This is a genomic window from Acidisphaera sp. L21, from assembly GCF_009765685.1.
GTDB lineage: Bacteria > Pseudomonadota > Alphaproteobacteria > Acetobacterales > Acetobacteraceae > LMUY01.
This window is the reverse complement of record NZ_LMUY01000145.1, coordinates 245,061-299,775: the sequence shown is the minus strand read 5'-3', so window position 1 is coordinate 299,775 and position 54,715 is coordinate 245,061. Positions and strand designations below refer to the sequence as shown.

61 protein-coding genes (1 of these 61 running past the window's edge) are annotated in these 54,715 nt (G+C 67.1%); 25 read left to right on the top strand and 36 right to left on the bottom strand.

Annotated features, from left to right (window positions below):
- The 6 genes from GSQ76_RS27945 to GSQ76_RS27920 all read right to left on the bottom strand — a co-directional run.
- A protein-coding gene (locus GSQ76_RS27945) for an OmpA family protein (RefSeq protein WP_158747329.1) crosses the window boundary here: on the bottom strand, positions 1-356 show its 5' portion. The gene continues 25 nt to the left of window position 1, outside the view; only the first 356 of its 381 coding nucleotides appear in the window; its start codon is at positions 354-356; its stop codon lies beyond the left edge, outside the window.
- A gap of 83 nt (positions 357-439) precedes the next feature.
- Entirely contained in the window at positions 440-2,791 is a 2,352-nt protein-coding gene (locus GSQ76_RS27940; RefSeq protein WP_254070675.1) for a 1-deoxy-D-xylulose-5-phosphate synthase N-terminal domain-containing protein, read from the bottom strand.
- On the bottom strand, positions 2,788-4,188 hold the full coding sequence (locus GSQ76_RS27935; protein WP_158747328.1) for a malonyl-CoA decarboxylase: 1,401 nt from the start codon (positions 4,186-4,188) through the stop codon (positions 2,788-2,790). Before GSQ76_RS27935 ends, GSQ76_RS27940 begins: the two co-directional genes overlap by 4 nt.
- 25 nt (positions 4,189-4,213) lie before the next feature.
- Positions 4,214-5,617, bottom strand: coding sequence for an NAD(P)H-hydrate dehydratase (locus GSQ76_RS27930; protein WP_158747327.1), 1,404 nt, complete (start codon positions 5,615-5,617; stop codon positions 4,214-4,216).
- Positions 5,614-6,150, bottom strand: a complete 537-nt coding sequence (locus GSQ76_RS27925) for a chromate transporter (protein WP_158747326.1) — start codon at positions 6,148-6,150, stop codon at positions 5,614-5,616. The genes GSQ76_RS27930 and GSQ76_RS27925 overlap by 4 nt, the downstream gene beginning before the upstream one ends.
- Positions 6,143-6,709, bottom strand: coding sequence for a chromate transporter (locus tag GSQ76_RS27920; protein ID WP_158747325.1), 567 nt, complete (start codon positions 6,707-6,709; stop codon positions 6,143-6,145). The genes GSQ76_RS27925 and GSQ76_RS27920 overlap by 8 nt, the downstream gene beginning before the upstream one ends.
- 66 nt (positions 6,710-6,775) lie before the next feature.
- Here GSQ76_RS27920 and parA point away from each other — a divergent pair, with 66 nt between their 5' ends.
- Together parA and GSQ76_RS27910 are read left to right on the top strand one after the other, a co-directional pair.
- Positions 6,776-7,402 carry a ParA family partition ATPase gene (gene parA, locus GSQ76_RS27915; RefSeq protein WP_158747324.1) on the top strand — a complete coding sequence of 209 codons (627 nt, stop codon included), beginning with the start codon at positions 6,776-6,778 and terminating at the stop codon, positions 7,400-7,402.
- The gene (locus GSQ76_RS27910) at positions 7,399-7,836 is read left to right on the top strand and encodes a CopD family protein (protein WP_158747323.1); all 438 of its coding nucleotides are present in this window, start codon (positions 7,399-7,401) and stop codon (positions 7,834-7,836) included. The genes parA and GSQ76_RS27910 overlap by 4 nt, the downstream gene beginning before the upstream one ends.
- 1 nt (position 7,837) lies before the next feature.
- Here the strand turns inward: GSQ76_RS27910 and GSQ76_RS27905 are convergent, their stop codons facing one another.
- Together GSQ76_RS27905 and GSQ76_RS27900 are read right to left on the bottom strand one after the other, a co-directional pair.
- Entirely contained in the window at positions 7,838-9,118 is a 1,281-nt protein-coding gene (locus GSQ76_RS27905) for an O-acetylhomoserine aminocarboxypropyltransferase/cysteine synthase family protein (RefSeq protein ID WP_158747322.1), read from the bottom strand.
- Positions 9,119-9,180: 62 nt separating this feature from the next.
- Positions 9,181-9,798: a YjbE family putative metal transport protein gene (locus GSQ76_RS27900; RefSeq protein ID WP_158747321.1), complete on the bottom strand. Its 618-nt coding sequence runs from the start codon at positions 9,796-9,798 to the stop codon at positions 9,181-9,183.
- On the opposite strand from GSQ76_RS27900, the gene purB reads away from it, so the two are divergent.
- From purB to GSQ76_RS27870, 6 genes are all read left to right on the top strand, one after another.
- Positions 9,797-11,155 (top strand): adenylosuccinate lyase, encoded by a 1,359-nt coding sequence (purB, locus tag GSQ76_RS27895; protein WP_158747320.1) that lies wholly within the window; start codon positions 9,797-9,799, stop codon positions 11,153-11,155. The genes GSQ76_RS27900 and purB overlap by 2 nt on opposite strands.
- 84 nt (positions 11,156-11,239) lie before the next feature.
- Complete coding sequence (locus tag GSQ76_RS27890) at positions 11,240-11,470, top strand: hypothetical protein (protein WP_158747319.1); 231 nt, start codon at positions 11,240-11,242, stop codon at positions 11,468-11,470.
- Between the two features lie 30 nt (positions 11,471-11,500).
- Positions 11,501-12,217, top strand: a complete 717-nt coding sequence (locus tag GSQ76_RS27885) for an NRDE family protein (protein WP_158747318.1) — start codon at positions 11,501-11,503, stop codon at positions 12,215-12,217.
- A gap of 64 nt (positions 12,218-12,281) precedes the next feature.
- Positions 12,282-13,046 (top strand): phosphoribosylaminoimidazolesuccinocarboxamide synthase, encoded by a 765-nt coding sequence (purC, locus tag GSQ76_RS27880; RefSeq protein ID WP_158747317.1) that lies wholly within the window; start codon positions 12,282-12,284, stop codon positions 13,044-13,046.
- On the top strand, positions 13,043-13,288 hold the full coding sequence (purS, locus tag GSQ76_RS27875) for a phosphoribosylformylglycinamidine synthase subunit PurS (protein ID WP_158747316.1): 246 nt from the start codon (positions 13,043-13,045) through the stop codon (positions 13,286-13,288). Before purC ends, purS begins: the two co-directional genes overlap by 4 nt.
- Positions 13,289-13,313: 25 nt before the next feature.
- Positions 13,314-14,423: an NAD(P)/FAD-dependent oxidoreductase gene (locus GSQ76_RS27870; RefSeq protein WP_158747315.1), complete on the top strand. Its 1,110-nt coding sequence runs from the start codon at positions 13,314-13,316 to the stop codon at positions 14,421-14,423.
- Here the strand turns inward: GSQ76_RS27870 and GSQ76_RS27865 are convergent.
- The 13 genes from GSQ76_RS27865 to purQ all read right to left on the bottom strand — a co-directional run bounded on the left by GSQ76_RS27865 (position 14,420) and on the right by purQ (position 27,031).
- Positions 14,420-15,190 (bottom strand): ABC transporter ATP-binding protein, encoded by a 771-nt coding sequence (locus GSQ76_RS27865; RefSeq protein ID WP_158747314.1) that lies wholly within the window; start codon positions 15,188-15,190, stop codon positions 14,420-14,422. The two genes, GSQ76_RS27870 and GSQ76_RS27865, sit on opposite strands and share 4 nt — an antisense overlap.
- On the bottom strand, positions 15,187-15,855 hold the full coding sequence (locus tag GSQ76_RS27860; RefSeq protein ID WP_158747313.1) for an ABC transporter permease: 669 nt from the start codon (positions 15,853-15,855) through the stop codon (positions 15,187-15,189). Before GSQ76_RS27860 ends, GSQ76_RS27865 begins: the two co-directional genes overlap by 4 nt.
- A complete protein-coding gene (locus GSQ76_RS27855) occupies positions 15,855-16,565 on the bottom strand; it encodes an ABC transporter permease (RefSeq protein ID WP_158747312.1) in 711 nt (236 codons plus the stop codon). The genes GSQ76_RS27860 and GSQ76_RS27855 overlap by 1 nt, the downstream gene beginning before the upstream one ends.
- 4 nt (positions 16,566-16,569) lie before the next feature.
- Complete coding sequence (locus GSQ76_RS27850; protein WP_158747311.1) at positions 16,570-16,935, bottom strand: hypothetical protein; 366 nt, start codon at positions 16,933-16,935, stop codon at positions 16,570-16,572.
- A complete protein-coding gene (locus GSQ76_RS27845; RefSeq protein ID WP_158747310.1) occupies positions 16,935-18,599 on the bottom strand; it encodes an NAD+ synthase in 1,665 nt (554 codons plus the stop codon). The genes GSQ76_RS27850 and GSQ76_RS27845 overlap by 1 nt, the downstream gene beginning before the upstream one ends.
- 9 nt (positions 18,600-18,608) lie before the next feature.
- Complete coding sequence (locus GSQ76_RS27840; RefSeq protein WP_158747309.1) at positions 18,609-19,769, bottom strand: nicotinate phosphoribosyltransferase; 1,161 nt, start codon at positions 19,767-19,769, stop codon at positions 18,609-18,611.
- Between the two features lie 95 nt (positions 19,770-19,864).
- Positions 19,865-21,244, bottom strand: coding sequence for a class II 3-deoxy-7-phosphoheptulonate synthase (locus tag GSQ76_RS27835; protein WP_254070674.1), 1,380 nt, complete (start codon positions 21,242-21,244; stop codon positions 19,865-19,867).
- A 97-nt stretch (positions 21,245-21,341) separates the two neighbouring features.
- Positions 21,342-22,718 carry a glutathione-disulfide reductase gene (gene gorA, locus GSQ76_RS27830; protein ID WP_158747308.1) on the bottom strand — a complete coding sequence of 459 codons (1,377 nt, stop codon included), beginning with the start codon at positions 22,716-22,718 and terminating at the stop codon, positions 21,342-21,344.
- 52 nt (positions 22,719-22,770) lie between these two features.
- Positions 22,771-23,511 carry a DUF2461 domain-containing protein gene (locus GSQ76_RS27825; RefSeq protein WP_158747426.1) on the bottom strand — a complete coding sequence of 247 codons (741 nt, stop codon included), beginning with the start codon at positions 23,509-23,511 and terminating at the stop codon, positions 22,771-22,773.
- A complete protein-coding gene (gene grxD, locus GSQ76_RS27820) occupies positions 23,495-23,839 on the bottom strand; it encodes a Grx4 family monothiol glutaredoxin (protein WP_158747307.1) in 345 nt (114 codons plus the stop codon). The genes GSQ76_RS27825 and grxD overlap by 17 nt, the downstream gene beginning before the upstream one ends.
- A 29-nt stretch (positions 23,840-23,868) precedes the next feature.
- The gene (locus GSQ76_RS27815) at positions 23,869-24,099 is read right to left on the bottom strand and encodes a BolA family protein (protein ID WP_158747306.1); all 231 of its coding nucleotides are present in this window, start codon (positions 24,097-24,099) and stop codon (positions 23,869-23,871) included.
- 53 nt (positions 24,100-24,152) lie between these two features.
- Complete coding sequence (purL, locus tag GSQ76_RS27810; RefSeq protein ID WP_158747305.1) at positions 24,153-26,339, bottom strand: phosphoribosylformylglycinamidine synthase subunit PurL; 2,187 nt, start codon at positions 26,337-26,339, stop codon at positions 24,153-24,155.
- Positions 26,336-27,031: a phosphoribosylformylglycinamidine synthase subunit PurQ gene (gene purQ, locus GSQ76_RS27805; protein WP_158747304.1), complete on the bottom strand. Its 696-nt coding sequence runs from the start codon at positions 27,029-27,031 to the stop codon at positions 26,336-26,338. The genes purL and purQ overlap by 4 nt, the downstream gene beginning before the upstream one ends.
- A gap of 102 nt (positions 27,032-27,133) precedes the next feature.
- Here purQ and GSQ76_RS27800 point away from each other — a divergent pair, with 102 nt between their 5' ends.
- The 9 genes from GSQ76_RS27800 to GSQ76_RS27760 are packed head-to-tail and all read left to right on the top strand — an operon-like array spanning position 27,134 to position 33,956.
- Positions 27,134-27,373: a FitA-like ribbon-helix-helix domain-containing protein gene (locus GSQ76_RS27800; RefSeq protein ID WP_158747303.1), complete on the top strand. Its 240-nt coding sequence runs from the start codon at positions 27,134-27,136 to the stop codon at positions 27,371-27,373.
- Entirely contained in the window at positions 27,363-27,734 is a 372-nt protein-coding gene (locus GSQ76_RS27795) for a type II toxin-antitoxin system VapC family toxin (protein WP_158747302.1), read from the top strand. Before GSQ76_RS27800 ends, GSQ76_RS27795 begins: the two co-directional genes overlap by 11 nt.
- Before the next feature lie 55 nt (positions 27,735-27,789).
- Positions 27,790-28,626: a transporter substrate-binding domain-containing protein gene (locus GSQ76_RS27790; protein WP_254070673.1), complete on the top strand. Its 837-nt coding sequence runs from the start codon at positions 27,790-27,792 to the stop codon at positions 28,624-28,626.
- A gap of 33 nt (positions 28,627-28,659) precedes the next feature.
- Positions 28,660-29,991 (top strand): glutamate--tRNA ligase, encoded by a 1,332-nt coding sequence (gene gltX / locus GSQ76_RS27785; RefSeq protein ID WP_158747301.1) that lies wholly within the window; start codon positions 28,660-28,662, stop codon positions 29,989-29,991.
- A complete protein-coding gene (locus GSQ76_RS27780) occupies positions 29,992-30,456 on the top strand; it encodes a DUF2721 domain-containing protein (protein ID WP_158747300.1) in 465 nt (154 codons plus the stop codon).
- A gap of 43 nt (positions 30,457-30,499) precedes the next feature.
- The gene (gene cysS / locus GSQ76_RS27775) at positions 30,500-31,849 is read left to right on the top strand and encodes a cysteine--tRNA ligase (RefSeq protein WP_408837417.1); all 1,350 of its coding nucleotides are present in this window, start codon (positions 30,500-30,502) and stop codon (positions 31,847-31,849) included.
- Between the two features lie 14 nt (positions 31,850-31,863).
- The gene (locus GSQ76_RS27770) at positions 31,864-32,220 is read left to right on the top strand and encodes a DUF305 domain-containing protein (RefSeq protein WP_158747299.1); all 357 of its coding nucleotides are present in this window, start codon (positions 31,864-31,866) and stop codon (positions 32,218-32,220) included.
- The gene (locus GSQ76_RS27765; protein ID WP_158747298.1) at positions 32,217-33,044 is read left to right on the top strand and encodes an RNA methyltransferase; all 828 of its coding nucleotides are present in this window, start codon (positions 32,217-32,219) and stop codon (positions 33,042-33,044) included. Before GSQ76_RS27770 ends, GSQ76_RS27765 begins: the two co-directional genes overlap by 4 nt.
- Before the next feature lie 24 nt (positions 33,045-33,068).
- Complete coding sequence (locus GSQ76_RS27760; RefSeq protein WP_158747297.1) at positions 33,069-33,956, top strand: dihydrodipicolinate synthase family protein; 888 nt, start codon at positions 33,069-33,071, stop codon at positions 33,954-33,956.
- 73 nt (positions 33,957-34,029) lie between these two features.
- Here the strand turns inward: GSQ76_RS27760 and GSQ76_RS27755 are convergent, their stop codons facing one another.
- Both GSQ76_RS27755 and GSQ76_RS27750 read right to left on the bottom strand, forming a co-directional pair.
- Positions 34,030-34,752, bottom strand: coding sequence for a cytochrome c biogenesis CcdA family protein (locus tag GSQ76_RS27755; RefSeq protein ID WP_158747296.1), 723 nt, complete (start codon positions 34,750-34,752; stop codon positions 34,030-34,032).
- A gap of 6 nt (positions 34,753-34,758) precedes the next feature.
- Complete coding sequence (locus GSQ76_RS27750; protein WP_158747295.1) at positions 34,759-35,148, bottom strand: thioredoxin family protein; 390 nt, start codon at positions 35,146-35,148, stop codon at positions 34,759-34,761.
- A gap of 151 nt (positions 35,149-35,299) precedes the next feature.
- Here GSQ76_RS27750 and GSQ76_RS27745 point away from each other — a divergent pair, with 151 nt between their 5' ends.
- Positions 35,300-36,178: a DMT family transporter gene (locus GSQ76_RS27745; RefSeq protein ID WP_158747294.1), complete on the top strand. Its 879-nt coding sequence runs from the start codon at positions 35,300-35,302 to the stop codon at positions 36,176-36,178.
- A gap of 38 nt (positions 36,179-36,216) precedes the next feature.
- Here the strand turns inward: GSQ76_RS27745 and GSQ76_RS27740 are convergent, their stop codons facing one another.
- Positions 36,217-36,420 (bottom strand): hypothetical protein, encoded by a 204-nt coding sequence (locus GSQ76_RS27740; protein WP_158747293.1) that lies wholly within the window; start codon positions 36,418-36,420, stop codon positions 36,217-36,219.
- Positions 36,421-36,595: 175 nt separating this feature from the next.
- On the opposite strand from GSQ76_RS27740, the gene rpsD reads away from it, so the two are divergent.
- Together rpsD and GSQ76_RS27730 are read left to right on the top strand one after the other, a co-directional pair.
- On the top strand, positions 36,596-37,213 hold the full coding sequence (gene rpsD / locus GSQ76_RS27735; RefSeq protein ID WP_158747292.1) for a 30S ribosomal protein S4: 618 nt from the start codon (positions 36,596-36,598) through the stop codon (positions 37,211-37,213).
- A gap of 120 nt (positions 37,214-37,333) precedes the next feature.
- Positions 37,334-38,866, top strand: a complete 1,533-nt coding sequence (locus GSQ76_RS27730; protein WP_174247410.1) for a peptide chain release factor 3 — start codon at positions 37,334-37,336, stop codon at positions 38,864-38,866.
- A gap of 66 nt (positions 38,867-38,932) precedes the next feature.
- On the opposite strand, the gene GSQ76_RS27725 is transcribed toward GSQ76_RS27730, so the two are convergent.
- Positions 38,933-39,619, bottom strand: coding sequence for a glutathione S-transferase family protein (locus GSQ76_RS27725; protein ID WP_158747290.1), 687 nt, complete (start codon positions 39,617-39,619; stop codon positions 38,933-38,935).
- A 102-nt stretch (positions 39,620-39,721) separates the two neighbouring features.
- Between GSQ76_RS27725 and GSQ76_RS27720 the strand changes: the two genes are divergently transcribed.
- Positions 39,722-40,255 carry a TetR/AcrR family transcriptional regulator gene (locus GSQ76_RS27720; RefSeq protein WP_158747289.1) on the top strand — a complete coding sequence of 178 codons (534 nt, stop codon included), beginning with the start codon at positions 39,722-39,724 and terminating at the stop codon, positions 40,253-40,255.
- Between the two features lies 1 nt (position 40,256).
- Here the strand turns inward: GSQ76_RS27720 and GSQ76_RS27715 are convergent, their stop codons facing one another.
- Positions 40,257-42,080: a glycoside hydrolase family 15 protein gene (locus GSQ76_RS27715; RefSeq protein WP_254070672.1), complete on the bottom strand. Its 1,824-nt coding sequence runs from the start codon at positions 42,078-42,080 to the stop codon at positions 40,257-40,259.
- A gap of 483 nt (positions 42,081-42,563) precedes the next feature.
- Between GSQ76_RS27715 and GSQ76_RS27710 the strand changes: the two genes are divergently transcribed.
- From GSQ76_RS27710 to GSQ76_RS27695, 4 genes are all read left to right on the top strand, one after another.
- On the top strand, positions 42,564-44,153 hold the full coding sequence (locus tag GSQ76_RS27710; protein WP_254070686.1) for a DEAD/DEAH box helicase: 1,590 nt from the start codon (positions 42,564-42,566) through the stop codon (positions 44,151-44,153).
- Positions 44,154-44,200: 47 nt separating this feature from the next.
- Entirely contained in the window at positions 44,201-45,415 is a 1,215-nt protein-coding gene (locus tag GSQ76_RS27705) for an acyl-CoA dehydrogenase (protein WP_158747422.1), read from the top strand.
- Between the two features lie 50 nt (positions 45,416-45,465).
- The gene (locus GSQ76_RS27700) at positions 45,466-46,749 is read left to right on the top strand and encodes a class I SAM-dependent RNA methyltransferase (RefSeq protein WP_158747287.1); all 1,284 of its coding nucleotides are present in this window, start codon (positions 45,466-45,468) and stop codon (positions 46,747-46,749) included.
- Positions 46,750-46,933: 184 nt separating this feature from the next.
- Positions 46,934-47,365: a CBS domain-containing protein gene (locus tag GSQ76_RS27695; RefSeq protein ID WP_158747286.1), complete on the top strand. Its 432-nt coding sequence runs from the start codon at positions 46,934-46,936 to the stop codon at positions 47,363-47,365.
- Between the two features lie 53 nt (positions 47,366-47,418).
- Here GSQ76_RS27695 and GSQ76_RS27690 read toward each other — a convergent pair whose 3' ends face one another.
- From GSQ76_RS27690 to GSQ76_RS27645, 10 genes are all read right to left on the bottom strand, one after another.
- Positions 47,419-47,787, bottom strand: a complete 369-nt coding sequence (locus GSQ76_RS27690) for an iron-sulfur cluster assembly accessory protein (RefSeq protein WP_158747285.1) — start codon at positions 47,785-47,787, stop codon at positions 47,419-47,421.
- A 23-nt stretch (positions 47,788-47,810) separates the two neighbouring features.
- Positions 47,811-48,161, bottom strand: a complete 351-nt coding sequence (locus GSQ76_RS27685; protein WP_158747284.1) for an SUF system Fe-S cluster assembly protein — start codon at positions 48,159-48,161, stop codon at positions 47,811-47,813.
- The gene (gene sufU, locus GSQ76_RS27680) at positions 48,154-48,609 is read right to left on the bottom strand and encodes a Fe-S cluster assembly sulfur transfer protein SufU (protein WP_158747283.1); all 456 of its coding nucleotides are present in this window, start codon (positions 48,607-48,609) and stop codon (positions 48,154-48,156) included. Before sufU ends, GSQ76_RS27685 begins: the two co-directional genes overlap by 8 nt.
- Positions 48,606-49,838, bottom strand: coding sequence for an aminotransferase class V-fold PLP-dependent enzyme (locus GSQ76_RS27675; protein WP_254070671.1), 1,233 nt, complete (start codon positions 49,836-49,838; stop codon positions 48,606-48,608). The genes sufU and GSQ76_RS27675 overlap by 4 nt, the downstream gene beginning before the upstream one ends.
- Positions 49,839-49,840: 2 nt before the next feature.
- Entirely contained in the window at positions 49,841-51,109 is a 1,269-nt protein-coding gene (sufD, locus tag GSQ76_RS27670; protein WP_158747281.1) for a Fe-S cluster assembly protein SufD, read from the bottom strand.
- Positions 51,106-51,858, bottom strand: coding sequence for a Fe-S cluster assembly ATPase SufC (gene sufC, locus GSQ76_RS27665; protein WP_158747280.1), 753 nt, complete (start codon positions 51,856-51,858; stop codon positions 51,106-51,108). The genes sufD and sufC overlap by 4 nt, the downstream gene beginning before the upstream one ends.
- A complete protein-coding gene (gene sufB / locus GSQ76_RS27660; protein WP_158747279.1) occupies positions 51,858-53,348 on the bottom strand; it encodes a Fe-S cluster assembly protein SufB in 1,491 nt (496 codons plus the stop codon). The genes sufC and sufB overlap by 1 nt, the downstream gene beginning before the upstream one ends.
- A gap of 11 nt (positions 53,349-53,359) precedes the next feature.
- Positions 53,360-53,806: an SUF system Fe-S cluster assembly regulator gene (locus GSQ76_RS27655; RefSeq protein ID WP_158747278.1), complete on the bottom strand. Its 447-nt coding sequence runs from the start codon at positions 53,804-53,806 to the stop codon at positions 53,360-53,362.
- A gap of 75 nt (positions 53,807-53,881) precedes the next feature.
- On the bottom strand, positions 53,882-54,289 hold the full coding sequence (locus GSQ76_RS27650) for a hypothetical protein (protein ID WP_158747277.1): 408 nt from the start codon (positions 54,287-54,289) through the stop codon (positions 53,882-53,884).
- 26 nt (positions 54,290-54,315) lie between these two features.
- A complete protein-coding gene (locus GSQ76_RS27645) occupies positions 54,316-54,696 on the bottom strand; it encodes a hypothetical protein (protein WP_158747276.1) in 381 nt (126 codons plus the stop codon).
- Positions 54,697-54,715: the final 19 nt, after the last annotated feature.

The following is a 54,715-nucleotide window of genomic DNA, read 5'->3' as shown; positions in this document are numbered from 1 at the left end:
CGGCTCTCATTGGGGCCGCCAACATCGGGCGTGGCGCCACGGTCGGCACGCTTCAGACGGGCGGCTGGAACGCCATCGGCGACCAATTGGTCGATGACGATCTGCGCCCGCAGCTTGGACAGCAGGTCGTTCGCTTCCGCACTGCCGGAGGTGTCGGCGTAGCCGGTGATGGTGACGGTGCCGGCGGCAATGTGCTGGATCTTGGTCGCAGCCTGCTTGATGACGGCCTTCGCCGGACGATCGAGCAGTGCGGACCAGAGGGTGAAATACACCACGCCGACGGGCTGGGCGGCGTAGGCGCGCCCAATGGGTGCCACCGCCAGCAATACGGCAGTGAGCATAGCGATCTTCTTCATCGTCCTAGGTCCTTCATCGTCGTGGCAAGGGATGCTTGCAGACGGGAGTGTGCCAGCTTGATCCGCGGTTGTAATGTGCTGCGTTAGCCGAGCAGCGCCTGGGCGCAGGCGTCCAGGATGGCATCGACGTCCAGCCCGTATTCCCGATACAGGTCGGGCAGGTCGCCGCCTTGACCGAAATGGTCCGGGCCGAGCGGTACGATGCGTTGGCCACGCACGGCGCCGAGCCAGGAATGTGCCGCCGGATGGCCGTCCAGCACGGTTACCAGTGCGGCGCCGGGTGCCAATGGGGAGAGAATGCGTTCGACATGTGATAGCGCGCCGCGGTCGCCGGCCCGGCGGGCACGGGCCGCGTCAAGCCAACCGGCGTGGAGGCGGTCGGGGCTGGTGATGGCGAGCAGGCCGGCGCCGGGTTCCTCGGTGGCGAGTTCGGCAAAGGCTTCGGTTACCTCCGGCGCGACCGGACCCTGATAGGCCATGGCAATGCGGGCGCCGGGTGCGGGCGGGACGACCCAGTGGGCGCCGGCGATGACGGCAGACGGGTCGAGGCTGCGGCTGGGTTGGTCGAGTTGGCGTGTGGAGAGGCGGAGCCAGACGGCGCAGCCATCGGGGGCCTGCATGTGGGCGAAGGCGTGGCGCAACAGGATCGCCAGTTCGTCGCCATGCGAAGGCTCGAACGCGTGGAGGCGGTCGGCGGCCATGCCGATCAGCGGCGTGTTGATGGATTGATGTTGGCCGCCCTCTGGGGCCAGCGATATGCCGGAGGGGGTGGAGACCAGCAGGAAGCGGCTGTCCTGGTAGCAACTGTAGATCAGCGCATCGAGGCCGCGGTTGACGAAGGGGTCGTAGACCGTGCCGACCGGCAGCAGGCGGGCGCCGTGCAGGCTGTGGCTGAGCCCGGCGGCGCCGAGCAACAGGAACAGGTTTTGCTCGGCGATGCCCAATTCGACGTGCTGGCCGGCGGGGCTCATGCTCCAGCGCTGGGCGGAGGCGAGCTTGCTGTCGCGGAAGACGTCGTTGCGGGTGCGCCGGTCGAAGATGCCGCGGCGGTTCACCCAGGGGCCGAGATTGGTGGAGACGGTCACGTCGGGACTGGTGGTGATGATGCGCTCGGCCATCGGAGCGAAGTCGCCCTCCCCGCGGCCGATCTCGGCCAGGATCTCGCCAAACATCGCCTGGGTGGAGGCTTTGCTGCCTGCGGCTTTGGTGAAGGGTAGGACGGCGGGAATGGGGATGAGCGGCGCGGTGAGGGCACGGCCTGCCTCGGTCAGTTTGCGGGCAAACGGGACGCTGTCGACGAAGGCGCGTAGGTCCGGTGCGGGTGTGTCCAGGCCCTCGAACAAATCCCATTCATGGCCCTGGCGAATGTGTTGCTCGGCGCGGAAGGTTTCCATCTGCTCGCGGCTCATCAGGCCGGAGTGGTTGTCCTTGTGGCCGGCGAAGGGCAGGCCCATGCCCTTGATCGTGTAGGCGATGAAGCAGGTGGGCGTGTCGCCGGCGGCGTCGGCGGTGCGGAAGGCGTCTAACAGGGTGGGCAGGTCGTGGCCGCCAAGGTTGGTCATCAGTGCGCCGAGGGCCGCGTCGTCCAGCGGGTCGATGATGGCGCGGAGATCGGCGGAGCGGCCCAGATCGGCCAGCAGCACCTGGCGCCAGGCGGCGCCGCCCTGGAAGGTGAGCGCCGCGTAGAGGCTGTTGGGGCAGTCGTCGATCCATTGGCGAAGGGCCTCGCCGCCGGGCCGGGCGAAGGCCTCACGCATCTTGGTGCCGTATTTGAGGGTGACGACGTTCCAGCCCATATCCTCGAACAGGCCCTCGATCCGTCCGAACAAACGATCGGAGACGACGGAGTCGAGGCTCTGGCGGTTGTAGTCGACGATCCACCAGACGTTGCGGACGTCGTGCTTCCAGCCCTCCAACAGGGCTTCGTAGATGTTGCCCTCGTCCAATTCGGCGTCACCGGCCACAGCGACCATGCGGCCCGGCGGGGCGTCGGTGAGGCCGTGCAGGCGGACGTAATCCGCCATCAGCGAGGCGAAAGAAGTGATGGCGACGCCGAGGCCGACGGAGCCGGTGGAGAAGTCGACCTCACCACCATCCTTCACCCGGCTGGGATAGGGCTGCGCGCCGCCAAAGCTGCGCAGGCGGGACATCTGGTCCACCGTCTGGCGGCCGAACAGCAGATTGGCGGCGTGGAACACCGGGCCGGCATGGGGTTTTACGGCCACGCGGTCCTGCGGGCGCAGGATATCGAAATACAGCGCGGTCATGATGGCCGCGACCGAGGCGCAGGAGGCTTGGTGGCCGCCGACCTTCAGCCCGTCCCTATTGGGGCGGATATGGTTGGCGTTGTGGATCGTCCAGGCGGACAACCAGAGCAATTTGCGCTGGATCTGCTCCAGCAGCGCAAGGCTTGAATCGGTGGCGGCCTCGCTCACTGCCAGCCTTTCGATAGCTTGCGGACGGCGGTGGTGGCGTTGCGCTTGCCCTCGGCGGAATATTCCTCGTGATAGTCTTCGATCTTCGCCGGGTCGTAGAGATAGTTCACCATCATGGTGGCGCTTTCCTTGACGCCCTTGTCGGAGGTGTCGGCCAGCATGGTCAGGCGTTCGACCCGGGCGCCATTGCCGAGGTGGAAATGCGCCACCGGGTCCAAAGCGCGCTTGCCGCGGGATTCGGTGAGCAAATAGCGCGCGGCGAGCCGGGTCAGGATCGGCTCCAGCACCTTGACGACGGCGGTGTCGCGGGCCCAGCCGCGGCGGCCGAGCAGGGTGGCCAGCGCCTCCGCCCCGGTGGCGGGTTTGGCGTCGGCGGGCAGCAGGTTGGATAGCGCAGTGGTCTCCTCGCCCGACAGCAGTTTCGGGTCGTTCGCCTTCAACTGCTCGTTCAGCCAGCGCATGAGGCCGGGGATGGGAGAGAGCGTGGCGAAGGTTTTCAGGTTGCGATACTCGTCGCCGAGGACCCCCACGACCTTCTTGATGAGGAAGTTGCCGAAGCTGATGCCGGCCAGGCCGCGCTGGCAGTTGCTGATGGAGTAGAAGATCGCGGTGTCGGCGTCCTTCGGGTCCAGCAGGGGCGCTTTCTTGTCCAGCAGGCGCTGCACGCTGCCGGCGAGGCCACGCACCAGCGCCACCTCCACGAAGATCAGTGGTTCGGCGGGCATGCGCGGATGGAACAGGGCGTAGCAGCGGCGGTCGCTGTCCAGACGGTTCTTCAGGTCCGACCAGGAGCGGATTTCGTGCACCGCCTCGTAGCCGACCAGGCGCTCCAGCAGGACGGCTGGGCTGCTCCAGTCGATGCGCTGCAATTCCAGGAAACCGACATCGAACCAGTTGGCCAGCAGGGCGCGGAGGTCGCTGTCCAGCGCCTCGAGGTAGGGGTCGCCCTTGACGCGGGTGAGCAGCGTGGCGCGCAGGTCCACCAGGAACTTCATGCCGTCCGGGATGGTGGTGAATTGGGTCAGCAGGCGGACGCGCGGCGGCTCCAGCGCGCGGCGGAGGGCGGCGGTGGCGGTGGTGCGTTCGGCCGGGTCCTCGGTGGATTGCAGGCGGTCGTAAGCGGCGGCGATGGCGGACGGATCGCTGTCGAACTCGGCCAGCGTGTGGAGGAAGGCGGTGCGACCTGGCTCGTTCAATTGCAGGTAGGTCTGGGCGAGTTTAGCGGCGCGATTGCGGGCGCTCATTTCTCCGCCGCGGCCCTCCAGGCAGGCGCGCATCTGGGCGGCGATGCTCTGATCGCCCTCGTTGGCGACCCCTGCCGCCATGTCGCGCCAAACGCCGGTGATGCGGCGGATTGCCCGGTCGAAAAGGCCGATGGGGGCAGTCGTCTCACTCATGCGGCAGGCGCTCCTGAAGGCGACCTCACTCTAGCCGAAGCTCCCGCATTGCGCGAGCGATGGCGACGGGCAAATCCTCCGCCACGAGGCCCGGGCCGAGCAACTCCCCAGCCCGTCCGTGCAGCCATGCGCCGGCACAAGCCGCCTCCCACGCGGGCATGCCGCCGGCCAGCAGGGCCGCGACGAGGCCGGATAGGACGTCGCCGGCGCCGGCGGTCGCGAGGGCGGACGTTCCGGTGCCGTTGATGGCGGCGCGACCGTCGGGGGCGGCGATGACGGTGTCGGAGCCCTTCAGCAGCACGATCGTTCCCACGCGCTTGGCGGCCGCGCGGGCGGCGCCCAGGCGGTCGGTGCCGGAGGGGCCGAACAGCTTGGCGAACTCACCCTCGTGCGGGGTGATGACGGCGGCGCCACGCAGCGCTTCGGGGTGGCCGGCATGGGCGCCCAGGGCGTCGGCATCGGCCACGACCTGGCGGCCGGCGGCGAGCAATTTCGGCAGCGCGTCGCGGGCGGCATCCTGGCCCAGGCCGGGGCCACATACCCAGGTGGTGCGGCGCTTGTCGGCCAGCAGTTCGTCCAATGGCTGGTCGTTGACGATCAACCCGGCGGGCACGTGGCTGTAGCGGCCGGCGTGACCCGGCGCCACGATGGTGACCATCCCTGCCCCGCCATGCCGGGCGGCGGCAGCGGCGAGTTGGGCGGCGCCGGTCATCGAGGCGCTGCCCAGCACCGAGACGTAGCCGCGGGCGTATTTCTGGGTGGAAGCCGGAAGAACCGGCAACGTCCACAGCGCCGGGGTATTGGCGCGGGCTTGGGGCTGGATCTGGTCCAGCACGGCGGACGGTAGGCCGATATCGTCAAGCACGATCCGGCCGCACAAATCACGGCCGGGCAGCAGGCAATGGCCGGGCTTGCGGCGGAAGAAGGTGACGGTGATTTCGGCCTGTGCGGCCCGTCCGCGAACCGCGCCGGTGCCGCCGTCGACGCCGGAGGGCGTGTCGATGGCGAGGATGCGGCGGGCGGCGGCCAGGGTGTCGGCGACCAGGCCGTCCACATCCCGCGCAAGACCGGCGCCGAATACGGCATCGATCACCAGGTCGGCCCGGGCTGCCTCGGCCGGGGTGAAGGGGGCGGTGGGGCCGGACCACTCGGCGGCGACCAAGGCCGCATCGGTGCCGGGTTTCGGCGGCGCCAGGGCGGCCAGGCGCACCGGCCAGCCAGCGCCGTCCAGCAGGCGGGCGACCGCGTAGCCGTCGCCGCCATTGTTGCCGGGACCGCACAACACCAGGGTTCGGCATGGGCCGAGGCGGCGGGCGGCGCGCGCGACAGCCCAGCCGGCGCGCTGCATCAGGTGATATCCGCTGACGCCGCCGGCGATGGCCAGGGCATCCGCCTGTGTCATTTCCGCCGGAGTCAGCAACTCGTTCATCCCGGCAATACCCCATGCAGCACGACGAACACCACCGCGCCGCATGCCATCAACAGCACTGGGTTCAAGCGGGTTGCCATCAGAATGCTGGTGGATGCGATGGCGATGCCGCGGGCGAGCCATCCGCCCTCCAATGCCTCGATCAACACCAGGCCGGAGGCGAGGATCATGCCGGCGGCCACCGGGCGCAGCCCCGTTTCCAGGGCGAGCTGCCAGCGTGCACCACGGCTGCGGGCCCACAGCCGCGCCAGGCCGTAGACCAGGAATGCGGTGGGCGCGAAAATGGCGAAGGAGGCGACGATAGCACCCCAGATCCCCGCGACCTGCCAGCCGATCAGCGTCACCAGCAACGTGCCCGGGCCTGGCGACATGCGGGCGATGGCGAAGGCGTCGACGAATTGGCCCTCCGTCAGCCAATGGCGGTTGGCGACGACCTGGTGATGGATGTCGGCCACCAGCGTCTGCCCCCCGCCCACCGAGGCCAAGGAAAGCGGGGCGAACAGCACCAGCAGGGCAAGGGTGATGCTACGCACGCGCCAGCCTCCAATACGCCAGGCTGACGCTGAGCGCGCCCAGGACCACGACCACGAGGGGGAGCGAGATGTGCAGCAGCCCGACCGCGACGAAGGCGGCCGCCATGATGACGATCTGTTCCAGCCCCTTCATCGCCACCCGCCGGGCCGCGATGATGCCCATTTGCAGCGAAAGGCCGACCGCCGCAGCGCCCACGCCGTCCAGCACCAGATGGGTCAGTGGATAATCCGTCAGCGCCGCGAACAGCGCCGCGATCAGCACCACCAGGATGGCGGGCGGCACGATGATGCCGCAGGCGCCGGCCAGGGCGCCGCGCGTGCCGAGCAGGCGGTAGCCGATCCAGATCGAAAGGTTGACGACGTTCACGCCGGGGAAGGCCTGGGCGAGAGACAGGCCGGAGAGGAACTCCTCCTCATCCAGCCAGTGGCGGCGCTGCACGAACTCGCGCAGCAGCCAGCCGGACAGGCCGCCGCCGAAGCTGGTGAGGCCGATGCGGACGACAACGACGAAAAACTCCATCAACGTTGGAATACTCGGTTTCTGCTCAGCCGCCGCCATACGCACCCTCCTGCTCGCCCTACGCCAACCGATCCGTCATGGTGCGGCGTCCCTAGGAGTCGCTAGATGGCGTTGGTGATCGCGATAGCGCAGCAGAAAGGCGGCGCGGGCAAGACCATGCTCGCGGCAAACCTGGCGGCGTCGCTGGCGACGCGGGGCCGGGTGGCGCTGCTGGACACCGATCCGCAGCGGAGCCTGGCGCGGTGGCACGCCATCCGCGCCCGCCAAGCCGGGCTTGCGGCGATCGGGTTTTCCGAGCTATCGGGCTGGCGGGTCGGGGGAGGACTGGACCGGCTGCAGCGCGATTTCGACACGTTGCTGATCGACACGCCGCCGCATTTGGACCTGGACGCCAAGCGCGTGATCCGGGCGGCCAATTTGATTCTGGTGCCGGTGCAGCCCTCTGCACCCGATCTGTGGGCGGCCGAGGGCACGATGACGCTGGCGACCGCGGAGCGGCGGCGGGCAGTGCTGGTGATCAATCGGGCACCGACCACGCCGAAACAACGGGAACGTGCGCTTGCCGTGGTGACGGCGTCCGGCCATACGGTGATCCCCGCCATGTTGGGCAATCGCGCCGGTTTCGCCCAGGCCTTCGAGCGCGGCCAGGGCGTGATCGAAGCCGCGCCCCGCACGGCGGCGGCGGTGGAGATGGCCGCCTTGGTGCAATTGATCGGGGAGATGTCGCAGTGACGATCTGGAGCCTGGTGCTGGCGCTGCACATCTTGGCGATGGCGATTTGGACCGGCGGGATGGCCTACGCGTTGATGGTGCTGCGGCCGAGCCTAGGGGTGCTCGCCCCGCCGGACCGGCTGGTGCTGCTGGGCCAGACGTTCCGCCGGTTCTTCCTGATCGTCTGGCACGCCATGCCGCTGGTGCTGATCACCGGCTGGGCCATGGTGTTCGGCGTGTATGGCGGGTTCGCGGCGCTGCCGGTGGCGGTGAACGTCATGCAGACACTCGGCCTGGTGATGGCGATCTTATTTCTGGTGGTGTTCTTCGGCCCGTGGCGGCGGTTCCGCGCCCAGCCGAGTGCGGAGGCCGCCGGGTCGATCCGCAGCCTGATCACCGCCAATCTGGCGCTGGCTGCCGCCACCATCGTGGTGGCGGCGTTCGCGCGCTGGTAGGCTAGCTGGCGGCCTTCAGCGCCTGGTCGAGGTCGGCCAGTAGGTCGTCGGCGTATTCGAGGCCGATCGACAGGCGCACGTAGCCCGGCGACACGCCGCTCTTCATCTGGTCCTCGTCATCCAGTTGGGAGTGGGTGGTGCTGGCCGGGTGGATCGCGAGCGACCGGGCGTCGCCGATATTGGCGACGTGGTAGAACAATTGCAGCGCGTCGATGAAGCGCTTGCCGGCGGCCGCACCGCCATGCAGTTCGAACCCCAATAGGCCACCCATGCCGTTTGGCAGGTAGCGGGTGGTGAGTTCGGCATTGGCGCCCTGCGCCTGGGAAGGATGGATCACCTTTGCGACCTCCGGGCGGTTGGCGAGCCAAGTGGCGATCGTCAGCGCCGTCTCGCAGTGGCGCTTCATGCGGAGCGGCAGGGTCTCGATACCCTGCAGCACCAGGAAGGCATTGAACGGGCTGATCGCCGGGCCGAGGTCGCGCAGAAGGGTGACGCGGGCCTTCAGGATGTAGGCGATGGGGCCGAGCGGCTTGGCGGCCTCGCTCCAGACGGCGCCGTGATAGGACGGGTCGGGCGTGTTCAGCGCGGGTTGGCGGGTGGCGTGGGCGGCCCAGTCGAAATTGCCGCCGTCGACGATCATGCCGGCGATCGCCGTGCCGTGGCCGCCGAGGTATTTGGTGGCGGAGTAGACGATGATCGCGGCGCCATGGTCGAACGGGCGCACCAGCATCGGGGCGGCGGTGTTGTCCATGATCAGCGGGATGCCGAGCGGACGGCCCAGGGCGGCGACTTCGGCGATCGGGAACACGCGCAGCTTCGGGTTCGGCAGGGTTTCGGCATACCAGGCCCGGGTGCGGTCGTCGGAGGCACGGACGAAAGCCTGCGGGTCCGCCGGGTCGACGAAGCGGACCTCCACCCCCTGGTCCTTCAGTGTGTTGGCGAACAGGTTCCAGGTGCCACCGTATAGGTCGGTGGAGGAGACGATGTTGTCGCCCATCTTGGCCAGGTTCTGGATCGACAGCGCGCTGGCAGCCTGGCCGGAGGCGAGTGCCAGTGCGGCCGCCCCGCCCTCCATCGCCGCCACGCGCTTTTCCAGCGCGTCGGCGGTGGGGTTCATGATGCGGGTGTAGATGTTGCCCAGTTCCTTCAGGGCGAACAGGTTGGCCGCGTGGTCCGAACTGTCGAACTGGAAGGCGGTGGTCTGGTAGATCGGCACCGCCACTGCGCCAGTGCTGGCATCGCGTCGCCAGCCGGCATGAACCGCCATCGTTTCCGGATGCATGGTGTTCCCCTGATTTTCGTCTTGGGTCGGAGTCTAGCCGTCGGGGCCGACGGCGGCAAACGTTACGGTGTCGCAGCGGGCAGGTGGTGCCAGACGTCCTCGCCGCCCTCGAAGATCAGCTTGCAGGCGACGAACAGGACGATGGTCAGGCCGACCCACGCGATCCAGCGAAACCGCTCCAACAGGCGGGCGATGAGGCTGGCGGCGACGGCCATCATCACCACCGACACGACCAGGCCAACCACGAGCACGCCGGTATGGCCGTTGGAGGCGCCGGCCACTGCCAGAACGTTGTCCAGGCTCATGGACAGATCGGCCAGCAGGATCTGCAGCATGGCGGAGGCGAGCGATTTTGGCGGGGCGATCGTAACGCCGTGGCGCTTGTCGGGCCGCAACTCCCGATACATGCGCCAGCAGACCCATAGCAGAAGCACGCCGCCGGCCAGCATGAGGCCGATGACGGCCAATAGTTCCAGCGCGACGAGGGCAAGCAGGATGCGGATCACCGCGGCGCCGGCGATGCCGCCGATGATTGCCTTGCGTTTCTGCGCCTTGGGCAGCCCGGCGACCGCCATCCCGACGACGACAGCGTTGTCCCCAGCGAGGACCAGGTCGATGAACAGGACCTGCGCCAGCGACGTCAGTTGTTGTAGAAGGTCGCCGTGAAGGAGTGACTCCATGGTTCCGCGTTACACCCGCCCGGATATGGCCGCCATCTGGGCGCCCGTGAATCGATATCGCCTGTGGTTCGCCATCGAGGCCGCGGCTGCCGATGGCATGGCCGCGCTGGGCACGATCCCGAAGGAAGCCGCTATCGCGATCCGTGCCAAGGGGCAGCCGATGCTGGATGCCATGGATGAAAGCGATATCGACCGGATCGACGCGATCGAGGCCGAAACGCGGCATGACGTGATCGCGTTCCTGACCTGGTTGGCCGAGGGCGTGGGGGCGGAGAGCCGCTTCGTGCACCAGGGCATGACCAGCAGCGACGTGCTGGACACCACGCTGTCGCTGCAACTGACCCAGGCGGCGGATTTGTTGCTGGCGGATTTGGACGCGGTGCTGACAGCGCTGAAGCGGCGAGCGATCGAGCATAAATACACGCTGACCATCGGCCGCAGCCACGGCATCCATGCCGAGCCGACATCGTTCGGGCTGAAGCTGGCCGGGCATTACGCCGAGTTCGCGCGCAATCGGGCTCGGCTGGTCGCCGCCCGGGCGGAAGTCGCGGTCTGCGCGATTTCGGGCGCAGTCGGCACCTACGCGCATTTGGATCCGCTGGTGGAGGCGCACGTGGCGCGCACGCTGGGCCTGGCGATCGAGCCGGTGTCGACGCAGGTGATCGCGCGCGACCGGCATGCGCAGTTCTTCTGCACCCTGGCGGTGATCGCCAGCGCGGTGGAGCGGCTATCCATCGAGGTGCGGCACCTGCAGCGTAGCGAGGTGCGGGAGGCGGAGGAGTTCTTCCACGCCGGGCAAAAGGGTAGCTCGGCGATGCCGCACAAGCGCAACCCGGTGTTGAGCGAGAACCTGACCGGGCTGGCCCGCATCGTGCGCGCCGCCGCCGTGCCGGCGCTGGAGAATGTGGCGCTGTGGCACGAGCGGGACATCAGCCATAGCAGCGTGGAGCGGGTGATCGGTCCGGACGCGACCCAGGCACTGGATTTCGCGCTGATGCGGCTGGCCGGGATGATGGAGAAACTGGTGGTGCATCCGGAGCGGATGCTGGCCAACCTGGAGAGCCTGGGCGGCGTGGTGCATAGCGGCGAGGTGCTGCTGGCGCTGACCCGGGCCGGCATTCTGCGTGAGGACGCCTATCGCATCGTGCAGCGCAACGCGATGGCGACGTGGGAGAACCTCGGCAAGCCCGACGGACGCGGCTTCCGCGACAATCTGCTGGCCGACCCGGACGTCGCCGGGCGCATCACGCCCGCGGCGGTGGATGCCGCGATGGACCCGGCGATGCATTTGCGGGCGGTGGACCAGGTGTTCGACCGGGTATTCGGCCCGCAAGCCTCCGCAATGGCGGCGGAATGACGCCCTGATGTTATCATAATTGCGCCTGGGAACCGACTTGATTGCTGCGTAGTTAGAGCATGGATCATTTAGGAGGTCCCCCTGATGCGTAAGACCTTGTTGACCTTGACTGCCCTCGCCGGCCTGATTGGCGCGGGTGCTATCGGTTCTGCTTCGGCGGCGCCCGTGGCGCGTTTGGACACGGTTCCGGCAGCGTCGCTGGTTCAGCCGATCCAATATTATGGCGGCTATCATCATCGCGAGTGGCGTCACCGGCAGTGGGTGCGCCACCATCGGTGGGAAGAGCGCCGCTGGCGGCACGGCCACCGCTGGTAACGCTAGCTGCACGCGCCCATTATAGGTCGCGTGTGCACCGTGATCACTCTACAGCGGCCAGGTCATGCCTGGCCGCTTTTGCTTGCCGCCAACCGGGACGAGCGCCTGGATCGGCCATGGGATCCCCCGGCAGCGTATTGGAATGAGCGACCCGGCGTGATCGCTGGACGGGATCGGACCGCCGGCGGCACCTGGATGGGTATGAACCCCGCTGGCGTAGTGGCGGCCGTGTTGAACAGGCCGGGCAGTTTGGGGCCGGCAGCGGGCAAGCTCAGCCGAGGCATGCTGCCGTTGATGGCGCTGGAGCACGCGTCTGCATTAGAAGCGGCTCAGGCGGTTATGACGGTACGTGGCGCCAGTTACCGCAGCTTCAACCTGGTTCTGGCGGACCGCAGCGGCGTCTGGTTCGTCCGCAACGATGAAGACGGGCGGTTGGATTTGGTGACGCTGGAACCGGGCCTGCACATGGTCACGTCGCACGATCCGGACGATGAGAGCAGCCCGCGCGTCGCCAGGCATCTACCGCGGTTCCGTGCCGCCGCCGCACCCATGCCGCCGGATTGGGGCGCGTGGCCGGTCCTGCTGGCGGATGGCGCAGGCCCCCGGGCCGCGTCGTTGAGCGTGCCGGGCGAGGCGGGGTTCGGCACGGTCTGCGGCTCCCTGGTGGGTGTTCCGGCGCAGGGGCGGGCCACCTGGCTGTTTGCCGCCGGGCGCACCGGCAACGTGCCGTTCTCTCCCATCACTTGATTGCGCGGGTGGCGAGGGGGCATTACGGCTGCTATAGGGCGCGTCTCACACAAGGATACGGATAATGGCTCGCCGTAGGCAGCTCTATGAGGGCAAGGCCAAAGTACTGTTCGAGGGACCCGAGCCCGGAACCTTGGTGCAATATTTCAAGGACGATGCCTCCACGGCCAACGGCACCAAGAAGGGGATCATCACCGGCAAGGGTGTGCTGAACAACCGCATCAGCGAGTATCTGATGGTGCGGTTGGGTGAGATCGGCGTGCCGACCCATTTCGTGCGCCGGCTGAACATGCGCGAGCAACTGATCCGCGAAGTCGAGATCATCCCGTTGCAGGTGGTGGTGCGCAACGTGGCCGCCGGGTCGTTGTCCACCCGGCTGGGCATTCCGGAGGGCACTCGCCTGCCCCGCTCCATCATCGAGTACTATTATAAGAACGAGGCGCTCAACGCCCCGATGGTCGCGGAGGAACACATCACCGCATTCGGCTGGGCCAATACCGCCGACATGGACGACATCGTGGCGCTGACGCTGCGGGTGAACGACTTCCTGTCCGGCCTGTTCCTGGGCGTCGGCATCACGCTGATCGACTTCAAGGTCGAGTACGGCCGGCTTTGGGAGGATGACGACATGCGCATCGTCCTGGCCGACGAGATCAGCCCGGATAATTGCCGTTTGTGGGACAGCAAGACGAACGAGAAGATGGATAAGGACCGGTTCCGGCGGGATCTGGGGCGGGTGGAGGAGGCCTATCAGGAGGTCGCCCGCCGCCTGGGCATTTTGCCGGAGGCCGGGTCGCGCGATTTGAAGGGTCCGGAGGCGATGCAATGAAAATTGTCGTGACGGTCATGCTGAAGGACGGCGTGCTGGACCCGCAGGGCCGCGCGATCGGGCATGCGTTGGGGAATTTGGGCTTTGCCGGGCTGAACGAGGTTCGCGCCGGCAAGGTGATCGAGTTGGATCTGGCGGAAACCGATCCGGCGCGCGCACGTCAATTTGGTGAGGACATGGCCCGCAAGCTGCTGGCCAACACCGTGATCGAGAGCTTCCGGGTGGATCTGCCCACGCCGTAGCATTTTCGGGAGAGGAGGCCGTGCGATGAACGTGCTCGTTGTTGGGGCCGGTCCGACCGGCCTCACCCTCGGTCTAGCGTTACGTCGCCATGGCATTGCCTGCCGGGTGATCGACAAGCTGCCGGCGCGGCTGCCGTGGTCCCGGGCGCTGGGCGTGCAGGCCCGCACGCTGGAGGTGATGCAGCGCTTCGGTCTGGCCGACCAGTTCGTGGCGGCCGGGCAGCACGTGCAGGGGATCAGCGTGCATGCCGGGGCTGGCCACCCGGTGCAGATCGAACTGCCACAGGTTCATCCGAGCCTTCCGCCCATCATGATGCTGCCGCAGCAGGATACCGAGCGCCTGCTGGACGACGCGTTCGGCGCCGCCGAGCGCGCGGTCGAATTCGTGGCGCTGGAGGGCGGCGCGGCCCGGTTGCGCCATGGCGATGGGGCCGAAGAAGTCGTGCGGCCGGATTGGATCATCGGCTGCGATGGTGCCCATAGCACCGTGCGCCATGGCGTCGGCGCCCAGTTCGTTGGCGCGCAGTATGCCGAACATCTCTTGCTGGTGGATTGCACCGCGACGGGGCTGGAACCGGCGCGCATCCACGCTTTTCCCGGCGGCGAGCGGCCGGGCGTGTTCTTCCCGTTGCCCGATGGCCAGTGGCGTTCGGTCGTGGTGCTGCCCGACGACGCGCAGACCCCGGCCGAAAATTCTCTGGAGCCGTTCGCCCGGGACGGGGTGAGCTTGCGTGACCCGACCTGGTGGTCGCCGTTCCGGGTCAGCCGGCGGCAGGCGGATCATGTGCGGCATGGGCAGGTCGTGCTGTTGGGCGATGCGGCGCACATCCACTCACCGGTGGGTGGGCAGGGGATGAATTTGGGCATTCAGGACGCATTTGCGTTGGCGCATGCGCTGTCCCAGCCGGACGGCGATCGCAGCGCGGCGGTGGATCGCTGGGCGGAGGAGCGGCACGCCGTCGCCAAGCGGGTGCTGCGTGTGACGGATCTGGCGACGCGGGCGCTCATGAATCGGTCGGGCGCTCTGCAGCCGTTGCGGCGGCTGGGGTTGGGCCTGGTGGCGCACAGCACGCGGCTGCGCATTGGTGCGGCGAAGGCGATGAGCGGGATGGATTACCCGGAAATACCGGCCTAGCGCCGCAAATGGCTGGTGACGAATTGGCGGCAGCGGTCGCTGATGGGGTCGTTGAAGACCTGGGCGGGTGGCCCCTCTTCCTCGATGATGCCCTGGTGCAGGAAGATGGCGCGGCTGGAGACGTCGCGGGCGAAGCCCATCTCGTGGGTGACGATCAGCATGGTGCGGCCTTCCTCGGCCAGGGCGCGGATGACACGTAGGACCTCGCCGACCAGCTCTGGGTCCAGGGCGCTGGTGGGTTCGTCCAGCAGCAGGGCGGCGGGGCGCATGGCGAGGGCGCGGGCGATGGCGACGCGCTGCTGCTGGCCGCCGGAGAGCTGCGCCGGGTAAGAATCGCGCTTGTCGCCCAGGCCGACCTTGGCCAGGAGCACCTCCGCCTCCTCGATCGCCTCGGCGCGGGGGCGGCCCTGCACGTGCACCGGCGCCTCGATGACGTTGCCCAGCACGGTGCGGTGGGACCACAGGTTGAACGACTGGAACACAAAACCCAAGCGGGCACGCAGGGCGGCGACTTGCGCCTTGTCGGCTGGGACGCGGCCGGTGCCTTTCGGGCGCCAGCGGAGCCACTCGCCGGCGACGCCCACCTCCCCTGCCTCTGGCACCTCCAGCAGGGGGATGCAGCGCAGCATCGTGCTCTTGCCCGAGCCGGAGGCGCCGATGATGGAGATCACCTCGCCGGTTCGCGCCTCCAGCGAGACGCCGCGCAGCACCGGCATGGCGCCGTAGCGTTTTTCCAGGCCGCGGACGGCCACTGCGATCTCGGTCATGATGCCACCCCCAGCCGACGCTCCAGCAGACGCACCGCGCCGGCGATGGTGAAGTTGATCGCGAGATAGATCGCCGCCGCGCAGGCGAAGACTGGCAGGGCGCGGAACGTCTCGCTGATGATGCCCTTGGCGATGCCGGTGACCTCCATCAGCGTGATGACGCTGGCGAGCGAGGTGGACTTCACCATGATGATGACCTCGTTGCCGTAGGCTGGAAGCGCCTGGCGCAGTGCGAGCGGCAGGATGACCCGGCGGTAGAGCGTGAAGGTGGACATGCCACACACGCGGCCGGCTTCGATTTGGCCCTTCGGCACGGCCAGCAGGCCGCCGCGGATGACTTCGGCGCCATAGGCGGCGGTGTTCAGCGACAGGGCCAGCAGCGCGCACCACCAGGGCTGGCGCAGGAACGGCCAAAACAGGCTCTGCCGCACTGCGGGGAATTGGCCCAGCCCGTAATAGATGAGGAAGATCTGCACCAGCAGCGGCGAGCCACGGAAGACGAAGATGTAGCCGCGCGCGATCCAACTCGCCGGGCCGCCGAGCCGGGTGAGCAGCGCCAGCACGCCCGCAAGTATGGCCCCGGCAGAAACCGAAATCGCCGTCAGCTCCAGCGTCATCGGCACCCCGGCGAGCAGTTGCAGCAGGGTGTCGGCGATGAATGCCATCAGGCGCGGGCCATGCCGCGCCGGGTGCTGCGCTCCGCCCCGCGGAAGAGGGTGGCGGAAATGGTGGTGAGCACGAGGTAGAGGCAGGCGGCGGTGGCGTAGAACAAAAACGGCAGGCGGGTGGAGCCGGCCGCTACCTCGGTCTGACGCATGAGGTCGACCAGGCCGGTGACGGAGATCAGAGCCGATTCTTTCAGCACCATCTGCCAGACATTGCCCATGCCGGGCAGCGCGGTGCGCAGGGCCAGCGGGCCGGTGATTCGGCGCAGCATCAGCGCCGGGCCCATGCCGGCGACGCGGGCGGCCTCGATCTCGCCGCGGGGGATGGCGCTGTAGGCACCGCGCAGCACCTCCGTCTGGTAGGCGCCGGAGACGATGCCGACGGCTAGGACGCCGACCATGAAGCCGTTCAAGCCGAAGAAGCCGCTGCCGCCGAGCCATGTAGCGATCTGCGTCATCGCGGCCGAACCGCCGAAATAGAACAGGTAGATCACCAGCAGATCCGGGATGCCACGCAGGATCGTGGTGTAGGCGCCCGCCACGCTGCGCAGCACCGGGCCGCCCGACAGCTTGGCCGCCGCGCCCATGGTGCCGAACACCAGCCCGGCGAAGAAGGCGCAGACCGACACGGCCAGCGTCATCCCTGTCGCCAGCAATAGCGCGGCGCCCCAGCCCTCTGGTCCAAACCCGAGCGGGGCGAGCGCCGTCAAACTGTCAATCCTCGTCGTCCTCGTCTTCTTCGAGGCGGGGATCGAGGGCGCGCCAATCGCGGTCCTCTTCGCTGCCGGGTCGCTCGCCGAACTCGGCCAGTTCGGTGGCGCTGCGCCAGGCGCCCTGCGGGTTGTCGGTGATCTCCGCGTCCTCGCCAAAGGCGAACCAGGCGTCCAGCACGGCGCGCGAACTCATGCCCGGTGCGCGGCAGCGGTCCACACTGTCGCGGACATAGGCGCGGGCGAAGGCGTTGGCCTGCATCAGCGTGGGGAAGCCCGCGACTTCCTCCACCAGCTTGTCGTCGGAGGCGCCGGAGAGGTCGAGGATGCGGACCTTCCAGCCACCCTCCGGCGCAAACAGATCGCTCATTAGGCCACCAACTCGGTATATCCATTCGTTATGGGGTAGCGACGGTCCCGTCCGAAGGCGCGGGCGGTAATCTTCACGCCGGGCGGGGCCTGGCGGCGCTTGTATTCGGCGCGGTCCAGCATCCGCCAGACGCGCAGCACGGTGGCGCGGTCGAAGCCGCTGGCCGCCATGTCGTCGACCGACCGCTCCGCCTCCACCAGCCCGGCGAGGATGGCGTCCAACTCGGCATAGGGCGGCAGGGAGTCCTGATCGGTCTGGTCGTGCTTCAGCTCGGCGGAGGGTGGTTTGCTGATCACGCGATCGGGCATCACCGGGCCGGTCGGGCCGAGCGCGTGGGGTGGGTGGTTGGCGTTGCGCCAGCGGCATAGGTCGAAGACGGTGGTCTTGTAGACGTCCTTCAGCACGGAATAGCCGCCGCACATATCGCCGTACAGCGTGGCGTAGCCCACCGACATCTCGCTCTTGTTGCCCGTGGTCAGCAGCATGTCGCCGAACTTGTTCGACAGCGCCATCAGGATCAGCCCACGGGAGCGGGCCTGGATGTTTTCCTCGGTGGTGTCGGATTGGCGGCCCTGGAACAGCGGGGCGAGCACCTGGTCGAACGCGCCCATGGCGGGGGCGATCGGCACCGTGTCGCAGCGTATGCCGAGCAAGTGGGCGCAGGCGGCGGCGTCCTCCAGCGAGTGCTGGCCGGTGTAGGGCGACGGCATCATCACCGCGCGCACCCTGGCCGGGCCGAGCGCATCGACCGCGACCGCGGCCGATAGAGCCGAGTCGATGCCGCCGGACAGGCCAAGCAGGATTCCGGGGAAGCGGTTCTTGCGAACGTAATCCGCCAAACCAAGGACCAGGCAGCGATAGATCGACGCCAAGCGATCCGGTTCCTTGGCTGGCGGCTGTGGGGTGCAGACCAGGATTTCGCCCTGCCGGGTCCACGCGGTCAGCGTCACGCTTTCCTCGAAGAACGGCATCTGCACGGCTAGGGAGCGGTCGGGGTTCAGCACGAAGGACGCGCCGTCGAACACCACTTCGTCCTGGCCGCCGACCATGGCGCAGAAGACGCAGGCGAGGCCGGTTTCGACCACGCGCCGGACGGCCAGGTCGATGCGGCGGGCGGGCTTGCCGTCCTCGAACGGGGAGCCGTTGATCGACAGCAGCATCTCGGCGCCGCTTTCGGCCAAGGTTTCCGCGACGTCGGGGTACCACCAGTCCTCGCAAATCATCAGGCCGAGGCGGAAGCCGCGGAAGGATACCGGGCCGGGGGCGGGACCGGCATCGAATACGCGCTTTTCGTCGAACACGCCGTAATTGGGCAGTTCGTGCTTGGCCCGGCGCGTCGTGATCCGGCCGCCATCCAGCACGAAGGCGGCGTTGTGCAAATGCGGGCCGTCGCGCCATGGGCCGCCCACGATCAGGCCGGGACCGCCATCGGCCGTGTCGGCGGCAAGGGTGGCGACGGCCGCCTCGCAGGCGGCGACGTAGTCGGGACGGCGGACCAGATCCTCCGGCTGATAGCCGCCGACGGAGAATTCGGGAGTGACGACGAGGTCGGCGCCAAGCCTTGCGCCCTCGGCCCTGGCGCGGCGGATCGCGGCGAGGTTGGCCTCGATCTGCCCGGCGTGGAGATTAATTTGTGCCAGCGCAATGCGCAGCGTGTCGGTCATTCAACGAAGCTAGGGGGCGCCTTTGTTGGAATCAACGCCATTACGCTTGCGTGCCCCGTTGCGGCGCAACAGGAATTCGCGACCCACCTTCACGCGCGCATCGCCGTCATAGGCGACGATATCGGCGGTGGCGTAGGTCTCGGCCCAATGATCGGGGATGTAGCTACCGGTGCCCACCACGTCGATCGGGGCCTGGCAATCCGCCATCACCCGGCATTTGTCGACGTTGAAGCCGGAGGACACGACGATCCGCACCTTGTCGAACCCGGCATCATCCAGCGCCTCCCGCATGCGCCAGATGGCGGCGGCGGACACGCCGGAGCCAACGAGGTAGCGCAGTTCGGTGTCGCTGCGGTAGCGGCGGATGGCGCCGGGGGAGCGGCGTTCGAGGACGGCATAGCTCTCGCCGGGGTCCAGGCCTTCCAGGAAGCGTCCGCCATGCGTGTCGAGGCGGACGGACATCTTGCCGGCCTTGGCCAGGTCGGCGAAGCGGCGGCAGACGGCGAGGCCGTCGGTGACTTCGCGGCCGAAATAGTCGGTGAGGACGGTGAGAGGTTCGCCGGGGAAAGTTTCGGCGAACATCTCGGCCGCGCGGACGGTGGAACCGGCGTAGCCGATCAGCGCGTGCGGCATGGTGCCGGCGCCGTGCGGCTGGCCGAACCAATGCGCCGTCATCTCGGTCGCTGTGCCGACGAAGCCGCGGGCGCCCTCGGCCTGGGCGGCGCGGCTGCCTACGCCGGCGGCGTAGCCCATCATGTCCTGCATTTCGCCACCGGCACAGTGCCGGGCGTCCATGGCCAGGAAGGCGACGTTCGGGAGGGCGTTGCACATCTGGTAGGCGTTGTGGGCGGCGACGCAGGCCGGGCCCAGCTTCTGCAGGAAGATCGTCTCGCAGTTGGACAGGTGCTGGAACGAGCCGGTGATGTAGATCAGCGGTTCGCCGGCGCCGACCCAGCTGCCTTCCGGATGGGTGACATCGAGGTCGACCTCGAACCCCTGTTCGGCGGCGACGGCGGTGAGCCAATCCACCAGCAGACGCGGGGCGGAGATGACCGGGCGGCGGAGGAACACCGCGTAGGTGACGCGCTTGTCGCCGAACTTGGCGATGATGTCCCGCGTTCGGTTGAAATAGGCATCGGTACGCGAGTCGATGTCGTCGGACAGGGTCATGGTCTACCTGCAGGGTGTGACGAGGGCACCGCCCCCGTCTGCCGGAAGACTCTCGGCCCCCGGCCCCCGTTCTGTAAAGATGTCAGCGGTATCGTCTACTGGGCTGCGACCGCGGTCAGCGGCACCGGACGGCGGCGGGACTTCAGTTCCTCGGACACGAGGAAAGCCAGTTCCAGAGACTGCTCGGCATTCAGGCGTGGGTCGCAGAACGTCTCGTAGCGGTCCGCCAGGTCGGCCTCGGTCAAATGGTGGGCGCCCCCGACGCATTCGGTGACATTCTGGCCGGTCATCTCGACGTGAACGCCACCGGCCCAGGTGCCCTCCGCCGCGTGCACGTCGAAGAAGCCGCGGACTTCCTTCAGGATCGCGTCAAAGGAGCGGGTCTTGATCTTGGTGGCGGTGTTGATGGTGTTGCCGTGCATGGCGTCGCACAGCCACAGGACGCGGCGGCCCTCGGACTTCACCGCGCGCACCAGTGGGGACAGCTTCTGGCCGACGTTTTCGGCGCCCATCCGGCTGATGAGGGTGACGCGGCCGGGTTCGTCCTTGGGGTTCAGGATCTCGATCAGGCGGATCAGGTCGGCGACCGGCGTGGTGGGGCCGACCTTGATGCCGATCGGGTTCTTCACGCCGCGGAGAAACTCGACATGGGCGCCGTCCGGCTGGCGGGTGCGGTCGCCGATCCAGAGGAAGTGGGCGGAGCAAGCGTACCAATCGCCGGTGGTGGAATCGACCCGGGTCAGCGCCTGCTCGTAGGGCAGGAGAAGCGCCTCGTGGCTGGTGTAGAAATCGGTTTCGCGGATCTGCGGCGTGGTGGCGCTGGTGATGCCGCAGGCGGCCATGAAGCCGAGCGTTTCCTGGATGCGCTGGGCCAGTTCGCCGTAGCGCTCGGCCAGGGGGGAGCGGGCGGCGAAGGAGAGATTCCAGCGATGGACCTCGTGCAGGTCGGCATAACCACCGCTGGCGAAGGCGCGCAGCAGGTTCAGCGTGCCGGCGGATTGGAAGTAGCCGGTTTCCATGCGCGCCGGGTCGGGGACGCGGTCGGCGGCGGTGAAGGCCGGGCCGTTGACGATGTCGCCGCGGTAGGAGGGTAGCGCCGTGCCATCCACGGTTTCCATGTCGGCGGAGCGGGGCTTGGCGAATTGGCCGGCCATGCGGCCCAGTTTGACCACGGGCAGGCTGGCGCCGAACGTCAGCACGACCGCCATCTGCAGCAGCACCCGGAAGGTGTCGCGGATGATGTTGGCGTTGAAGTCGCCGAAGCTTTCGGCACAATCGCCGCCCTGCAGCACGAAGGCATTGCCCTCGGACGCCGTCGCCAATGCCGCCTTCAGCCGCCGGGCCTCGCCTGCAAAAACCAGCGGCGGATAGGATTTCAGCCGGGCTTCGACCCGTGCGAGCGCATCCGCGTCCGGATAGGCGGGGTTCTGACGGATGGGTTGGTGACGCCAATTTTCCGGCGACCAGCTCTGCATGGCACTTGCTCCTCTTGGCGCCTTATCACCCAAAATTTGCATCATTGCCATTGTGCGCAGCGCTGGTCGCCCCAGCGTCTAGCTCAGTCGTTCCGGATTACTCGGCGGCTTTCGCTTTCACCCCGGCGACGCGGGTGCGGGTGCGCATGGTGACCCACTCCTCCGCCGCGGTGGGATGGATGCCGATGGTGCGGTCGAAATCCGCCTTGGTGGCGCCGGCGTTCATGGCGATGGAGATGCCCTGCATCATTTCGGCCGCGTCGTCGCCCAACATGTGGGCGCCGACGACGCGCTGGGTGGATTGCTCCACCACCAGCTTCATCACCGTGCGGGAGTGGCGGCCCGTCATGGTGTGCCGCATGGGGGTGAACTTGGTCATGTAGACGTCGACCGGGTAACGGGCGGCGGCGTCTTCCTCCGTCAGCCCCACGGTCGCCATGGGCGGGTGGCTGAACACGGCGGTGGCGACGGTGTCGAAATTCCAGGTGCGGTGCGTGGGACTGTACAGCTTGTCAGCCAGGATGTGGCCCTCGGCGATGGCGACGGGGGTCAGGTTCATGTGGTTGGACACGTCGCCGATGGCGTAGATGTTGGGCTGGCTGGTCTGCTGCTCGGCATTGACCACCACGGCGCCGCTATCGGTGGATCTTACCCCCGCGGCTTCGAGGTTCAGGCCTTTGGTGTTCGGACGGCGCCCAGCGGCCCAGAACACCAGGTCGGTATGGCGGACGGTGCCGTCCATCAGGTGCACGTGGTAGCCGTCGCCCTCCCGCTCGACCTTGGAGGGGGCGGTGCCGCAGTGGAGCTTCACGCCCTGGGCGGTCAACGCCTCGGCCAAGGCTTCCCGCAGGTCGTGGTCGAAGCCGCGCAGGGGGAGCGGGGGGCGGCAGACGAGTTCGACCTCGGAGCCGAGGCCGGCGAAGATGCCAGCGAACTCGACCGCGATGTAGCCGGCGCCGATCAGCATCACCCTGCGGGGCAATTCCTTTAGGTGGAACGCCTCGTCGGACGTAATGCCGAGTTCGCAGCCGGGCATGCTGGGGCGCAGCGGGTGGCCGCCGACGGCGATGACGATCTTGTCCGCCGTCACGCGCTTGCCGCCGACATCGAGCGTATGGGCGTCGATGAAAGAGGCGCGGGCGTCGAACATGGTGCAGCCAGAGCCGGTGAGCAGCTTGACGTAGATGGCGTTCAGCCGGGCGATCTCGGCATCCTTGGCGGCGATGAAGGCGCCCCAATCATGGGTGCCACGCTGCGTGTCCCAGCCGAAGCCGCGGCTGTCCTGGACCTGCATGCCGTAATCGGCGGCCATCACCATCAGCTTTTTCGGCACGCAGCCGACGTTCACGCAGGTGCCGCCCCAATACGTGCTTTCCGCCACGGCAACGCGGGCGCCGTGTTGGGCGGCAATGCGAGCGCAGCGCACGCCGCCGGAGCCGCCGCCGATGACGAACAGGTCGAAGTCGTAGGCCATCGGAGCACCCTTCTCTATTCGGTACCGCACATAAGCGCGTACGGCCCGGATGTCAGCGCCCCTGCAGGCGGCTCCAATCCGGCGGCGGGCCGGCCTCGGCGATGGCGTTCCAGCCGAATTGCAGAAAGGGCAGCATGGCCTGCGTCAGCTCCACGATGCGCGGGACGAGCGTGGCGGAGCCGACATCCCGCTTGGTCAGCCTGGCCGTGACGAGCAGGTTGCGGGCCTTGATGGCGGGGAGGATGGCCGGGTCGGTGATGTCCTCGAACCCGCGAGGAGCGCGGACTAGGCCGTCGGATGTATCGAGCGCCAGCCCGGCGGACTCGGCATGCGCCACGGCAGCGGTGAAGCCGGCGGGATCGACCCGGATGGCCTCGCGGATCGCGTCCAGTTCCTCCCGCTCGACATGCCAGAAGCCGGCGCCGACGAAGCAGCCCTCATCGGCGAGGTGGAGGTAGGTGACGCCGGCGCTCTCTTTCTTATAGCCGGGGCGCATCCACACGATTCCCGCATGGGTCTTGTAGGGCGACTTGTCTTTGCTAAAGCGCACGTCACGGTTCAGCCGGAACAGGGAGCGCTTGGCGTCCCCACTCAACGGCAGATCCAAACTGGCATAGGCGGCGGCCACCTGTTCGGCGACCGCCACACTGGGGAGGCGGATTTCCGCCTCGTATGCGTCGCGGTTGTCCTCGAACCAGGCTTTCGTTTGGTTCGTCGCGAGACCGCGGAAGAAGGCGAAGGCCGCCGGGCGGAACCCGGCGAACCCGGCTGATGCCTTAGGCGGCGGCCTGATGCGGCACGCCCTTTTCCTTCATCAGCGTCTCAAGCTCACCGGACTGGAACATCTCGGTCACGATGTCGCAGCCGCCAACGAACTCACCATCGACATACAGCTGCGGGATGGTCGGCCACTGCGAGAACGCCTTGATCCCCTCGCGCAGCGCCGGGTCTTCCAACACGTTGGCGGTGTGGAACGGGACGCCCATGTGGCTGAGGATCTGCACGACGCGCGCGGAGAAGCCACATTGCGGGAACAGCGCATTGCCCTTCATGAACAGCATCACGCGGTTGTCCGTGATGTCCTTCTTGATCCGGTCGGTCGCAGCCATCGTCTCGCTCATGGTGTCATCTCCAAAGTGGGGCAGAGGGTTCAGGGGGCAGAGGTTTGAAGGGCCAGGGCGTGCAGTTCACCACCCATCCGGCCGCGCAAGGCGGCATAGACGAGTTGGTGCTGCTTCACCCGCGTTAGCCCGCGGAAGGTCTCGCTCGTGACCGTGGCGGCGTAGTGGTCGCCGTCCCCGGCCAGGTCTTCGACAGTCACGCGCGCGTCCGGTAGGGCGGCACGTATCATCGCCTCGATCTCACTGGCAGCCATAGCCATTGGGTCAGCACTCTCGCGGTTGCATCATGATATGGTTAGGACGATGGGCGAAGTCAAACCTGGTCCATCCAGGCGGGGAAGAAGCGTTCGTTCGCTGCCTTCAACGCCGCGAGTGTGACAAAGCTGCCATCGGCCAAGGTGAGGCGGTCCCCGGTGGTGGAGCCGAGGCGGCGCACCGGAACGCCCGCGGCATCGGCCGCCAGCATCACGGCGGCGGCGTCGGTGACGGCCAGGACGTAGCGGCCCTGATCTTCCCCGAACCACCAGCCATTGACGTCGATGCCCGGCGTCGGCGCGGCCAGGTGAACGCCGACCCCGCCGGCCATCGCCATTTCGGCCACCGTGACCAGCAGGCCGCCGTCGGAAGCGTCGTGGCAGGCAGTGATCTTGCCCTCGATGATCTGCTTGCGCACGAAATCGCCGTTGCGGCGCTCAACGGCCAGATCCACGGTCGGGGGCGGGCCTTCCTCGCGGCCGGCGATTTCGCGCAGCCAGAGGGACTGGCCGAGTTGGCCCTCGGTGTCGCCGATCAGGACCAGTTCCAGGCCGGGCTGCAGGGCCAGGCCCACGGCGCTGGCGGCGTCGGCGATGACACCCAGGCCGCCGATCGCGGGGGTAGGCAGGATCGGGGTGCCGTCCGTCTCGTTGTAAAGGCTGACGTTGCCGCTGACGACGGGGAAATCCAGCGCGGTGCAGGCCGCGGCCATCCCGGCGATGGCGGAGGCGAATTGGCCCATGACGATCGGCTTTTCCGGGTTGCCGAAGTTCATGTTGTCGGTGATCGCCAGCGGGGTGGCGCCGGTGGCGGTGATGTTGCGCCATGCCTCCGCCACGGCCTGCATGCCGCCCATGCGGGGATCGGCGGCGCAGTAGCGCGGGGTGCAATCCGTGGTGAGCGCCAGGGCCAGGGAGTGGTCGTCGATGCGGACGATGGCGGCGTCGGCGGCGCCGGGTCGCTTGGCGGTTTGGCCGCCGATGGTGCTGTCGTACTGGTTCCAGACCCAGGCACGGGAGCAGAGGTCCGGGCATGCCACCAGCGTGGCCAGTGCATCCACCGGGGAGACGGTGCTGGTGATGGGGCCAAGCGGCGGTTGGGGCGGCGTGTCCTGGGTGGGGCGGTGGTAGAGCGGGGCTTTCTCGGCCAATGGGTCTAGCGGGATGTCCGCCTCGACCACGCCCTTGTGCTTGATGACGATGTGGCCGGTGTCGGTCAGGTGGCCGATGACGGCGAAATCCAGCTCCCACTTCTCGAAGATGGCGCGCGCCATGGCTTCGCGCTCCGGCTTCAGGACGATCAGCATGCGTTCCTGGCTCTCGGACAACATCATCTCGTAGGCGGACATGTGGGCTTCACGCTGCGGCAGCATGTCGAGGTCGAGCTGGATGCCGACGCCGCCCTTGCCGGCCATTTCGACCGAGGAGGAAGTGAGCCCGGCGGCGCCCATGTCCTGGATGGCGACGATGGCGTCGGTCGCCATCAGTTCGAGGCACGCCTCGATCAGCAGCTTTTCGGTAAAGGGGTCGCCGACCTGCACGGTGGGGCGCTTGCTTTCGCTGTCGGCGCCGAACTCGGCGGAGGCCATGGTGGCGCCGTGGATGCCGTCGCGCCCGGTGCGGCTGCCGACGTAGACGACGGGGTTGCCGATGCCGGCGGCGGCGGAGAGAAAGATGCGGTCACGCGGGGCGATGCCGACCGTCATGGCATTGACCAGGGGGTTACCGTTGTAAGCCGGGTGGAAGTTCACCTCGCCGCCGACGGTGGGGACGCCGACGCAATTGCCGTAGCCGCCGATGCCGCGGACCACGCCGTCCACCACACGCTTGGTCGCCGGGTGGTCGGGGCTGCCGAAGCGCAGGGCGTTGAGGTTGGCGATGGGGCGGGCGCCCATGGTGAAGACGTCGCGCAGGATGCCACCAACGCCGGTGGCCGCACCCTGGTAGGGTTCGATGAAGCTGGGGTGGTTGTGGGATTCCATCTTGAAGATGGCGGCCAGGCCCTCGCCGATATCGACGACGCCAGCGTTCTCGCCGGGGCCGTGAATGACCCAAGGGGCCTTGGTCGGCAGCGTCTTCAGCCAGACGCGGGACGATTTGTAGGAGCAGTGCTCCGACCACATGACGGAGAAGATGCCAAGTTCGGTGAAGCTGGGCGTGCGGCCCATGATGGACAGGACGTTGGCGTATTCGTCGGCGCTGAGGCCGAATTCCTTGGCCAGCGCCGGGGTGACGTCGCGGTTCATGCTGCCAGCGCCTCGACCAGGCCGGCGAAAAGAGGGGCGCCGTCGGTGCCGCCCATGAGGGGATCCACCAGGTCCTCGGGGTGCGGCATGAGGCCGAGGACGCGGTGGTTGGCGCTGTAGACGCCGGCGATGGAGCGCGCGGAGCCGTTGGGATTGGCGGATGTCGCCGTTTCACCCTCGGGGGTGACGTAACGGAAGGCCACCCGGTCCTCGCCCTCCAGCAGGTCGAGCGTGGCCTGGTCGGCGTTGTAGTTGCCGTCGCCATGGGCCATCGGGGCGCGGAAGACCTGGCCCTTCTGGTAGTGGCGCGTGTAGGCGGTGCCGGCGCGTTCGACGCGGAGGTGGCAGTCCTGGGACAGGAAGCGGAGGGCCGCGTTGCGCAGCAGGGCGCCGGGCAGGATCTGCGCCTCGGTCAGGACCTGAAAGCCGTTGCAGATGCCCAGCACGTGACCGCCCTGGTCGGCAAAGGCGCGGATGGCGGGCATGATGGGGGAATGGGCGGCCATGGCGCCGCAACGGAGGTAGTCGCCGTGGGAAAAGCCGCCCGGCAGGATCACCAGGTCGGTACCGGCCGGCAGTTCAGTTTCCCGGTGCCACAGCGTGCCGGGGCGCTTGCCGGTCGCCCGATGCAGAGCGATGGCGACATCTCGCTCACGATTGGTGCCAGGGAATACGACGATAGCGGATTTCACGAACCGGGCTCCTCCGGGTGGGCACGGGGCCGCTGTAGCATAATGTTGCGGCTGTGTTGAAGCGCGCGTAGGATCTGTTTTGGAGCCATTGTGGAACCAACCATGCCCGTCAACCTGTCGATCAAGAATGCCCCGGATGATGTCGTCGAACGCCTGCGCCGCCGGGCTGCGCGCAATCATCGGTCGCTGCAGGGGGAGTTACTATCGATTCTCGAAGACGTAGCGCGGATCGACGCATCGCCGCGGTCGTTGACCGTCGACGAAATTGCGGCACTTGCGGAACAGGTTGGCCCGCGGTCGCCGTCATCTGTTGAGATGATCCGGGAAGATCGTGACCGTTAAGGTCGTCGACGCGTCCGCCATCGCCGCGCTGTGCTTTGCCGAACCCGAGCAAGCTTCCATCGTCAGGGCCTTACGCGGTTTTGAGCTTGCGGCGCCGGCGCTGATCGACTTCGAACTGGCAAATATCTGCTGGAAACGATCCCGGCGCGATTCAACGCATGCAGCGCAGTATCGCGCCCAACTCCGCACCAGAACGGCGCTGCCGATCGCGATTCACGACGTGATGTTCGAGGACGTGCTCGACCTGGCCGTCCGCACAGGGCTCACAGCCTATGATGCGAGTTATCTGTGGCTGGCGCGGCATCTTGGCGCGGAACTCGTCACCCTGGATAAACGGCTCGCGGCCGTGTCAGCCGCATGACAGCTCTGCGAAAGCCGGGCATGTTGTCCGCAACCAACGTGAGGATCGCCCCATCGTGACCCGTCTTGCCGCCATGCTGGCTGCCGTCGCCCTTGCCTTTGCCCCGGCCGCGCAGGCGAAGGAGTGGGCGCATATCACCATCGCCACCGAGGGTGCGTTCCCGCCGTATAACTTCCACGCGCCGGATGGCTCGCTCGCCGGGTTCGAGATCGACTACGCGCATGTGCTGTGCGCCAACATGAAGGTGAAGTGCGACATCATCGCGCAGGATTGGGACGGCATCATTCCCGGGCTGCAGGCGGGAAAGTATGACGCGATCATGGCTGCGATGAGCATCACGCCGAAGCGGATGGAGGTGTTGGCGTTCGCCGGGCCGTATATCGCCAGCCCCACCACCTTCGTGATGAGCAAGGATGCCGGCGGCAAACTGCCGCTGACGGGCCAGACCATCCGGCTGGACGACGCGGCGGCGGCCAAGACGGCGCTGGAGCCACTGCGCCAGGCGTTGAAGGGCAAGATCCTCGGCGTGCAGGTCAGCACCATCCAGTCCGACGTCGCCAACCTGTATTTGAAGGACGTCGTGGCCGAGATCCGCACCTATAAGACCACGCAGGAAGAAGACCTGGACATCCAGGCGGGCCGCATCGACGCGATCTGCGGCAGCCAGGCGACGCTGGCGGCCAGTTTGGAGAAGCCGGGCGGCGATGTGGCCGTGATGGCCGGGCCGCTGTTGCGTGGGGGCGCCACGGGCACCGGCTCGGGCGTGGGGCTGCGCAAGACCGATCCGGAGCTGAAGACGATGTTCGACGGCGCTATCGAAGCGGCGAAGGCGGACGGCACGACCAAGGCGCTGTACATGAAGTGGTTCAAGGTCGACCTGACGCCGCAGTGACGCCAACCGAGACTCTCGGTATGAGCTAGCGGCATGAAACTCCGCTTCGCTCCCTCCCCCACCGGCCTGCTGCATGTCGGCAATGTCCGTGCCGCCCTGGCGAACTATCTGCTCGCGCGGCGGCACGGCGGGTCATTCCTGCTGCGCTTCGACGACACCGATACGACGCGCAACAAGCCGGAATTCGCCGTCGCGATCGAGCAGGACCTGACGTGGCTGGGGCTGGATTGGGACGACAGCTTTCGCCAATCCGACCGGCTGGCCGATTACGCGGCGGCTGCGCGCAAGCTGGAGGCGGCGGGACGGCTGTATCCCTGCTTCGAGAGCGAGGTGGAGTTGCAGGCCAAGCGGGACCAGCGCCTGCGTCGCCACCAGCCGCCAACCTACGACCGCGCGATGCTGAAACTGACGCCGGAACAGCGCGCCGCCGCCGAGGCCGGGGGCAAGGTGCCGTATTGGCGCTTCCGCCTGTCCGACGGGGCCAGCGCCTGGCGAGACATCGTGCTAGGCGACAAGCAGGTCCGGTTGGCCACCATCTCCGACCCGGTGCTGGTCCGGGCGGATGGCGCGCCGCTGTATACCTTCACCTCCGTGGTGGACGATTTGGCCACGGGGATCACCCATATCGTGCGCGGCGAGGACCATGTGACGAACACCGCCGTGCAGCTCGACATCTGGAAGGCGCTGGGCGGCGACCCGGCGGCGTTGTCGTTCGCGCATCTGCCGCTGCTGGTGGGCGATGACGGGGGCAAATTATCCAAGCGCACCGGCTCGCTCTCGTTGCGGGGGCTGCGGCAGGATGGGGTGGAGGCGTCGGCAGTTACCGCGTATCTGGCGCGGCTGGGCACGTCGGAGGATCCGGTGCCGTGCGAGCTGCCGCAATTGGCGGTGGATTTCGAGCTGAGCCGATACTCGCGGTCGTCCCCGCGGTTCGACATCCGGCAGTTGCTGGCGCTGAACCGCAAGGTGCTGCACGGCCTGCCGTTCGAGGCGGTGCAGGATCGCCTGCCGCCCGGCGCCACCCCGGCGTTTTGGGATGCGGTGCGTGGCAATCTCGACATGCTGGTGGAGGCGCGCGGGTGGTGGGACGTGGTGGCCGGGCACATCGTGCCCCCCGTGGTGGAGGGCGAGGGCGAGTTCCTTCGCGAAGCGCTGGCCACCCTGCCCGCCGAGCCTTGGACGCCGGATGTTTGGGTGACTTGGACCGATGCGTTGAAGGCCTCCACCGGCCGCAAGGGGCGCAATCTGTTCCATCCGCTGCGCCTGGCGCTGACGGGGGAGGAGCGCGGGCCGGAAATGCGCGGGTTGCTGCCGTTGATCGGGCGGCCCCGGGCGGCGGAACGGTTGCAGGTGGCGCAGGCCTGAATGGACCCCATCGCGGCGTCGGGCGATGTCACGCATATCATCCAGACCGCGCTGGCGCCGATCTTTCTGCTGTCGGGCATCGGGACGCTGCTGAACCTGTTCAACACACGGCTGGCCCGCGTGTCCGACCATGTGGAGCACATCACCGAGTTGCTGGACGCTGCCGATGACGACCAGAAGGCGCTCGATCTATATCGCCATCTGCGGCGGCTGAGCCGGCGGCGGTTGGCGCTGGATGCCTCGGTGATTTTTGCCGGGTTGGCGGGGGCGTGCACCTGTGCGGCGGCGTTTGCGCTCTTCGTGGTGACGCTGCGCGATGCGGCGGGTAGCATGGTGCTGCTGTGGGTGTTCGGGATGGCGCTCGGCTGCACCATCGTGGCGCTGGCGGCGTTCATCGTGGATACGATTCTGGCCTGGCACGGCGTGCTCCGCGATGGGCCGATGCCACTGGCCAAACGCTTCTAATCGCGTGCGCCTGGTTGTCAGCGAAGCCGCGCTGCACCAGAACATGCGGACCATGCCAGTCCTGACGCTGCACAACAGCCTGAGCCGCGGGCGCCAGCCGCTCGTTCCGATCGACCCGTCGCACGTGCGGCTGTACGCCTGCGGGCCGACGGTGTACGACCGAGCCCATATCGGCAATGCGCGGCCCGAAGTGGTGAACGACGTGCTGGTGCGGCTGCTGCGGCATCTGTATCCGCGCGTCACCTACGTGCGGAACATCACGGACGTGGACGACAAGATCAACGCGCGCGCCGCCGCCAGTGGGCAGTCCATCGCCGAGGTGACGGAGCGCACGCTGGCCGATTTCCATGCCGACATCGCCGAACTGGGCGTCGTTCCGCCAGATGTGGAGCCGCGGGCCACAGCCCACATCGCCCAGATGATCACCGTGATCGAACGGCTGATCGAATCGGGGCACGCCTATCCGGCAGAGGGGCACGTGCTGTTCGCCGTCGCCAGCTATGCCGAGTATGGCCGCCTGTCGGGTCGTAGCCCGGACGAGTTGCTGGCCGGGGCGCGGGTGGATGTGGCGCCGTTCAAGCGCGATCCGGGTGATTTCGTGCTGTGGAAGCCCTCGTCCTCCGCCGATCTGCCGGGGTGGGATAGCCCCTGGGGTCGTGGCCGGCCGGGCTGGCATATCGAGTGCAGCGCCATGGCGTGGACGTATCTGGGGTCGAGCTTCGATATTCATGCGGGCGGGGCCGATTTGCTGTTCCCGCATCATGAGAACGAGCGGGCGCAGTCATGCTGCGCGTTTCCGGGTAGCTCGTTCGCCAATATCTGGATTCATAACGGGATGCTGCGGGTGGATGGACTGAAGATGTCCAAATCGCTCGGCAATTTCACAACGATCCGGGACGTGCTGGCGAAGGCGCCGGGTGAGGCGGCGCGGTTCCTGCTGCTGCGATCGCATTATCGGGCGCCGCTAGATTTCAACGACGGAGCGTTGGAGGAAAGCCGGCGGGAGTTGGACCGGTTCTACCGTGCACTGGGCGATGGGGCGGCGGCGGCGGCGGCGCCTGCCGAGATTGTCGACGCGCTGTGCGACGATCTGAACACACCGCTCGCCATCGCCCATCTACGCCGCTTCGCCGACGCGGCGCTGGCGGGTGACGCCGCGGCGGCGGGACAATTGCGGGCTGGTGGCGCGATGCTGGGGCTGTTGGGGAGCGACCCGGCGGCCTGGTTCAGCCAGGGCGTCGATGCAGCGTCGGTCGAGGCGGCGATTGCCGAGCGGCTGGCCGCCCGCAAGGCCCGCGACTTTGCCCGCGCCGACGCGATCCGCGCCGAATTGGCCGCAAAGGGCGTGGTGCTGGAGGACGGTCCCGGCGGCACGACCTGGCGCACCACCTAACTCAGGAGACACTGATGATTCGTCAAACACTGGCGATCCTGCTGCTGATCGGCGGCACGGCCTCCGCCCAGATGGCCCCGATGAACCATGCGGTGCCGACGCCGGGTGGGGAGAACGCCTCCACCGCCGGCTACAAGCAGGCGATGCAAGGCATGATGAAGGGCATGGACGTGCCCTATACCGGGGATGCGGACCATGATTTCGTGATGGGAATGCTGCCGCACCATCAGGGGGCAGTCGATATGGCCCGGGTCGAATTGCAGTACGGCCATGACCTGGCGTTGCGCAAGCTGGCGCGGGACATTATCGCGTCGCAGACCAAGGAGCAGGCCTTCATGCGCCGTTGGCTAGAGCGTCACAAAACGCCGTGACGGGTCGCGACGGCGGCGCCCCCCTGGTGCCGATCCCGGGTAGTCCGGTGGTGATCCTGGTGCGCCCGCAATTGGCCGACAACATCGGCAGCGTGGCGCGTGCCATGGGGAATGGCGGGCTGTTCCATTTGCGCCTGGTGGCACCCCGCGACGGCTGGCCGCAGGAGCGTGCCTGGCGCATGGCGTCCGGTGCCGACCGCATCCTGGAGGGGGCGACAGTACACGACACGGTTGCCGATGCCGTCGCGGATCTGCAGCGCGTCTTTGCCACCTGCCCGCGCCCGCGCCACATCGTCAAACCCGTGCTGACCGCCCGTGCCGCCGCACAGGATGTGCGGGTGGCGGCGGCCACCGGGCTGCGCTGCGGCATCCTGTTCGGGCCGGAACGCGCCGGGCTGGACAATGATGACATGGCGGAGGCGGATACGCTGGTTCGCTACTCGCTCAACCCCGAATTCATGTCGCTGAACCTGGCCCAAGCCGTGATGGTGATGGCCTATGAGTGGTGGACCGCCGGCGACGACACGCCGGCGCGGGAGTTCGTGACGCACGAAACTGAGATCGCGACGAAGGGCTCGCTCGACGGGTTCCTGGACCACCTGGTTGCCGAGTTGGACGCATGCGGGTTCCTGCGCAATCTGGCGAAACGGCCCGGCATGGTGCGGAGTATCCGCCACCTGTTCCAGCGCGGCGAGGCGACGGAGCAGGAGGTGCGCACGCTGCATGGCATCGTCGCCGGGCTATCGCTCGGACGGATGCGGCGGGGGCGGCCGGAGGCGGTGCCAGAAGACGATATGGCGCCGGGTGTGGTCGAGGAAGCCTGAGCCTATCGTATGGGGAGACGGAGTATGGCGTTATTTCAAGGCTTGTCGGCCTTTTCGCTGACGCCGACCGACGCGGCGGGCCGCGTGCAGGTGGACCTTCTGTGTGCTCAATTGGAGCGAATCACCGACGCCGCAGTCGACTCCGTGGGGTTGCTCGGCAGCACGGGCGGCTACGCCTATCTGTCCCGTGCCGAGCGGTTGCGGGCGGTGAAGGCCGCGGCTGACTGCATTGGCGGCCGGGTGCCGTTGATGGTGGGCGTGGGGGCGCTGACGACGGCGGAGGCGCAGGCTTTGGCGCGGGATGCTGAGGAGGCGGGCGCGGATGGTCTGCTGTTGGCGCCGGTATCCTATACGCCGCTGACGGAGGAGGAGGTTTTCCAGCACTTCCGGGCCGTGGCGGGTGCGACCGACCTGCCGCTCTGCATCTACAATAACCCCAGCACGACTCACTTCACCTTCTCCGAGACATTAATCGCGCGGTTGGCCGCCTTACCGAAGGTCGCAGCGGTCAAGATGCCGGCGGCGAAGGACGGCGACTTCACGGGCGAAGTGGGGCGGCTCCGCCAGACGGCCGACGGGCTCTCCATCGGCTATAGCGGTGATTGGTTCGCCGCGGACGCCCTGCTGGCTGGGGCCGATGCGTTTTACAGCGTGGTCGCCGGGCTGCTGCCTGCCCCGGCGCTGCGCCTGGTGCGGGCGGCACAAGCCGGCGACGCCGGCCGCACCCGCGAGATCGACGCGGCGTTCCAGCCACTCTGGGCGCTGTTCAAGGAATTCGGCAGTTTTCGCGTGATGTTCGTAATGGCCGATATCCTCTCGCTCGGCCGGTTCGACCCGCGGCGGCCCATCCTGCCGCTAGGGCCAGATGCGCGACCACGTATCGAGGCAGCGTTGCGCGGGTTGACCCGCTAGCCCGGCGACGCACGCGAGGAAGGCTCAGGCGTTCGGCCGGTGGGCGCGCGGCGTTACCGCTCGCAGGGGCCGGTTAAAACCGCGTCGTCAGATCCGTCAACCACGCTGGGGAGGCGTTGACGGCGGCGGCCTCCACGCTGCGGTCGAGGCCGGTGAGGATCAGGAGCGAGACGATCACCGCGCCGCCGCCCAGCAACACCTTGCCCGCCTGCCCTGCCCGGGCCATGCGGCCGCGCCAGCGCAGCAGGGCCGCGCGGGATAGGAACGAGACGAGCAGCAGCGGGGTGGCGGCGCCCAGGCCGAAGGCCAGCATGACGGTGGCCACCGCGGGTAGATCCTGCCCTTGGGCCGCCAGGACCGAGGCAGCGCCCAGGGTTGGGCCGACGCAGGGGCTCCATACCGCGCCCAACACCGCACCGACCACGAACTGGCCGCGCAGGCCGCCGGGTGACAGCCGGGCCAGGAGACGGTTGCCGGCATTGCCCAGGCCGCCGGTGGCGAGCGCAAACCGCGCTTGCAAGACGCTGCTCAGCAGCACCAGGCCGATCAGCATCAGCAGCACGGCGGACAGTGTGCGGAACAGGTCGCCATCCAGGCCGATGGCGAAGCCGATGGTTGCGACGAATAGCCCGATGGCGGTGAAGGACAGGGCTAAGCCTGCCGCCAGGAGCAGCGCACCGGCCCGATGCGCCGCCAGCGCGCTGCTCACCACCAGGGGCAGCAGCGGCAACACGCAAGGCGATAGCGTCGATAGCACCCCAGCCACATACCCGGCGCCGACGCTGCCGAAGGTCATGGCAGGTTAGGAGTTGGCTTTAGCCAACAGGGCGTGGATGGCCGGGGCGGCGGTCTGCCCGGTCTCGCGGCCGGCTTCTTTCTCGCCGTGATAGACGATCATGGTGGACTGCATCTGCACGCCCAGTTTGCGCAGCAGCGGTTTGCTGGTGTCGAAATCGACGTCGAACACCTGCAAATCCTTGAACTCCGGCGTGGTGTAGAGCTGCGACAGGATCGGGTGCTGCTTGGCGCAGGTGGGGCACCAGGGGGCGGTGATGTCGATCAGGATCGGCTTGCCCGCCTTCTGCGCGGCGGCGAGCGCTGCGTCGCTGTACGGCATTTCCGTCGCGGCGCGTGCCGTCCCGACGCTCATGAGCCCCGCCACGATTGCGGCCGTTACGATCGTCAGGCGCATGCTGGTTCATCCCCGTAAAAGCTTGCGCGCAGCGTAGCCCGGACCGGACGATTGCGCCAAATATGCGGCAAATCCCGGCACAGTTCGGCCCGTCAGCCATGCCGACTGCGCGGTTGGGCGGCGCCGCCGAGCCATGCTCTAACAATCCGTAATGAACGACAATTACATCCGGGGTGGGGCGTTGATGCTGCTCGCCACCATCTTCTTCTCGTTGTCGGACACCATGGCGAAGTATGTCACGCAGAGCGTGCCGGCGGTCGAGTTGGCGAGCATCCGCTACGCCGTGTTCGTGGCGATGGCCGGGGTGCCGTTTCTGCGTCGCCGCAGCGCCTCGATCCGGAGCCGGCGGCCGGCCTTGCAGATCCTGCGCGGAATAGGCGTGGTGGGCAGCGCCATATCGTTCATCCTGTCGTTGAAATACATGCAGATTACCGAGGCGACGGCGATCAACTTCATCACCCCGCTGCTGATTACCGTGCTGGCCATTCCTGTGCTGGGGGAGATCGTGCGGCCACAGGGCTGGGCCGCTGTGCTGGTGGGGTTTGTCGGCATGCTGGTCGTGGTGCGGCCGGGCGTGGGCGGACTGCACCCGGCGGCGCTGCTGGTGCTGCTGTCGTCGCTGTGCTGGTGCATGGCGATGCTGATCACACGGCGGCTGGTGGGGCTGGACCGGGCTAGCGTGACGCTGATGTGGACGGCGATGACCGGGTTCGTGCTGTTGCTGTGCGCCCTGCCCTTCTTCCTGGCGCCGCTGACGCTGCGGCAACTCGGGCTATGCCTGGCGGTGGGCGTGATCGCGTCGTGCGGGCAGTTGTTCTCGCTTCTGGCGTATCGGTATGCGCGGGCGACCGTCCTGGCGCCGCTGACCTATGCGCAGCTGATCTGGTCGTCGTTCTTCGGCTACCTGGTGTTTCGCGCGGTGCCGGACCGTTGGACGCTGGTGGGGGCCGTCATCATCGCGCTGAGCGGCACGTATGTGGTGCATTTGGAGCGGGTGCGCGTGGCGGCGCTGCGGACGGGGGCAATTTAGGGCGCATTGGACCCCCGGCCAGACAGGCCGGCAGCCCGTCAGGCCAGTTGTTTGGCCAGCCGCCTCGCCATGAGCCAGCCGATGAGGGCGGAACAGGGCGCGCCGATACAGATGAGCAGTAGCCCGGCGTAGACACCCTCCAGTATCATCGCGATGCCGAGGCCGAGCATGGAGCCGCCGATCATCCCGCCGGTTACGCCGGAAGCCACGCCGAGCCAGATGATGTCGCCACGATTGATCATGCATGGCTGATGCAACCCCCGCCGGGATTTGACAAGCGGGGAGGTGCGCTCTATCCCCCCGCGCACTGCCGGGAACGTGGACGAGCCTTCGGGGCTTGCTCCCGCCGAAAGTCGTTTCGGACTACCGGTGCAACAACGCCTCAACGAGGGCGACACAGAATGGAGTGCCTTGCGCATGACGAAGCGCGCTGAATCTAAGTATAAGATCAACCGTCGCCTGGGTGTGAACCTCTGGGGCCGGGCGAAGTCGCCGATCAACAAGCACGATTACGGCCCCGGCCAGCACGGGCAGCGCCGCAAGCAGAAGCCGACCGATTTCGGCATCCAACTGATGGCGAAGCAGAAGCTGAAGGGCTATTACGGCAACATCGGCGAGAAGCAGTTCCGCAAGTATTACGACGAGGCCGTGCGCCGCAAGGGCGATACCTCCGAGAATCTGATCGAGTTGCTGGAGCGTCGGCTGGATGCGGTGGTGTATCGCCTGAAGTTCGCGATCACGCCGTTCGCCTCGCGCCAGTTCGTCAACCACGGCCATATCCTGATCAACGGCAAGCGGGTCAACATCCCGTCCTACCTGGTCAAGGATGGCGACGTGATCGAGGTTCGCGAGAAGTCCAAGCAGCTCGCCGTGCTGCTGGACAGCACGCAGAGCACCGAACGCGACGTGCCGGAATATCTGGAAGTCGACCACCGCGCCATGAAGGGCAAGTTCGGCCGCGCGCCGAAGCTGACCGACGTGCCGTATCCGGTTCAGATGGAACCGAACCTGGTGGTTGAGTTCTACTCGCGTTAATCGCCTAGACTTCCGTCCCTCGCCTGCGGGGGACGGTTGGGTGAGGGTGGCTCGCCCCGGGGTTGGTCGATGCCAACCCCCATCCCGGCCCCCTCCCGCCCGCGGGAGAGGGGAATACCGATGACATCAGCCGAAGAAATCGCCCGCCGCCGGACCTTCGCGATCATCTCGCACCCGGATGCCGGTAAAACTACGCTCACCGAACGCCTGCTGCGCGCCGGCGGCGCCATCCAGTTGGCTGGCAACGTGCGTGCGAAGGGCGAGCGGCGGCGCACCCGGTCCGATTGGATGGGGATCGAGCGGGATCGTGGCATCTCGGTCGTAACGTCCGTGATGACGTTCGAGTATGGCGGGTGCGTGTTCAATCTGCTGGACACGCCGGGCCACGAGGATTTCTCCGAAGACACGTATCGGACGCTGACGGCGGTGGATTCCGCCGTGATGGTGATCGACGCAGCGAAGGGGATCGAGGCGCGGACGCGCAAGCTGTTCGAGATCTGCCGGATGCGGGATATCCCGATCCTGACCTTCGTCAACAAGATGGACCGCGAGGCGCGCGACCCGTTCGAGTTGCTGGACGAGGTGGCGAATACGCTGGCGCTGGATACTGCGCCGGTGACGTGGCCGATCGGGCGCGCCGCCACCTTCGCCGGCACGTATGATTTGCGCACGCGGGAGGTCCATACGATGGAGCCCCTACCCCAATCGGACGACCGCATGATCGCGATGGGAGAGGAGATCGACCTTGCGCGTGCCGCCCTGCCGGAGTTCGAATTGGAGAGCTTCAACGCCGGGCATCTGACGCCCGTGTTCTTCGGCAGCGCGATCAAGGAGATCGGGGTCACCGATCTGCTGGACAGCCTGGTGGCGTTCGGGCCGCCGCCGCGGGCGCAGCCGGCCGACACCCGCACGGTGAATGCCAACGAGGACAAGCTGACGGCGCTAGTGTTCAAGATCCAGGCGAACATGGACCCGAACCATCGGGACCGGATCGCCTTTGCACGAGTTTGCTCCGGCAAGCTGCAGCGGGGGATGCGGCTGCGGCAGGTGCGCACGGGCAAGTTGATCCCGCTGCATGCGCCGCAATTCTTCTTTGCCCGGGACCGGCAGATCGCCGACGAGGCGTATGCGGGGGACGTGGTGGGGATTCCCAACCATGGCACCCTGCGCATCGGCGATACGCTGTCCGAGGAGGAGGATCTGAACTTCGTCGGCGTGCCGTATTTCGCGCCGGAGATCCTGCGCCGGGTGCGGCTGGATGACGCGATGAAGGCGAAGAAATTGCGACAGGCGTTGCAGGAGCTGGCGGAGGAAGGCGTGGTGCAATTGTTCCGGCCGCAGGATGGCAGCCCGCCAATCGTCGGCGTGGTGGGGACGCTGCAGTTGGACGTGCTGATTTCGCGCCTGCAAGGCGAGTATGGCGTCGGGATTGGGTTCGAAGCGGTGCCCTATAACTTGGCCCGCTGGGTGACCGGGGAACGGGTGATGCTGGAGAAATTCAGCCAGGTGCAGCGCACCGCCATGGCGGACGATGTGGACGGTGACCCGGTGTTTCTGGCGTCGTCAACGTTCAGTCTGCGCCGGGTGATGGAAGCGAATGAGGGGCTGACGTTCCGGGACATCAAGGATGTTCGGCCGGAGAAGGCTACCTAGCGAGAGGCAAGGTCGGGGCGGCTGCCCCGAACCCCGCCAGAGGACCTGGTCCTCTGGACACCCGTTTTAGGCGGCTAGGCGGGCCAGGTCTTCGGGACGGAGGTTTTGGCCGCTGCGGTTTTTGACCGCTGGAAGATTGGCGACCCGGCCGCGCCAGGTGGCGAGGTTGGCCAAATCCGGCGGGATCGACAGGCCGGCGAGTTCGGCGAAGGCCAGGGCTACGAACAGGGTGATGTCGGCCATCGAAAAGGCGTCCCCGGCGAGGAACGCCCGGCCGGCGAGTTCGGTGTCGAGATAGGGTAGATTGCCCACCGCGAAGGCGCCGCGTCGCTCGCCCCATTCCTTTCGGCCAGCCCAGTCGGGCATGCGGAACGGCTGTAGCGCCTCGCCCAGACCCTTCGTGCCGTAGTGGAAGTAATCGTCGACGGGTTCGAGCAGGAGTTGCTCGGCCCGGCGTTGCCACATGTGGATGAGCGCCTTCTCCCGCGGTGTCTTGCCTGTCAGCGTCGGGTTGCCATCGAGGTTGTCGAGATACTCGGTGATTGCAGTCGATTCGGAGATGATGGTGCCGTCATCGAGTTCGAGCAGCGGGATCTTGCCGATCGGGTTCTTGGCGAGGAAGGTGGCTGACTTCTGCTCCGCCGAGATGATGTCGACGCTGACGAACTCGATGCGGTCCCCGAGACGCTTCTCCGCAAGAACGATGCGGATGCGGGTGGGGTTGATGGTGCCTTCGCGATCATGGATTTTCATTGTGCTCTCCATTCTTACCTATCGATAGGTAAGTGTCGGTATAAAGCGCTTTCCTCGCCTGGCGTCAATGCCTATCTAACGGTAGGATAGAAGGGGCGTGCCATGGCGGATATGCGAGAGACGATCCTGAATGCCGCGCAGCCGACGGTGCAGGCGCATGGCTATGGCGGGCTGAGCTTTCGCGAGCTGGGCAAGGAGATCGGCATCAAAAGCGCCAGCATTCACTATCACTTCCCGACCAAGGGCGATTTGGGCGCCGCGCTTGCCCGGCGGTATTGGGAAGAGGCGCAGGCTGCGCTGAACGCTTTCTCCGACACCAACGCCGACCCTGCGGCTTGCCTGCGGTTCTACACCGCGGTGTTTCGCGTCGCGTTGGAGAATGGCAACCGGATGTGCCTGTGCGGATTCCTGGCCGCCGAGATCGATGGGCTGCCGGAGGTAGTGAGGGCGGAAGTAAAGACGTTCGTGGACGTCTGCGTGAGGTGGCTGGCAACAATTTTGCCGGGTGGCGACCGTGCGCTGGCGGTCTACGCGGCCATTAGTGGGGCGCAATTGGCGGCGCGCAGCCGTGGCGACGTCACCGTATTCGACAGGATCGTGGAGAGCTATCGCGCCGCCGGACTGATTCCGGCGTAGTTCACGTCTCTGCGGCCTCTGCTTCGCGCATTTGGGCGGGGCCGGCCTGGGCCAGATTCATCGCGCTGGCGATGAGCGCGGTGTGGCTGAAGGCCTGGGGGAAATTGCCGGTCATGCGCTTGGCCGCCGGGTCGTATTCTTCGGAGAGCAGGCCGACGTCGTTGCAGAGGCCAAGCAGCTTATCGAACAATGCCAGCGCGTCTGTCTCCCGCCCCTGCATATGCCAGTTATCGACCAGCCAGAACGAGCAGGCCAGGAAGGCGCCCTCGCCCGGCGGTAGGCCGTCCTCGCTGTCGGTGGTGCTGTAGCGGAGCACGTAGCCGTCTTTCAGCAACTCCCGCTCGACGGCGGCGGTGGTGCCGCGCACGCGGGGGTCGTCGTGGGGGAGGAAGCCAACGAGGGGTAGCAGTAGCAGGCTGGCGTCTAGTTGCTCGGTCTCGAAATGCTGGATGAAGCTGTTTTTGGCAGTGTTGAAGCCCTTTTCCTCGACCATGGTGCGGATCTGGTCGCGGATTTCTTTCCAATGGTCTACCGGGCCTTCCAGGCCGTGTTCCTCGGCGTCCTTGATCATCCGGTCGAAGGCGACCCAGACCATGACTTTGGAATAGGTAAAGTGCTTGCGGCCGCCGCGTGTCTCCCAAATGCCTTCGTCGGGCTGGGCCCAAATGTCCTCCAGGTGCTTGATGATCGCGCATTGCAGGGCCCAACTGGCCGGGGCGGTTGCAAGGCCGCCGTTGCGGGCCTGGTGCAAGGCCTCGGTCACTTCGCCGAAGACGTCTAACTGCAATTGCTCGGACGCGGCGTTGCCGATCCGCACGGGGGCGGCGCCCTGGTAGCCGGGGAGTTCCTTGATCTCCCACTCCGCGAGCCGGCGCTCGCCGCCGATGCCATACATGATTTGGATCTGGTCCGGGCTGCCGGCGATGCTGCGATGGAGCCAGTCGCGCCAGGCGCCGGCTTCTTCGTAATAGCCGGCTTGCATCAGGGAAAATAGCGTCAGCGTGGCGTCGCGCAGCCAGCAATAGCGGTAGTCCCAGTTGCGGGACCCGCCCAATTGTTCGGGCAGCGAGGTCGTGGCGGCGGCGACGATGCCGCCGGTGGGATGGTAGGTCAGCGCCTTCAGTGCCAGCAGCGACGTGCGGACGGCGTCCTGGTACTTGCCCCGGTAGGTGCAGCGCTTAGACCACTCGGCCCAGTACGCTTCGACCTCGGCCAAGGCGTGGACGGGGTCGACGGCGCCCGGCGGTGGCAGGTGGGACGGGCCGTGGCGCAGGACGAACGTGGCCCGCTTGCCGGCCGCGACAGTGAAGGAGGCGGAGGTGCGGAGGTCGTGGCCTTCCAATTCGATTTCGGTCTGCAGCACTGTCAGCTCCGGGCCGACGACGGCGACGTAGTCGGTACCGCTGGGCAGCCGGGTGACCCAGGGGACGGACATGCCGTAATCGAAGCGAAGGGCGATATCCATCGTCATCTCGACCTGGCCGGTGCGGCCCTCCACGATGCGGATGATGGTGGAGTTGGCATTTTCCGGCAACATGAAGTCGATCAGTGCGACGGTGCCATGCGGCGTGGTGAACACGGTTTCCAGCACCAACCCGCCGTCGCGATATTGACGGCTGGTGTGGATGTCCTCCCCGGCGGGGAAGATCTGCCAACGGCCATTATCCGGCGTGCCCAGCAAGGCGGCGAAGCAGGCGGCGCTGTCGAATCGGGGCCAGCACAGCCAATCGATCGATCCATTGCGCCCGACGAGGGCGGTGGTGTTGCAATCGCCGATCAGGGCATACTCTTCGATGGGCAGCGGCTGGCCGGCGATAGGCATCATATGATTGCTCCTGCGCGCACCCTACGCATCGCACGCGACAACGTTGCACCGCGCCCGGGAAGTGAATTCCTTGACTTTTGTGCGTTAGTTGCAGATATGCCGCCTGGAGGCGCGGGAATGCGCGCCCGCGCCATAACGGCGCATACTGCCGGCACGCGTTGACCCGCCGGCGTCATGTCAAGCGACCGGAACCACTTGTTGACCGAAACGATACCCGCCCCGGCGGACCAGCCTGCACAATCCGACACCGACTCGACCGTAGAGGGGGGTGTCGCGATGATTGACGTCGCCCCGCGCATTGAGCCTGACCCAGTTGAAGTCGCGCCGGAGACGGCGCCCGAACCGGTGCCAGAGCCCGTCGCTGATCGCGCGGTGGCGGAGCCGGAAACGATTGCGCCCGTGCACGAACCGCATGTGGTGTTCGCGCCCGCCGATGATGACGGTGAGTCCGATCGATCCGACAGCATGCATGTCGGCGGCGGCATGGCCGGCATGGTGGATGAGTGGCCCGCAGAGCGGGAGCCGGAGCGCGCGGTGTTCGCCGATTTGGGCCTGTCCGAGCCGATCCTGAAGGCGATCGCGGAGATGGGATATCTGCATCCGACCCCGATCCAGGAGCAGGCGATCCCGATCGTGCTGCAGGGCCGCGACGTGTTGGGCGTGGCGCAGACCGGCACCGGCAAGACCGCCGGATTCACCTTGCCGATGATGGACATACTGGCCGGTAGCCGAGCCCGGGCCCGCATGCCGCGCTCGTTGATTCTGGAGCCGACCCGCGAACTTGCGTTGCAGGTCGCCGAGAATTTCATTCAGTACGGCAAGCATCTGAAACTGAACCACGCCCTGCTGATCGGCGGCGAAAGCATGTCCGAGCAGAAGGACGCCCTGATGAAGGGTGTCGACGTGCTGATCGCGACGCCGGGTCGCCTGATTGACCTGTTCGAGCGCGGCGGTCTGCTGATGACCGACACGCGCATCCTGGTGATCGACGAAGCCGACCGGATGCTGGACATGGGGTTCATCCCCGATGTCGAGCGGATCGTGGCCATGTTGCCGCGCACCCGGCAGACGCTGTTCTTCTCCGCCACGATGGCGCCGGAGATCAAGCGGCTGTCCGACGCATTCCTGCAGAACCCGAAGGTTATCACCGTATCGCGCCCGGCCTCGGTCGCGACCACCATCATCGCCGGGCTGGCATTGGTGCAGGAGTTGGATAAGCGCGAGGCGCTGCGCCGGCTGATCCGGTCGGAGCAGGTGCAGAACGCAATGATCTTCTGCAACCGGAAGATCGAGGTCGACGTCCTTTATAAATCGCTGAAGCGGCATGAATTCGACGTGGGCGCGCTGCATGGTGACATGTCGCAGTCCGAACGGACGGCCACCATGGCACGGTTCAAGGCTGGCGAGTTGCGGCTGCTGGTATGCAGCGACGTGGCGGCGCGCGGCGTGGACATTAGCGGCCTGTCGCATGTGTTCAACTTCGATGTCCCGCATCATGCGGAGGATTACGTTCACCGCATCGGCCGGACGGGCCGCGCCGGGATGACCGGGCATGCCTTCACGCTGGCGACGCCGGATGATCGCCTGGCGGTCGAGGCGATCGAGGCGCTGGTTGGCGCGCCGATCCCTCGCCTGCAAGTCGATGGTCTTGACCCGGTGGAATGGGCCGAGGGTGATGGCCGCAAGCGCCGTGGCCGTGGTGGCAAGAGCGCCGCCAAGCCGGACGCCAAGCCGCGCCGGGAGAAGGCGCCGGCCAAGCCGCGGCCGCCGCGCGCCGAGGAACCGATTGCCGCAATCGTGGCAGTTGGGGCTGCTGTCGAGGGGCCGGCCCCGGTCGCGCGTGCCCGGCGCGAGCGCCCGGTTCGTGCGCCGCGTGAGGCTGAGCGTCCGCGGGAAGTGGCCCGCGAGCCCGACCGCAGCCGTGAGCGTCCGCCCCGCCGCGAAGGCCGTGGCCGCGATGACGATCTGGGCCCGGCAGTGCAGGGCTTTGGCGATGACGTGCCGGCCTTCATGCTGATACGCTCGCCCATCCGCGCGGCCCAGCCGCGCCAAACGGAGGAGAATCCCGCATGAACGTGATCAGTCCCGTTGCCGTGCCCGAGGCCGCCGAGGGGCAGCCGATGCGCGACGCACCGCCCGGCCCGGCGCCGCAGAACCGTCCGATGGGGCCGTTCTCGTGGGACGATGCATTGCTGCTGGAAGACCAGCTGACCGAAGACGAGCGCGCCATCCGCGACGCCGCCCGCGCCTACTGCCAGGACAAGCTGTTCCCCCGCGTGCTGATGGCCAACCGCCACGAGACGTTCGATCGCGAGATCATGAACGAGATGGGCGAGATGGGCTTCCTGGGCGCGACGCTAGAAGGGTATGGCTGCGCGGGCGTCAGCTACGTTGCCTATGGGCTGATCGCGCGGGAAGTGGAGCGGGTGGATAGCGGCTACCGCTCCGCCTTTTCGGTGCAATCCTCGCTGGTGATGTATCCGATCTGGGCCTTCGGGTCGGAGGAGCAACGGCAGAAGTATTTGCCGAAATTGCAGGCGGGCGAGTTCATCGGCTGCTTTGGTCTGACCGAGCCGGATGCGGGGTCGGACCCGGGTTCGATGCGGACGCGGGCCAAGAGCGTGGATGGCGGCTATTTGCTGCACGGGTCGAAGACCTGGATCACCAACTCGCCGCTGGCCGACGTGTTCGTGGTGTGGGCGAAGGACGATAGCGGTACGATCCGCGGCTTCATCCTGGAAAAGGGCATGAAGGGGCTTACCGCCCCGGTGATCGAAGGTAAGTTCAGCCTGCGTGCGTCCAAGACCGGCATGATCATGATGGACGACGTGTTCGTCCCTGCCGAGAACATGCTGCCGGGCGTGAAGGGCCTGCGCGGGCCGTTCTCGTGCCTGAACAACGCGCGCTATGGCATTTCCTGGGGCGCGCTAGGGGCGGCGGAGTTCTGCTGGCACGCGGCGCGTGATTATGCGCTGAACCGGATGATCTTCGGGCGGCCGCTGGCGGCGACGCAGTTGATCCAGAAGAAACTGGCCGACATGCAGACCGAGATCACGATCGGTTTGCAGAGCGTGCTGCGCCTGGGGCGGCTGATGGACGAGCACCGGGCCGCACCGGAAATGATCAGCCTGTGCAAGCGCAATTCCTGCGGCAAGGCGATCGCCATTGCCCGCGAGGCGCGGGACATGCACGGCGGCAACGGCATTTCCGACGAGTATCACGTGATCCGCCACGTGATGAACCTCGAGGCGGTGAATACCTACGAGGGCACGCATGACGTGCACGCCCTGATCCTCGGCCGGGCGCAGACGGGATTGTCGGCGTTCGGGGCCTAACCCGGTCGCCCTACCCGAAAAAGCCTTCTCCCGCTGGGAGAGGGCTTGGGTTGGGCGAGCCGCAGACCGTGACGATCGACCGGATCGGCGCGGATGGGGATGGCATCGCCGGCCTGGACGACGATAGCCTCGCCTACCTTCCCTACACCTTACCCGGCGAGGAGGTCCGCACAGGCGGGCTGACCAAGCGTGGGCAGGGCTGGACGTCCAGCGCCGAGATCCTGGCGCCCTCCCCTTTCCGCCAGACGGCCCCGTGCCCGCATTTCGGCGCATGCGGCGGCTGCACGTTGCAGCATTGGCAGGACGCGCCCTACGCCGAGTGGAAATCTGCCCAGGTGCTGGCGGCGCTGGTGCGGGCCGGATTCGCGGACGTGGCGATGGCGCCGCTGGCACGGACGCCGCCGCATGACCGGCGCCGGGTGGATCTGGCGCTGTTTCGCGATGGCAAGACGGTGGCGGTCGGGCTGCACCGGCATCGCGGCGCCGACGTGATCGACCTGCACACCTGTCTGGTGATCGAGCCCAAGCTGGTGGCGCTGATCGGCGCGCTGCGGCAAGCGATGCCGGGTATCTCCGGCCTGCGCCGCACCGGGTCGGCGTTGGCGAACATGCTGGATAGTGGGATCGACCTGCTGCTGCGCACGGATGCGCTGTTGAGCGCGGATGACCGCCTGGCGCTGGCCGATCTGGCCAAGCAGGCGGGGGCGGCGCGAATCTCCTGGGCGCTGGGCGATGGCCCGCCGGAAACGGCATCCCAACTGGCGCCCATCGTGACGAATCTGGCCGGAGCGGCCGTGTCGCCGCCGACCGGCACGTTCCTGCAAGCCTCTCGCGCCGGGGCAGCCGCGATTACGGCGGCGGTGCTGGCGGGGTTGCCCGCGACCATTGCGTCGCGTGGCACCGTGATCGAGCTATTTGCCGGGTGCGGGACGCTGACCTTCGCCCTGGCGGAACGGGCGCGGGTGGTGGCCTACGAGGGCAACGCTGCCGCCTATGCGGCGCTGCGCAGCGCCATCACCGGACGGCGGATCGAGGCCGTGCATCGCGACCTGGCCCGGCAGCCGCTGATGGTAAAGGAATTGGCCGGGGCTGCCGCGATCGTGCTGGACCCGCCGTTCGTCGGAGCGGCGGCGCAGATGCAGGCGATTGCCGGGTCGGGCGTGATGCGGGTCATCTACGTCAGCTGCAACCCGGCGGCGCTGGCGCGGGATGCGCGGGTATTGCGAGACGCTGGGTATACGCTGGCCACGGCCACGCCAGTCGACCAATTCCTGTGGTCTGCGGCGGTGGAGAGCGTTTGTGTCTTCGAGCGGGAGCGCGTCAAGCGGCGATAGTTGCAGTGCCAATCTCGCTTGGGTGGCCAGTCTTGCTTGGGTGGCCAGCCTTGCTTTGAGTGTCTAGTCTTGCCTTGAAGTGCTGCGTCACTTTGCCAATCATGACGCGAACTTAACTTTAAGCCGTCCCGGTCAGGACCAACATCGATCTTGCGGATGACACCGCACTTTGAGGATCGACACCATGCTTATTTCCGACGTTTTACACACCAAGGGCCGTAAGGTCTTCACCATCCGACCGGACCAGACGGTCAAGGATGCGGTGGAGCGGTTGGCCGAGCATCGCATCGGCGCATTGGTGGTGGAAAACAGGCTCAAGCCGGTCGGCATCTTCTCCGAGCGCGATCTGGTGAACCGCCTCGCCCATAGCGGTGCTGGCGTCTACGACTACAAGGTCGGGGATCTGATGACCACGCCGGTCATCAGCGGGCATCCCGACGACACCATCGACGACATGCTGCAGTTGATGACCCGGCGTCGCATCCGACACCTGCCAATCATCGAGAGCGAGGAGTTGGTTGGCATCGTCAGCCTCGGCGACCTGGTGAAACACCGGTTCGAGGAAAAGGAACTGGAAGCCAGCGTGCTGCTGGACCTCACTCGTATGCGTAGCTGAATACATCGTGGCACGAGGCGGCGCGGGGCACGCTGCCCCGCGCCGCGATTTGGTTAGACGTGGAAGCTCTCGCCGCAGCCGCAGCGGCCCTTTTCGTTCGGATTGACGAAGGTGAATCCGGCAGACAGGTCTTTGACCTGGTAATCCATCATCGTGCCGATGAGGAATAGGCTGGCCTTGCGGTCGACGAGGACTGTCAGGCCGTGATCGGTGACGACCTCGTCGCCCGGGCCGGGCTCGGACACCCAGTCCATGCGGTAGGACATGCCGGAGCAGCCCTTCGTGCTGACGTCGATGCGGAGCAGCATGCCCTTCTGGGCACCGCTGTATAGCTGGCCGAGGCGGGCGGCAGCCACATCCGACATCGTCATCAATGGCGGCAGGGCGCGGCGGGGTTTGGCGGTGGTCTGGGTAGCGCTCATGATTAATCCTAGATCGTGACGCGTCAGAACATGTTCAATGCGAGGCGGGCTTCCTCGCTCATCCGGCTCGGGTCCCATGGTGGGTCCCAAACCGTCTCGACCTCGCACTCGGTAACGCCGGGCACGGCCATAATGGCCTCGCGCGCCTGCACCGGCAATTCCTGGGCGGAGGGGCAGCCGGGGGCGGTCAACGTCATCTCGACCTTCACCTTGCCATCGTCGGCGATGTCGATGACGTAGATCAGGCCCAGTTCGTAGATGTTCACGGGGATTTCGGGGTCGTAGACCGTCCCGATGGCGTTGATGATCGCGTCCTCGCTGGGGATCGGCTCGGCGGTGCCGTCAGGCGACCAACTCGCGTGGGTGTCAGCCATGTCCGCTCTCCTTCAGGGCGCCGAGCATGGCGTCCCACGGCAATGTCGCGCATTTCAGCCGCGACTTGAACTCGTGCACGCCCACCAACGGGCGTAGCGGATCCATTTCCGGACCGCAGTCCGGGCAGGCGCCAGTGTGGACCATAACACGAAAACGCTCCGCGAGGGTGCGGACCTCGGTGGGGGTGCGGCCGGTGATGGCGTCGGCCATCAGATCGGCGGAAGCGACGCTGATGGCGCAACCCCGTGCCTCGAACCCGGCTTCGGCAATCGTGTCGCCGGCCATCCGGATGCGAACCTCGACCCGGTCGCCGCACATCGGGTTGTCGCCCTTGGCCGCGCCGTCATACGGGTCGAGCCGGAGCTGATGCTGGGGGTGACGGCCGCGGGCCATGATCACCTCCTGATACAGATCCCGCATGTCGTCGAAGGACGCAGCCTGGCTCACGCAAAGAACTCCCGCACACGCTCCAGCGTGTCGGCTAGGACGTCGATCTCGCCCAGCGTGGTGTAGACGCCGAAGCTGGCGCGGGCGGTGCTGTCGACGCCCAGGCGGCGCATGAGCGGCTCGGCGCAGTGGTTGCCGGCGCGGACGGCGACACCGTTGCGGTCCAGCAGGGTGGCGACGTCGTGGGCGTGGGCGCCGTCCAGGGTGAAGGAGACGACGCCGCCACGATCCTGCGCCTGGCCGATGACGCGAAGGCCTTTTACGTCGGCCAGGCGGGCGAGCGCGTGCTCGGTCAACGCCGCCTCGTGCGCGGCGATGGCGTCGTAGCCGACCGCCTCCACCCACTCGATGGCGCGCTTGAGGCCGATGGCTTCGACGATGGGCGGGGTGCCGGCCTCGAATTTATGCGGAACGCGGGCCCAAGTAGTCTTTTCGAAACTGACGCTGCCGATCATGTCGCCGCCGCCCATGAAGGGGGGCATCGCGTCCAGCAGGGCCATGCGGCCCCAGAGCACGCCGATTCCGGTGGGGCCGTAGAGCTTGTGGCCGGTGAAGACGTAGAAATCGGCGTCCAGCGCCTGCACGTCGACCCGGCGGTGGACGATAGCCTGGCTGCCGTCGAACATCACCTTGGCGCCGGCCGCATGCGCTGCGGCGGCGATGCGGGCGGCTGGGGTGTAGGTGCCCAGCACGTTGGACATGTGGGTCATGGCGACCAGGGCGACCCGGCCGTCGGCCAGCTTGGACTCGTAGTCGGCCCAGTCGAGTTCGCCGGCATCGGTGATCCTGGCGATGCGGAGTTCGATCCCGGCGCGGTCGCGGAGCATCTGCCACGGGACGATGTTGGCGTGGTGCTCCATCTCGGTGATGAGCACCGCCTGGCCGGGCTGCATCAGGCTGCCGTAGCTGTGGGCGAGCAGGTTGATCGCCTCGGTGCTGTTCTTGGCGAACACGATCTCGTCGCGGGAGGGCGCGTTCATCAGGCGGGCGACGGCGTCGCGGGTGCTCTCGTAGGCGTCGGTGGTCCGCTCGCTCATCCAGTGCAGGCCGCGATGCACGTTGGCGTATTGCTTGCGCATCGTGTCGGCCATCGCATCGATGACGGCGGTCGGCTTCATCGATGATGCGGCGCTGTCCAGGAACACCAGGGGTTTGCCGTGCACGGTTTCCGACAGGATCGGGAATTCGGCGCGGATGCGCTCCACATCCAGCGGGGCGGGACGGATCATGGTCATGCCGCCGAGGCCGATTGGCGCTGCCACCAGCCGTCGATGGCCTGTTCCAGCAGGGCGTGGGCGCCTTCGTGGCTGACGGATTGCAGGGCGTCGTCGAGGAAGGCGCGGATCAGGATCGAGCGGGCTTCCTGCTCGGGGATGCCGCGGGCGCGGAGGTAGAAAAGCTGGTCGTCGTCCAACTCGCCGATCGTGGCGCCGTGGCTGCATTTCACGTCGTCGGCGTAGATTTGGAGTTCCGGCTTGCAGTCGATCTCGGCATCCGGGGACAGCAGCAGGGCCTGGCTCATTTGGTAGCCGTCGGTCTTCTGGGCGATGCGCTCGACTTCGATGCGGCCCTGGAAGACGCCGCGGGCCTTGTCGGTGAGGACGTTCTTCACCGTCTGGCGGCTGGCGCAGTTGGGGGCGTCGTGGACCACGACCGTGGTGACGTCGCCGACCTGCTTGCCGCCGAGCAGCTGGGCAGCGTTCAGGTGCACGGTGGCGTTCGGGCCGACCAGGCGGGCGTGGAATTCGGCGCGGGAGACCTGGCCGCCCAGCGTGAGCGTGAAGGCGTCGTAGAAGCCGCGGGATTGGACCGTGGCGTAGATGGTGGCCAGGTGGAACGCCTCCATCGCCTCGTTCTGCAGGCGGATATGGGTCAGCGTCGCGTCGGACGCGACCTCGATGGAGAAGACCGGGTTGTGCAGATAGCGGCCGCGGCCGACGGACAGTTCGACCACCGTCAGCTTGGCGCCTTCGGCCAGACGGATCGTGTGGCGCGGATGGAAGGTCACCGAGCGGCCCTCCGTCTCTGCGGCCAGGCTCACCAGGACGAGCGTGCCGGCATCGACGCCCTCGGCGACCGAGATCACGGCGCCGTCCTCGGCCAGCATCGTGTTCAGCGCCACGACGGGCTGCTGATCGGGGCGGGACAGGGTGCCGAAGCTGGGGTCGTTGGCGAAGCGGGTGAAGTGCAGCGTGTCGGGCAGGCTGGACAGGTCTTCCCGCAGGCGGCCGTCGACGAAGACGGCGCGCGGCCCCTCGATCGCCGGGATCTTCGGCAGCGAACCGCCCTCGACCGAGGTCAGCGCCTCGCGGAAGTCGTTGTCGGCGAGCGGGCGCAGGCTGGTGTATTTCCACGCCTCGTCGCGTACGGTCGGCAGGCCGGCGCTGCGGAACGCCTCGGCGGCGGCTTGCCGGGCGACCAGATCACCGGGCAGGCGGGCGCGCAGACCCTCGAACCGGGCCAGGAAGCTTTCCGTGCCCGTGCGCAGCGCGGCGCTCATGCTGCGTCGGCGACCATCGGGGCGTAGCCGGTGGCCTCCAGCTCTTTCGCCAGTTCCGGGCCGCCGGAGCGGATGATGCGGCCGGCGGACAGGACGTGCACGCGGTCGGGGACGATGTAGTCGAGCAGGCGCTGGTAGTGGGTGATGACCAGGGCGGAGAAGCCGGGGCCGCGCAGGGCGTTGACGCCGTCGGCCACGATCTTCAGCGCGTCGATATCCAGGCCGCTATCGGTTTCGTCCAGGATCGCCAGCTTGGGCTTCAGCATGGCCATCTGAAGCACCTCGTTGCGCTTCTTCTCGCCGCCGCTGAAGCCGACGTTGACGTTGCGCTTCAGCATGTCGTCCGGCATGGCCAGGCGCTTCATAGCTTCGCGGGCGGCGCGCAGGAATTTCACCGCGTCGAGTTCGGGCTCGCCGCGGGCGCGGGCCTGGGCGTTGAAGGCGGTGCGCAGGAAGTTGGCGTTGCCAACGCCGGGTAGCTCGACCGGGTATTGGAAGGCGAGGAACAGGCCGGCAGCGGCGCGCTCCTCCGGCTCCATGTCCAGCAGGTCCTTGCCTTCAAAGGTGGCAGAGCCGCCGGTGACCTCGTAGCCGTCGCGGCCGGAAAGGACGTAGGACAGCGTGGATTTGCCGGAGCCGTTCGGTCCCATGATGGCGTGGATCTCGCCCGACGGCACCGTCAGGTCGACGCCGTTCAGGATGACTTTCCCGTCCTCGAGCGAGGCTGAGAGCTGCTTGATCTCCAACATTAGCCGACCGATCCCTCTAGGCTGATGGCAAGCAGCTTCTGTGCTTCCACGGCAAATTCCATTGGTAGTTCCTTCAAGACGTCCTTGCAGAAACCGTTGACGATGAGGCCGACCGCGTCCTCCTGGCTGAGGCCGCGCTGGCGGCAGTAGAAGAGCTGGTCGTCGTTGATCTTGCTGGTGGTGGCCTCGTGCTCCACCTGCGCGGTCGCGTTGCGGCTTTCGATATAGGGCACGGTGTGGGCGCCGCACTGGTCACCGATCAGCAGGCTGTCGCACTGGGTGAAGTTCCGCGCGCCGTGCGCCTTCGGCAGGATGCGGACCAGGCCGCGATAGGTGTTGTCGGACCGGCCGGCGCTGATGCCCTTGCTGACGATGGTCGAGCGGGTGCCCTTGCCGATGTGGATCATCTTGGTGCCGGTATCGGCCTGCTGGCGGTTGTTGGTGAGTGCCACGGAATAGAATTCACCGACGCTGTCCTCGCCCTGCAGGATGCAGGATGGGTATTTCCAGGTGATAGCGGAGCCGGTTTCGACCTGGGTCCAACTGACCTTGCTGCGGGCACCGCGGCAGGCGGCGCGCTTGGTGACGAAGTTGTAGATGCCGCCCTTGCCGTTGGCGTCGCCGGGATACCAGTTCTGGACGGTGCTGTACTTGATCGTCGCATCGTCCAGCGCCACCAACTCGACCACAGCGGCGTGGAGCTGGTTTTCGTCGCGCTGCGGGGCGGTGCAGCCCTCGAGGTAGGAGACGCTGGCGCCTTCCTCGGCGATGATCAGCGTCCGTTCAAACTGTCCAGTGTTCTTGGCATTGATGCGGAAATAGGTGGACAGCTCCATCGGGCAGCGCACGCCCTTGGGGATGAACACGAACGAGCCGTCGGTGAATACGGCGCTGTTCAGCGCGGCGAAGTAGTTGTCGCCGGCCGGGACGACGCTGCCGAGATATTGGCGCACCAGGTCCGGATGGTCGTGTACTGCCTCGGAGATCGGGCAGAAGATCACGCCAGCTTCATACAGGCTCTTGCGGAAGGTGGTGGCGACGGAGACGCTGTCGAACACCGCGTCCACGGCGATGTTGCGCGCAGGCTCATCACCCTCGGCGGGCTCGACGCCGGCGAGGAGCGCTTGCTCCTTCAGGGGGATGCCGAGCTTGGCGTAGGTCTTCAGCAGCTCGGGATCGACCTCGTCCAAAGACTTCGGGCCAGGCTTCTTCTTCGGGGCGGCGTAGTAGTGGATGTCCTGGTAGTCGATCTTCGGGTAGCCGACCTTCGCCCAGTCCGGCTCCACCATGTTCAACCAGGCGGCATAGGCCTTCAGGCGCCAGGCGAGCAGCCACTCCGGCTCCGCCTTGCGGGCGGAGATCATGCGGATGGTGTCTTCGTTCAGACCCTTTGGCGCGACATCCATCTCGATGTCGGTTTCGAAGCCCCATTTGTAGCCGGAGCCCGTGAGGGATTGAACGGTATCGAGGGTTTCTGCGACGGCTGCCATGAGCGAGCGTCCTATTCGGCAGGAATGGAAAAGCCCGGTGCGGCCAAGAAGGACCGCGCCGGTGGGGCCATATCGGCCAAGGTAATCGCCGCCAGCGCCTCGCGCACGGCATCGTTCACCGCATCCCAGCGTCCACGCACCGGGCAGGTGCAGGATGCCTCGCACGCCGAGCCCGAACCCTCGACACAGGCGGTCATGGCGATCGGGCCATCGATGGCGATGATCACGTCCGACACGGGAATAGCCGATAGCGGGCGCATCAGCCGGTAGCCGCCGCGGGCGCCGCGCTGGGACGCGACCAACCCGGCGGCGGAGAGGGCCTTCAGCACCTTGCCGACCGTCGGCTCCGGCACGCCGGTCGCCTGGGCGACGCCGGGCGACGTTTGCACGCCATCCACCGCAGAGAGGCGGATCAGCACGACGACCGCGTAATCGGTGAGTTTGGATAGCCTGAACATGGCACCCGGCGTTTTCAAATCAAATTGGACCACTCTGGTCCGGTATGCGGGAAATGAGCCGTCGGGGGGTCTACGTCAACCCCGCCGGGCGACGAAACCACCAATAATCCCTACACAAACCGGCGCGACCAACATGATGGAAATCACTGGCAGGCCATACCACCACGCCTCTAGCGCCGAGGCGGCGGCGAGCAGGGCAGCCATGCTGGGTTGGCGCGTCGTCATCGCGGCGGCGGCGGTCGATAGCAGCAGACCGGCCGCGGCCTCCGTCGCACCGCCGGTCGGGTTGGCGTGCAGGCGCTGCACGGTGTCGGCGACATCAGCCCCGGCGGAGCGCAGCAGGGCGGCGGCCACGCTCTCGCCGACCACGAAGATACTGCCGAAGCCGTAGCGCAGCAGGGCCAGCAGGCCCGACGCCATCACAGGCAGCGACCATAGGATGGCCGATGCCAGGCACAGCCCGGCCGCAGCGACCTGCGCCACGCGGCCGAGCAGCCGGTTTTGCGAGGTCAGCTCCGGCGCATGTCCGGGCCGGGCTCGCCTTCCTCCAGATCGTCATCGTCCAGGCGTTCCATGTGCACGGTGTGATCGCCGCCATGCTGCTGGATATCGCGTTCGCGGGGGCCGGCGGTGCGGTCGATGACCTGCACGGTGGTGATGCCGGCCTCGTCCGCCACGGCGCTGGCGGCGGTGGCGGCTTCCTCCAGCGTCATCGGGGTGCCGTTGGTGTGGCGCAGATGCGTGCGCTCGGGCAGGCCGTGGGGATGGGTCAGCGTCAGTTCCACCACCACCTTGTGGGGATCGTCCTCGTCGAAGCGGCGCAATACGATCACGCTGTGGCCGCCCTCGGGGGTTGGGTCGTGCGGGTTCAGGTGGCGGATCTCTGCCATGCGGTCTCTCCGGGTTCGG

Coding starts and splice junctions, on each gene's coding strand:
- GSQ76_RS27755 (WP_158747296.1), bottom strand. CDS start 34,752: ATGACCTTCGGCAGCGTCGGCGCCGGGTATGTGGCTGGGGTGCTATCG.
- parA (WP_158747324.1), top strand. CDS start 6,776: ATGGCGTTGGTGATCGCGATAGCGCAGCAGAAAGGCGGCGCGGGCAAG.
- GSQ76_RS27720 (WP_158747289.1), top strand. CDS start 39,722: ATGGCGGATATGCGAGAGACGATCCTGAATGCCGCGCAGCCGACGGTG.
- GSQ76_RS27935 (WP_158747328.1), bottom strand. CDS start 4,188: ATGAGTGAGACGACTGCCCCCATCGGCCTTTTCGACCGGGCAATCCGC.
- GSQ76_RS27920 (WP_158747325.1), bottom strand. CDS start 6,709: ATGGCGGCGGCTGAGCAGAAACCGAGTATTCCAACGTTGATGGAGTTT.
- GSQ76_RS27865 (WP_158747314.1), bottom strand. CDS start 15,190: ATGACCGAGATCGCAGTGGCCGTCCGCGGCCTGGAAAAACGCTACGGC.
- GSQ76_RS27675 (WP_254070671.1), bottom strand. CDS start 49,838: ATGATCCGTCCCGCCCCGCTGGATGTGGAGCGCATCCGCGCCGAATTC.
- GSQ76_RS27815 (WP_158747306.1), bottom strand. CDS start 24,099: ATGGCTATGGCTGCCAGTGAGATCGAGGCGATGATACGTGCCGCCCTA.
- GSQ76_RS27690 (WP_158747285.1), bottom strand. CDS start 47,787: ATGAGCGCTACCCAGACCACCGCCAAACCCCGCCGCGCCCTGCCGCCA.
- GSQ76_RS27645 (WP_158747276.1), bottom strand. CDS start 54,696: ATGGCAGAGATCCGCCACCTGAACCCGCACGACCCAACCCCCGAGGGC.
- GSQ76_RS27740 (WP_158747293.1), bottom strand. CDS start 36,420: ATGATCAATCGTGGCGACATCATCTGGCTCGGCGTGGCTTCCGGCGTA.
- GSQ76_RS27655 (WP_158747278.1), bottom strand. CDS start 53,806: ATGTTCAGGCTATCCAAACTCACCGATTACGCGGTCGTCGTGCTGATC.
- GSQ76_RS27695 (WP_158747286.1), top strand. CDS start 46,934: ATGCTTATTTCCGACGTTTTACACACCAAGGGCCGTAAGGTCTTCACC.
- GSQ76_RS27685 (WP_158747284.1), bottom strand. CDS start 48,161: ATGGCTGACACCCACGCGAGTTGGTCGCCTGACGGCACCGCCGAGCCG.
- GSQ76_RS27900 (WP_158747321.1), bottom strand. CDS start 9,798: ATGGAGTCACTCCTTCACGGCGACCTTCTACAACAACTGACGTCGCTG.
- rpsD (WP_158747292.1), top strand. CDS start 36,596: ATGACGAAGCGCGCTGAATCTAAGTATAAGATCAACCGTCGCCTGGGT.
- GSQ76_RS27870 (WP_158747315.1), top strand. CDS start 13,314: ATGAACGTGCTCGTTGTTGGGGCCGGTCCGACCGGCCTCACCCTCGGT.
- cysS (WP_408837417.1), top strand. CDS start 30,500: ATGCGGACCATGCCAGTCCTGACGCTGCACAACAGCCTGAGCCGCGGG.
- GSQ76_RS27860 (WP_158747313.1), bottom strand. CDS start 15,855: ATGGCATTCATCGCCGACACCCTGCTGCAACTGCTCGCCGGGGTGCCG.
- GSQ76_RS27905 (WP_158747322.1), bottom strand. CDS start 9,118: ATGCATCCGGAAACGATGGCGGTTCATGCCGGCTGGCGACGCGATGCC.
- sufD (WP_158747281.1), bottom strand. CDS start 51,109: ATGAGCGCCGCGCTGCGCACGGGCACGGAAAGCTTCCTGGCCCGGTTC.
- GSQ76_RS27800 (WP_158747303.1), top strand. CDS start 27,134: ATGCCCGTCAACCTGTCGATCAAGAATGCCCCGGATGATGTCGTCGAA.
- GSQ76_RS27725 (WP_158747290.1), bottom strand. CDS start 39,619: ATGAAAATCCATGATCGCGAAGGCACCATCAACCCCACCCGCATCCGC.
- gorA (WP_158747308.1), bottom strand. CDS start 22,718: ATGGCCTACGACTTCGACCTGTTCGTCATCGGCGGCGGCTCCGGCGGC.
- GSQ76_RS27780 (WP_158747300.1), top strand. CDS start 29,992: ATGGACCCCATCGCGGCGTCGGGCGATGTCACGCATATCATCCAGACC.
- GSQ76_RS27850 (WP_158747311.1), bottom strand. CDS start 16,935: ATGAGCGATCTGTTTGCGCCGGAGGGTGGCTGGAAGGTCCGCATCCTC.
- purB (WP_158747320.1), top strand. CDS start 9,797: ATGGTTCCGCGTTACACCCGCCCGGATATGGCCGCCATCTGGGCGCCC.
- grxD (WP_158747307.1), bottom strand. CDS start 23,839: ATGAGCGAGACGATGGCTGCGACCGACCGGATCAAGAAGGACATCACG.
- purL (WP_158747305.1), bottom strand. CDS start 26,339: ATGAACCGCGACGTCACCCCGGCGCTGGCCAAGGAATTCGGCCTCAGC.
- GSQ76_RS27840 (WP_158747309.1), bottom strand. CDS start 19,769: ATGACCCTGTCCGACGACATCGACTCGCGTACCGATGCCTATTTCAAC.
- GSQ76_RS27890 (WP_158747319.1), top strand. CDS start 11,240: ATGCGTAAGACCTTGTTGACCTTGACTGCCCTCGCCGGCCTGATTGGC.
- GSQ76_RS27715 (WP_254070672.1), bottom strand. CDS start 42,080: ATGATGCCTATCGCCGGCCAGCCGCTGCCCATCGAAGAGTATGCCCTG.
- GSQ76_RS27710 (WP_254070686.1), top strand. CDS start 42,564: ATGGCCGGCATGGTGGATGAGTGGCCCGCAGAGCGGGAGCCGGAGCGC.
- GSQ76_RS27930 (WP_158747327.1), bottom strand. CDS start 5,617: ATGAACGAGTTGCTGACTCCGGCGGAAATGACACAGGCGGATGCCCTG.
- sufB (WP_158747279.1), bottom strand. CDS start 53,348: ATGGCAGCCGTCGCAGAAACCCTCGATACCGTTCAATCCCTCACGGGC.
- GSQ76_RS27750 (WP_158747295.1), bottom strand. CDS start 35,148: ATGCGCCTGACGATCGTAACGGCCGCAATCGTGGCGGGGCTCATGAGC.
- GSQ76_RS27835 (WP_254070674.1), bottom strand. CDS start 21,244: ATGCAGAGCTGGTCGCCGGAAAATTGGCGTCACCAACCCATCCGTCAG.
- purC (WP_158747317.1), top strand. CDS start 12,282: ATGGCTCGCCGTAGGCAGCTCTATGAGGGCAAGGCCAAAGTACTGTTC.
- GSQ76_RS27745 (WP_158747294.1), top strand. CDS start 35,300: ATGAACGACAATTACATCCGGGGTGGGGCGTTGATGCTGCTCGCCACC.
- GSQ76_RS27770 (WP_158747299.1), top strand. CDS start 31,864: ATGATTCGTCAAACACTGGCGATCCTGCTGCTGATCGGCGGCACGGCC.
- gltX (WP_158747301.1), top strand. CDS start 28,660: ATGAAACTCCGCTTCGCTCCCTCCCCCACCGGCCTGCTGCATGTCGGC.
- purS (WP_158747316.1), top strand. CDS start 13,043: ATGAAAATTGTCGTGACGGTCATGCTGAAGGACGGCGTGCTGGACCCG.
- GSQ76_RS27760 (WP_158747297.1), top strand. CDS start 33,069: ATGGCGTTATTTCAAGGCTTGTCGGCCTTTTCGCTGACGCCGACCGAC.
- GSQ76_RS27845 (WP_158747310.1), bottom strand. CDS start 18,599: ATGACCGACACGCTGCGCATTGCGCTGGCACAAATTAATCTCCACGCC.
- GSQ76_RS27705 (WP_158747422.1), top strand. CDS start 44,201: ATGCGCGACGCACCGCCCGGCCCGGCGCCGCAGAACCGTCCGATGGGG.
- sufC (WP_158747280.1), bottom strand. CDS start 51,858: ATGTTGGAGATCAAGCAGCTCTCAGCCTCGCTCGAGGACGGGAAAGTC.
- GSQ76_RS27730 (WP_174247410.1), top strand. CDS start 37,334: ATGACATCAGCCGAAGAAATCGCCCGCCGCCGGACCTTCGCGATCATC.